The organism is Streptococcus sp. SGI.013 (assembly GCF_050315295.1).
In the GTDB taxonomy this organism is placed as follows: Bacteria; Bacillota; Bacilli; order Lactobacillales; family Streptococcaceae; genus Streptococcus; species Streptococcus porcorum.
The window spans coordinates 1-57,671 of record NZ_JBNPOS010000003.1; the positions used below are offsets into that span (position 1 = coordinate 1).

The 57,671-nt window shown below is 38.9% G+C and carries 53 protein-coding genes and 1 pseudogene (1 of these 54 running past the window's edge); 47 read left to right on the plus strand and 7 right to left on the minus strand.

Going from position 1 to position 57,671, the window contains the following annotated elements; genetic code table 11:
• The 7 genes from comGE to ACQRDX_RS01110 form a co-directional block, all read left to right on the plus strand.
• Positions 1-270: competence type IV pilus minor pilin ComGE (comGE, locus tag ACQRDX_RS01080; RefSeq protein ID WP_427894979.1), on the plus strand; the 270-nt coding region annotated here is incomplete at its 5' end.
• Complete coding sequence (gene comGF / locus ACQRDX_RS01085) at positions 236-691, plus strand: competence type IV pilus minor pilin ComGF (RefSeq protein WP_427897457.1); 456 nt, start codon at positions 236-238, stop codon at positions 689-691. The genes comGE and comGF, both read left to right, overlap by 35 nt.
• A complete protein-coding gene (comGG, locus tag ACQRDX_RS01090) occupies positions 669-992 on the plus strand; it encodes a competence type IV pilus minor pilin ComGG (protein WP_427894983.1) in 324 nt (107 codons plus the stop codon). The genes comGF and comGG overlap by 23 nt, the downstream gene beginning before the upstream one ends.
• A 22-nt stretch (positions 993-1,014) precedes the next feature.
• Positions 1,015-1,968 carry a class I SAM-dependent methyltransferase gene (locus tag ACQRDX_RS01095; protein WP_427894985.1) on the plus strand — a complete coding sequence of 318 codons (954 nt, stop codon included), beginning with the start codon at positions 1,015-1,017 and terminating at the stop codon, positions 1,966-1,968.
• Between the two features lie 52 nt (positions 1,969-2,020).
• Entirely contained in the window at positions 2,021-3,214 is a 1,194-nt protein-coding gene (locus tag ACQRDX_RS01100; RefSeq protein ID WP_427894987.1) for an acetate kinase, read from the plus strand.
• 155 nt (positions 3,215-3,369) lie between these two features.
• Positions 3,370-4,203 carry a Cof-type HAD-IIB family hydrolase gene (locus tag ACQRDX_RS01105; RefSeq protein ID WP_427894989.1) on the plus strand — a complete coding sequence of 278 codons (834 nt, stop codon included), beginning with the start codon at positions 3,370-3,372 and terminating at the stop codon, positions 4,201-4,203.
• A 70-nt stretch (positions 4,204-4,273) separates the two neighbouring features.
• The gene (locus ACQRDX_RS01110; RefSeq protein WP_427894991.1) at positions 4,274-4,936 is read left to right on the plus strand and encodes a CPBP family intramembrane glutamic endopeptidase; all 663 of its coding nucleotides are present in this window, start codon (positions 4,274-4,276) and stop codon (positions 4,934-4,936) included.
• Between the two features lie 39 nt (positions 4,937-4,975).
• Here ACQRDX_RS01110 and proC read toward each other — a convergent pair whose 3' ends face one another.
• A complete protein-coding gene (gene proC / locus ACQRDX_RS01115; protein WP_427894993.1) occupies positions 4,976-5,752 on the minus strand; it encodes a pyrroline-5-carboxylate reductase in 777 nt (258 codons plus the stop codon).
• A 9-nt stretch (positions 5,753-5,761) separates the two neighbouring features.
• A complete protein-coding gene (gene pepA / locus ACQRDX_RS01120) occupies positions 5,762-6,820 on the minus strand; it encodes a glutamyl aminopeptidase (RefSeq protein WP_427894995.1) in 1,059 nt (352 codons plus the stop codon).
• Between the two features lie 156 nt (positions 6,821-6,976).
• On the opposite strand from pepA, the gene ACQRDX_RS01125 reads away from it, so the two are divergent.
• From ACQRDX_RS01125 to groL, 18 genes are all read left to right on the plus strand, one after another.
• Positions 6,977-7,273 carry a DUF4651 domain-containing protein gene (locus tag ACQRDX_RS01125; protein ID WP_427894997.1) on the plus strand — a complete coding sequence of 99 codons (297 nt, stop codon included), beginning with the start codon at positions 6,977-6,979 and terminating at the stop codon, positions 7,271-7,273.
• The gene (locus ACQRDX_RS01130) at positions 7,257-7,574 is read left to right on the plus strand and encodes a thioredoxin family protein (protein ID WP_427894999.1); all 318 of its coding nucleotides are present in this window, start codon (positions 7,257-7,259) and stop codon (positions 7,572-7,574) included. Before ACQRDX_RS01125 ends, ACQRDX_RS01130 begins: the two co-directional genes overlap by 17 nt.
• Before the next feature lie 10 nt (positions 7,575-7,584).
• Positions 7,585-8,211, plus strand: a complete 627-nt coding sequence (gene ytpR / locus ACQRDX_RS01135; RefSeq protein ID WP_427895001.1) for a YtpR family tRNA-binding protein — start codon at positions 7,585-7,587, stop codon at positions 8,209-8,211.
• 95 nt (positions 8,212-8,306) lie between these two features.
• Positions 8,307-8,702 (plus strand): single-stranded DNA-binding protein, encoded by a 396-nt coding sequence (locus ACQRDX_RS01140; RefSeq protein ID WP_427895003.1) that lies wholly within the window; start codon positions 8,307-8,309, stop codon positions 8,700-8,702.
• 209 nt (positions 8,703-8,911) lie between these two features.
• Positions 8,912-9,862 (plus strand): substrate-binding domain-containing protein, encoded by a 951-nt coding sequence (locus ACQRDX_RS01145; protein ID WP_427895005.1) that lies wholly within the window; start codon positions 8,912-8,914, stop codon positions 9,860-9,862.
• A complete protein-coding gene (locus ACQRDX_RS01150) occupies positions 9,859-11,178 on the plus strand; it encodes a sensor histidine kinase (protein WP_427895007.1) in 1,320 nt (439 codons plus the stop codon). Before ACQRDX_RS01145 ends, ACQRDX_RS01150 begins: the two co-directional genes overlap by 4 nt.
• A complete protein-coding gene (locus ACQRDX_RS01155; protein WP_427895009.1) occupies positions 11,171-11,851 on the plus strand; it encodes a response regulator transcription factor in 681 nt (226 codons plus the stop codon). The genes ACQRDX_RS01150 and ACQRDX_RS01155 overlap by 8 nt, the downstream gene beginning before the upstream one ends.
• Complete coding sequence (locus ACQRDX_RS01160) at positions 11,844-13,133, plus strand: ABC transporter substrate-binding protein (protein ID WP_427895011.1); 1,290 nt, start codon at positions 11,844-11,846, stop codon at positions 13,131-13,133. Before ACQRDX_RS01155 ends, ACQRDX_RS01160 begins: the two co-directional genes overlap by 8 nt.
• A gap of 46 nt (positions 13,134-13,179) precedes the next feature.
• Positions 13,180-14,043, plus strand: coding sequence for an Rgg/GadR/MutR family transcriptional regulator (locus tag ACQRDX_RS01165; protein WP_427895013.1), 864 nt, complete (start codon positions 13,180-13,182; stop codon positions 14,041-14,043).
• Between the two features lie 264 nt (positions 14,044-14,307).
• Positions 14,308-15,021 (plus strand): hypothetical protein, encoded by a 714-nt coding sequence (locus ACQRDX_RS01170; protein WP_427895015.1) that lies wholly within the window; start codon positions 14,308-14,310, stop codon positions 15,019-15,021.
• Entirely contained in the window at positions 15,005-16,231 is a 1,227-nt protein-coding gene (locus ACQRDX_RS01175) for a transporter (protein ID WP_427895017.1), read from the plus strand. Before ACQRDX_RS01170 ends, ACQRDX_RS01175 begins: the two co-directional genes overlap by 17 nt.
• A 204-nt stretch (positions 16,232-16,435) precedes the next feature.
• On the plus strand, positions 16,436-16,870 hold the full coding sequence (locus ACQRDX_RS01180) for a PTS sugar transporter subunit IIA (protein ID WP_427895019.1): 435 nt from the start codon (positions 16,436-16,438) through the stop codon (positions 16,868-16,870).
• Positions 16,871-16,885: 15 nt separating this feature from the next.
• Positions 16,886-17,380, plus strand: coding sequence for a PTS system mannose/fructose/N-acetylgalactosamine-transporter subunit IIB (locus ACQRDX_RS01185; protein ID WP_427895021.1), 495 nt, complete (start codon positions 16,886-16,888; stop codon positions 17,378-17,380).
• A 486-nt stretch (positions 17,381-17,866) separates the two neighbouring features.
• The gene (locus ACQRDX_RS01190; protein ID WP_427895023.1) at positions 17,867-18,715 is read left to right on the plus strand and encodes a PTS mannose/fructose/sorbose/N-acetylgalactosamine transporter subunit IIC; all 849 of its coding nucleotides are present in this window, start codon (positions 17,867-17,869) and stop codon (positions 18,713-18,715) included.
• A gap of 1 nt (position 18,716) precedes the next feature.
• A complete protein-coding gene (locus ACQRDX_RS01195) occupies positions 18,717-19,553 on the plus strand; it encodes a PTS system mannose/fructose/sorbose family transporter subunit IID (RefSeq protein WP_354369860.1) in 837 nt (278 codons plus the stop codon).
• 14 nt (positions 19,554-19,567) lie between these two features.
• The gene (locus ACQRDX_RS01200; protein WP_354369859.1) at positions 19,568-19,858 is read left to right on the plus strand and encodes a DUF202 domain-containing protein; all 291 of its coding nucleotides are present in this window, start codon (positions 19,568-19,570) and stop codon (positions 19,856-19,858) included.
• Between the two features lie 151 nt (positions 19,859-20,009).
• A complete protein-coding gene (gene groES / locus ACQRDX_RS01205) occupies positions 20,010-20,294 on the plus strand; it encodes a co-chaperone GroES (protein WP_354369858.1) in 285 nt (94 codons plus the stop codon).
• Positions 20,295-20,309: 15 nt separating this feature from the next.
• Entirely contained in the window at positions 20,310-21,932 is a 1,623-nt protein-coding gene (groL, locus tag ACQRDX_RS01210; protein WP_427895026.1) for a chaperonin GroEL, read from the plus strand.
• Positions 21,933-22,594: 662 nt separating this feature from the next.
• Here the strand turns inward: groL and ACQRDX_RS01215 are convergent.
• The gene (locus ACQRDX_RS01215) at positions 22,595-23,464 is read right to left on the minus strand and encodes an RluA family pseudouridine synthase (protein ID WP_427895028.1); all 870 of its coding nucleotides are present in this window, start codon (positions 23,462-23,464) and stop codon (positions 22,595-22,597) included.
• Between the two features lie 43 nt (positions 23,465-23,507).
• On the opposite strand from ACQRDX_RS01215, the gene pbp2a reads away from it, so the two are divergent.
• The 4 genes from pbp2a to nusG all read left to right on the plus strand — a co-directional run bounded on the left by pbp2a (position 23,508) and on the right by nusG (position 26,826).
• Complete coding sequence (gene pbp2a, locus ACQRDX_RS01220) at positions 23,508-25,805, plus strand: penicillin-binding protein PBP2A (RefSeq protein ID WP_427895030.1); 2,298 nt, start codon at positions 23,508-23,510, stop codon at positions 25,803-25,805.
• A 48-nt stretch (positions 25,806-25,853) separates the two neighbouring features.
• Entirely contained in the window at positions 25,854-26,006 is a 153-nt protein-coding gene (gene rpmG / locus ACQRDX_RS01225; RefSeq protein ID WP_354367488.1) for a 50S ribosomal protein L33, read from the plus strand.
• 10 nt (positions 26,007-26,016) lie between these two features.
• Positions 26,017-26,193: a preprotein translocase subunit SecE gene (secE, locus tag ACQRDX_RS01230; RefSeq protein WP_354367490.1), complete on the plus strand. Its 177-nt coding sequence runs from the start codon at positions 26,017-26,019 to the stop codon at positions 26,191-26,193.
• 93 nt (positions 26,194-26,286) lie between these two features.
• Positions 26,287-26,826, plus strand: a complete 540-nt coding sequence (gene nusG, locus ACQRDX_RS01235; RefSeq protein ID WP_427895033.1) for a transcription termination/antitermination protein NusG — start codon at positions 26,287-26,289, stop codon at positions 26,824-26,826.
• 2,290 nt (positions 26,827-29,116) lie between these two features.
• On the opposite strand, the gene ACQRDX_RS01240 is transcribed toward nusG, so the two are convergent.
• Positions 29,117-33,247: a hypothetical protein gene (locus tag ACQRDX_RS01240; protein ID WP_427895035.1), complete on the minus strand. Its 4,131-nt coding sequence runs from the start codon at positions 33,245-33,247 to the stop codon at positions 29,117-29,119.
• Between the two features lie 7 nt (positions 33,248-33,254).
• On the opposite strand from ACQRDX_RS01240, the pseudogene ACQRDX_RS01245 reads away from it, so the two are divergent.
• Positions 33,255-33,326: pseudogene (locus ACQRDX_RS01245) on the plus strand (hypothetical protein); the annotation flags it as partial.
• 305 nt (positions 33,327-33,631) lie between these two features.
• Positions 33,632-36,133, plus strand: a complete 2,502-nt coding sequence (gene leuS, locus ACQRDX_RS01250; RefSeq protein WP_427895037.1) for a leucine--tRNA ligase — start codon at positions 33,632-33,634, stop codon at positions 36,131-36,133.
• A 234-nt stretch (positions 36,134-36,367) separates the two neighbouring features.
• Here leuS and ACQRDX_RS01255 read toward each other — a convergent pair whose 3' ends face one another.
• On the minus strand, positions 36,368-37,177 hold the full coding sequence (locus ACQRDX_RS01255) for an AraC family transcriptional regulator (RefSeq protein WP_354367500.1): 810 nt from the start codon (positions 37,175-37,177) through the stop codon (positions 36,368-36,370).
• A gap of 111 nt (positions 37,178-37,288) precedes the next feature.
• Here ACQRDX_RS01255 and ACQRDX_RS01260 point away from each other — a divergent pair, with 111 nt between their 5' ends.
• From ACQRDX_RS01260 to ACQRDX_RS01285, 6 genes are read left to right on the plus strand one after another with little or no spacing between them, the layout of a single operon-like run.
• Positions 37,289-39,451 (plus strand): alpha-galactosidase, encoded by a 2,163-nt coding sequence (locus tag ACQRDX_RS01260; protein WP_427895039.1) that lies wholly within the window; start codon positions 37,289-37,291, stop codon positions 39,449-39,451.
• A gap of 15 nt (positions 39,452-39,466) precedes the next feature.
• The gene (locus tag ACQRDX_RS01265; protein ID WP_427895041.1) at positions 39,467-40,729 is read left to right on the plus strand and encodes an extracellular solute-binding protein; all 1,263 of its coding nucleotides are present in this window, start codon (positions 39,467-39,469) and stop codon (positions 40,727-40,729) included.
• A 9-nt stretch (positions 40,730-40,738) separates the two neighbouring features.
• Positions 40,739-41,605 carry a carbohydrate ABC transporter permease gene (locus tag ACQRDX_RS01270; protein ID WP_427895043.1) on the plus strand — a complete coding sequence of 289 codons (867 nt, stop codon included), beginning with the start codon at positions 40,739-40,741 and terminating at the stop codon, positions 41,603-41,605.
• A 15-nt stretch (positions 41,606-41,620) separates the two neighbouring features.
• Positions 41,621-42,454 carry a carbohydrate ABC transporter permease gene (locus tag ACQRDX_RS01275; RefSeq protein ID WP_427895045.1) on the plus strand — a complete coding sequence of 278 codons (834 nt, stop codon included), beginning with the start codon at positions 41,621-41,623 and terminating at the stop codon, positions 42,452-42,454.
• Between the two features lie 40 nt (positions 42,455-42,494).
• Entirely contained in the window at positions 42,495-43,943 is a 1,449-nt protein-coding gene (gene gtfA / locus ACQRDX_RS01280; RefSeq protein ID WP_427895047.1) for a sucrose phosphorylase, read from the plus strand.
• A 12-nt stretch (positions 43,944-43,955) separates the two neighbouring features.
• Entirely contained in the window at positions 43,956-45,095 is a 1,140-nt protein-coding gene (locus ACQRDX_RS01285) for an ABC transporter ATP-binding protein (RefSeq protein ID WP_427897458.1), read from the plus strand.
• Between the two features lie 146 nt (positions 45,096-45,241).
• Here ACQRDX_RS01285 and ACQRDX_RS01290 read toward each other — a convergent pair whose 3' ends face one another.
• Positions 45,242-46,237, minus strand: coding sequence for a LacI family DNA-binding transcriptional regulator (locus tag ACQRDX_RS01290; protein WP_427894834.1), 996 nt, complete (start codon positions 46,235-46,237; stop codon positions 45,242-45,244).
• 168 nt (positions 46,238-46,405) lie between these two features.
• On the opposite strand from ACQRDX_RS01290, the gene ACQRDX_RS01295 reads away from it, so the two are divergent.
• The 5 genes from ACQRDX_RS01295 to yajC all read left to right on the plus strand — a co-directional run bounded on the left by ACQRDX_RS01295 (position 46,406) and on the right by yajC (position 50,959).
• A complete protein-coding gene (locus tag ACQRDX_RS01295) occupies positions 46,406-47,572 on the plus strand; it encodes a galactokinase (protein ID WP_427894836.1) in 1,167 nt (388 codons plus the stop codon).
• Between the two features lie 12 nt (positions 47,573-47,584).
• Complete coding sequence (gene galT / locus ACQRDX_RS01300) at positions 47,585-49,063, plus strand: UDP-glucose--hexose-1-phosphate uridylyltransferase (RefSeq protein ID WP_427894838.1); 1,479 nt, start codon at positions 47,585-47,587, stop codon at positions 49,061-49,063.
• 14 nt (positions 49,064-49,077) lie between these two features.
• On the plus strand, positions 49,078-50,079 hold the full coding sequence (gene galE / locus ACQRDX_RS01305; protein ID WP_354367520.1) for a UDP-glucose 4-epimerase GalE: 1,002 nt from the start codon (positions 49,078-49,080) through the stop codon (positions 50,077-50,079).
• Between the two features lie 132 nt (positions 50,080-50,211).
• The gene (locus tag ACQRDX_RS01310) at positions 50,212-50,556 is read left to right on the plus strand and encodes a thioredoxin domain-containing protein (protein ID WP_427894840.1); all 345 of its coding nucleotides are present in this window, start codon (positions 50,212-50,214) and stop codon (positions 50,554-50,556) included.
• Positions 50,557-50,635: 79 nt separating this feature from the next.
• On the plus strand, positions 50,636-50,959 hold the full coding sequence (gene yajC / locus ACQRDX_RS01315; protein WP_354367524.1) for a preprotein translocase subunit YajC: 324 nt from the start codon (positions 50,636-50,638) through the stop codon (positions 50,957-50,959).
• Positions 50,960-50,973: 14 nt separating this feature from the next.
• Here the strand turns inward: yajC and ACQRDX_RS01320 are convergent, their stop codons facing one another.
• Positions 50,974-51,861 carry a hypothetical protein gene (locus tag ACQRDX_RS01320; RefSeq protein ID WP_427894842.1) on the minus strand — a complete coding sequence of 296 codons (888 nt, stop codon included), beginning with the start codon at positions 51,859-51,861 and terminating at the stop codon, positions 50,974-50,976.
• A 131-nt stretch (positions 51,862-51,992) separates the two neighbouring features.
• Between ACQRDX_RS01320 and ACQRDX_RS01325 the strand changes: the two genes are divergently transcribed.
• The 5 genes from ACQRDX_RS01325 to ACQRDX_RS01345 all read left to right on the plus strand — a co-directional run.
• Positions 51,993-52,742, plus strand: coding sequence for an isoprenyl transferase (locus tag ACQRDX_RS01325; protein WP_427894844.1), 750 nt, complete (start codon positions 51,993-51,995; stop codon positions 52,740-52,742).
• 13 nt (positions 52,743-52,755) lie between these two features.
• Entirely contained in the window at positions 52,756-53,550 is a 795-nt protein-coding gene (locus ACQRDX_RS01330) for a phosphatidate cytidylyltransferase (RefSeq protein ID WP_354367527.1), read from the plus strand.
• Positions 53,551-53,561: 11 nt separating this feature from the next.
• Positions 53,562-54,821 (plus strand): RIP metalloprotease RseP, encoded by a 1,260-nt coding sequence (gene rseP, locus ACQRDX_RS01335; RefSeq protein ID WP_427894846.1) that lies wholly within the window; start codon positions 53,562-53,564, stop codon positions 54,819-54,821.
• 28 nt (positions 54,822-54,849) lie between these two features.
• Entirely contained in the window at positions 54,850-56,706 is a 1,857-nt protein-coding gene (locus ACQRDX_RS01340; protein WP_427894848.1) for a proline--tRNA ligase, read from the plus strand.
• A gap of 133 nt (positions 56,707-56,839) precedes the next feature.
• Positions 56,840-57,671, plus strand: the 5' portion of a protein-coding gene (locus ACQRDX_RS01345) for a DUF6287 domain-containing protein (RefSeq protein WP_427894850.1). 32 nt of this gene lie beyond the right edge of the window; 832 of the gene's 864 nt are visible here — the first part of the coding sequence; its start codon is at positions 56,840-56,842; the stop codon falls past the right edge of the window.

The window sequence follows — 57,671 nt, forward strand, 5'->3', positions numbered from 1 at the left end:
AATATAAAAAAACAGAGAATTAAGGCTTACATTCTTCTTGAGAGTATGGTGGCGATGAGTATTTTTGTGGCTATTGCTAGTTTAACTTTAACTCAAATTCGTAATAGTCGAAGCCATTATCAAGAGCAGTTACAAGAGGCAGAGATGCTCAACCAAGCTAAGATGGCTATCCAGACGGGAGAAAAAGGAGAAGTGGAGGTACGTTTGAGTACAACTCAGATTATGGTATATGAAAATGGTAAAGAAATGTGGCACGTGGTCAAATATTAGACTAAGAGGGTTTACTTTAATAGAGTGTTTACTGGCTTTACTCGTTATTTCAGGTAGTGTCTTACTTTTTCAAAGTATGAGCCAAGTTTTAAGTCACGAAGTAGCTGTCTTATCACAAAGTCCGAGAGAAGAGTGGCTCTTGTTTTCTGAACAGTTGCGATATGAGCTGGAGGGTGCTCAGCTTATCAAAGTGGAAGGAAATAAACTCTATGTTAGAAAAGCTGGAAAGGATATTGCTTTTGGTCAATCACGGTCAGATGATTTTAGAAAGACAGCTTCAGATGGAAGAGGCTATCAACCTATGTTATACGGTCTAAGTTCAAGCCATATCCAACAGTCTGGTCAGCTTGTCACGATTTCTGTGGTCTTTCATCATCAAATGGAGAGGACTTTTACTTATGTTTTTGAAAAAACGTCTTAAAGCAGGTGTCTTATTATACGCTCTTATAATGGTGAGTTTGTTTGCTCTTTTCTTGCAGTTCTATAGTAGTCGTCTAGAGGCTAATCAAAAAAAATTAACAGAGATGCGACAGTCACAGACTGCATATTTTATTGCTTATTTAGCGAGAGAAAATGTGACCAAGCAGATCCCATCTGGTCAACTGCAGTGTGATAAGGGAAGCTGTGCTTATCAAGTTAAGGACAAGAAAATCCATGTGCGTGTTATTTTAAAAACAGGTCAGACTTATAGTTATGTTCTTCCTATGAATAGCGAAAAATAGGGATTTTTGATATGATAGAGGTATGAATTTTGAAAAGATTGAACAGGCTTATAGCCTTATTTTAGAAAATATCCAGTTGATTGAAAACCAGATTAAAACCAATCTTTATGATGCTTTGATTGAACAAAATAGTTTTTATCTTGGTAGTGAGTGTTCGGATGAGAAGGTAAAAGAAAATAATGCCATTTTGCATCAATTGGCCTTAGATAAAGAGGAGTGGCGTCGAACGTTTCAGTTTATTTTTATCAAGGCTGCTCAGACAGAAAAATTACAAGCTAATCATCAGTTTACCCCAGATGCGATTGGGTTTATTCTCCTCTTTTTACTAGAAGAACTGACCACAAAAGATAGTCTAGATATTCTTGAAATTGGAAGTGGGACGGGTAATCTTGGACAAACTCTTCTCAACAATAGCCAAAAAGATTTGGATTATTTAGGGATTGAGGTCGATGATCTTTTGATTGATTTATCTGCTAGTATTGCTGAAGTTATGGGCTCTTCTGCTCAATTTTTGCAAGAAGATGCCGTTCGTCCTCAGATTTTGAAAGAAAGTGATGTAATTATTGGAGATCTTCCTGTCGGATATTATCCAAATGATGACGTTGCGAAACGCTATCAAGTTGCTAGTGCTGATGAGCATACTTATGCTCATCACCTTTTGATGGAGCAATCATTGAAGTATCTCAAAAAAGGAGGTTATGCTCTCTTATTGGCACCGGTTGATTTGTTGACTAGTCCACAAAGTGATTATCTAAAATTCTGGCTGAAAGATTATGCAAGTGTTGTAGCGGTTATTACACTGCCAGAAAATACTTTTGGGCATGTCAAAAATATGAAATCAATTTTCATTCTTCAGAAAAAAGCAGAGCATGTCCCAGAAACCTTTGTTTATCCCTTGAGTGATTTACAAGATCGTGATGTTCTGTTAGCCTTTACGGAAAATTTCAAAAAATGGAGAGCAGATAATAAGATTTAAGAGGAAAATTCTGATATAATATATAAGAAAACGATTTCAAAAGAGGTATATTATGTCAAAAACAATTGCAATTAACGCAGGAAGCTCTAGTTTAAAGTGGCAACTTTACCAAATGCCAGAAGAACGCGTGTTAGCAAAGGGGTTAATTGAGCGTATTGGGCTTAAAGATTCAGTGTCAACAGTCAAGTTTGATGATAGATCTGAGTCGCAAACATTAGATATTGAAGATCATACGCAAGCTGTAAAGATTTTACTTGAAGATTTAAGCCGTTTTGGTATCATAGCTGATTTTTCAGAGATCACAGGTGTTGGGCACCGTGTTGTTGCTGGTGGAGAGTATTTTAAAGAGTCAGCCCTTGTAACAGATGAAGTTTTAGCACAAGTTGAAGAACTGGCTTTATTAGCTCCTCTTCATAATCCAGCAAATGCTGCTGGGATTCGTGCTTTTAGAGAAATCTTGCCAGATATTACTAGCGTCGTTGTTTTTGACACTGCTTTTCATACTAGTATGCCAGAGGTTGCTTATCGTTATCCTCTTCCTAAAAAATATTATGAAGACTTTAAAATCCGTAAATATGGGGCGCATGGGACAAGCCATCAGTATGTTGCAGGTGAAGCGGCTAAGGTTTTAGGAAAACCGCTTGAAGAGTTAAAGCTCATTACAGCACATATTGGAAATGGTGTTTCAATTACAGCTGTTGACGGTGGTCGGTCTGTGGATACCTCAATGGGCTTTACTCCCCTTGCAGGTCCTATGATGGGGACACGCACAGGTGATATTGATCCTGCTATCATCCCTTATCTCATGGATCGTGATGAGACTTTTAAAGATGCAACAGCTATTAGTAATCTCCTTAATCGCCAATCTGGTTTACTGGGTATATCTGGTCAATCTAGTGATATGCGTGATATTTTGGCTGGAGTAGAGTCAGGTGATCATGATTCAACATTAGCTTACGAGATGTTTATTGACCGTTTACGGAAGTATATTGGACAATATATCGCCGTTATGAATGGTGTTGATGCGCTTATCTTTACAGCAGGGATTGGAGAGAATGCGAGCGATGTTCGTGCCAGTGTGGTTGAAGGATTGACTTGGCTAGGTTTTGATATTGACCCAGACAAAAATGTTTTTGGGGCTGAGGGCATCATCTCTCCAGAAGATTCGCGTGTGAAAGTCCTTGTGATTCCAACAGATGAAGAATTGGTTATTGCGCGTGATGTTGAAAAGTTGAAAAAGGTATAAAATAAAAAAAGATGGGTTTCTCTCAATGGTTAGATTTTAGATCTACTGTTGAGATAGGCTCATCTTTTATTTTTTACTTATTTTGTTGAATCCGCTTTCTAAAAGAGATATACTTTAAAGAGAAGAAAGGATGGCAAGGGAGATAGGAGGATAGGATGAAGAATGAAATCAAATTGATTGTTAGTGACATCGACGGGACGATTTTAGATAGTCACCATCGGTTAGATCCTAAATTGCAAAAAGTCGTTAAGCTTTTAAAAGAACAGAATATTCCTTTAGTTTTAGCCTCAGCGCGTTCCCCTAAAGGCATTGTTCCTCTCGTCAAAGACTTAGATATGCTAGAATTTCCTTTGGTGGCTTATAATGGTGCCCTAATTGGCTATCTAGAAGATGAGGTATTTCAGGTATTAAGTGAGCAGACGATTAGTGGATATGAGTTACGCCGTATTTTAGACTTATTAAAGAAATATTTTCCGACTATTTCGGTCAATTTGTATTCAGGAATGGATTGGTTGGTTGCTACTGCGGATCAGTGGGTAAAAAGTGAGGCTGCTATTACAGGGGAGACTCCTTATGTCTGTCAGTTAGAAGAATTTGTCAAAAAATCCTCTTCTGTTCATAAGTTATTATTGATAGGTGATGAAGCAGAGATTGTGTCTTGTTTTGCGTTTTTACAAGAGCAGTCGTTTTTAGAAACTAGTTTTTATTTATCTAAGAGTAATTATCTAGAAGTGACGCATAAAGAGGTGTCTAAAGAGCAAGCTTTGCATTTTTTGACAGATTATTATGGACTTTTTTTGGAGCAAGTTATGGCGGTTGGGGATAACTTTAATGATCTTCCTATGCTAAAGGCAGCTGGGCTTGGCATTGCTATGGGAAATGCTCCTGAAGAAGTAATCAGTCAAGTCGATACCAAAACCTTATCTAATGATTATCATGGTGTCTCAACAGCGATAGAAAAGTATGTTTTATTAAAAATAGAGAATTGACTTGGACCAGCTTGAATAATCCTTAATCTTCTGATAGACTGGTAATATTAAAATGGATTAAGGAGAAAGTATGAATAAGGTATTGTCATGGCTTCTGCGTTTTTTTGCAGTGATTGGATTATGGATTGTACTGACCCTTCCTCAAGTTCCTCTAACTGCTATCATCTATGGTAAAAAAGGATTTACTGAAGGACAGAGTTTTATCGTGATAGGTGCATTTTTGTTGGCTATTTTATTTTATATCTGGTTGGCTAGAAAACAAAAGGTGCTAGATACTGATAAAAAACTTGATCTTAGAACCTTAGTGTTATCAGTTGGGGTAGGTTATGGTAGCATTATTCTGACTAATATTATTGGAACGCTGATTATGACTGTTGAAGGGGCTAATAATACAGCGAATCAATCAGCGATCGAAGAGATGGCTAAGTCTGTTCCTCTTGGGGTCTTGTTTGTGATGATTGTCCTTGGGGCGCCTATTATGGAAGAGCTTTTGTTTAGAGGGTTTGTTCCTAAATTTTTATTTAAAAATAAAGTTTTAGGTTTAGCTATAGGGAGTCTTCTTTTTGCTCTTAGTCATGGTCCGACTAATATTGGAAGTTTTGTACTATACGCTGGGATGTCTGCGGTTCTGGCTGTAGTCGTTTATAAGACTGATAATATTCTTTACAGTATTTCATTACATGCTTTTAATAATTTTATTGGTTTTTTAGCCATAGCTTTCCTACAAAAATAATAAAAAGTTCTTGGAGTAAATTCCAAGAACTTTTTTGTTTTACATATTTTTTGATTTTTCGATAGTGGCATCAATGGCAGATACAACACTAGCTGTGAAGCCTGTTTTTTCAAGATCTAAGATACCTGCAACTGTTGTGCCCCCAGGGCTTGAAACCTTATCAATAAAGGTATGAGGGCTATCATCATGAGTCAATAAATTTTGGCTGGTAGCAAGAGTAGTTTGAGTGACAATAGCAAGGGCTAGATCTTTGCTAAATCCGTATTTGACACCTGCTTTTGCCAAGGCTTCGATAAAAAGAGCGATATAAGCTGGGCTGGATCCAGCTAAAGCAGTGAAGGTGTCAAAATCTTTTTCAGGAATATCAAAGGTCTCTCCAAATGAGTCGGTAATGGTTTTTGCAATCTCAAATAGCTCGTCAGAAACGTAGGCATTGCGACAAATGGCTGTGGTACTTTTAAGAATTTGAGCATTGAGGTTTGGCATGATGCGGATAATTGGGAGATCTTGTTGCGTGAGATGAGCTAAGGTTTCTAGAGAGGTTCCAGCTGCCATAGACAAGATAGGTTTCGTAATTTGGACTTGCCCTAATGCTGTCACTAGGACTTGGGGCTTGATGCCTAACACTATTAGGTCAGCCTCAGCAATCAACTCAGCATGGCTCTTAGCATAACCTACTCCAAGTGCTTGTGCACGTTCTTTACTAAAATCTAAGTTGACCTCAGACAAGATAATTTCAAATCCTTTGTCTGCAGCCTTAAGTCCCGTAATAATGGCAGAAGCCATTTTTCCAGCTCCGATAAATCCGATTTTCATAAGGTCTCCTTAATAATGTTTTAATAAATCCACAGTGGAACGATCTAATTTTTTGACAATAGCTTGTAAGAAAGCTTGGGCTTCTAAGAAATCATCCATGGCATAGAGGGTTTGGTGTGAGTGAATGTAGCGAGCGCAAACACCAATAGTTGTTGATGGAACACCGCTATTCTTAAGATGGGCAGCCCCTGCATCTGTGCCTCCTTTTCCACAATAAAATTGATATTTAATCCCAGCTTCTTCAGCAGTATCTAATAGGAAGTCCCGCATCTCTTTTAGCATCACATGACCTGGATCGTAAAAACGAATCAAGGTACCCTCCCCAATTTTTCCTTGATCACCATAGACATCTCCAGCGGGTGAACAATCTACGGCAAAGAATAATTCGGGATCGAATTTTGTCGTTGACACATGTGCACCACGTAACCCCACTTCTTCTTGGACATTAGCTCCTGCAATCAGGGTATTTGGAAGGCTTTGTCCTTTTAGGTGCTCTAATAATTCAGTTACCATTAAGACACCATAGCGGTTGTCCCAAGCTTTAGAAATGATATTTTTTTGATTGGCAGTTAGGATAGCTTGACTGTCTGGAATAATAATATCTCCTGGAAGGACACCAAAGCTTTCAGCCTCTGCCTTGTCTGTAAAACCAGCATCAAAGATAATATCAGAAATTTTTGGAAGACTGTTCCCTGTTCCCCTTAGAAGATGAGGAGGGACTGATCCAGAAATCACTGGAATTTTTGCTCCTGATCGTGTGTGGAGAGTGAAGCGTTGAGAACTGACCACAAGAGGATTCCACCCTCCGATTTCTACAACACGAAAGGTTCCATCTGGTTTAATGTCACTAATCATGAAGCCAACTTCATCCATGTGAGCAGCGACCATGATGCGAGGGGCATCTTTATCTTGGCTTTTTCTAATCCCAAAAATACCTCCTAGCCCATCAGTTTCAACATCATCTACCAAAGGGGTAATCTTTTGACGTAAAAATTGACGAACAGGAGCTTCATAACCAGCTATAGCCGAAAGTTCGGTGACTTCTTTGATTTTATCGAATAATACCATAATTTACCTCGATTCTATGCTATCATTATATCATATTTTAAAGGTGGTATTTGTAGCGAGATTTTTAAAACGTTCCTTGTTCAGCAATCCGAGACCTTTGTGGTTAGAAGGATTTTTCCGTTCTTGGTAGCTTGTTCTTATGGTATAATGGTTATTATGAGATATAAAAAGGTAGCGATTTTTTCGAGTTTATTAGGCTTTGTTGGACTAGCTGTGGCAGGTTATTCGACTTATCACAAGCAACAGGATAGGAAAAAAGAGCAAATCATTAAAGAGATTCGTACTTTTTTTGATAGTTTTGGTCCGATTCAGGTGGTTTATTTGAATGATTATGAAGACAATGATAAAGAGGTGACAGGCGGTGTCATTTTTGAGGATGATTCGCGTTTTGTTTTTGTTTATCGTCAAGGGAACATTGATTACAAGGAGGATGGAGATGGAAAAACCAACTAATATGGAGGAGTTGGCCTCTTATGTGAGTCAAGTTGGGAAGACAGTGCTCTTGTTTACGGCAGATTGGTGTGGTGATTGTCGCTTCATTTATCCTGTTTTACCAGAAATTGAAGCTGAAAATCCAGAGTTTACATTTGTACAGGTGGATCGTGATGCCTTTATGCCTGTAGCACAAAAATGGGATATTTTTGGTATCCCTAGTCTCCTAATTTTAGAAAATGGTGTCGAAATAGCTCGTCTAGTTAATAAAAAACGTAAAACTAAAGATGAAATCAATAACTTTTTAGCTGAATGGAAATAGTGGAGGAAATATGATTTTTACATACAATAAAGCTCATGTCGGTGATGTTTTGATGGTAATTGTGGCAGATAGCAAAAACCAAGAAGTAGCGGTTGAGAAAAAAGGTCAGGTTGCGCGTGTTTATCTTGAGGCATCAGGAAAAACAGTGGCTTGGAATATCTTTGAAGCTTCAGAGATTGCTGAGATTAAAGGAAATGGTCAAGTCTTTCTAAGTGATGAAGCTGTGGCTGCTTTTAATAAGGTTTTAGAGGCAGAGGGCTTCACAGAGAAACTTGAGAATGATAAGGATCCTAAATTTGTGGTTGGACAAATTGTTTCAATGCAAGCACATGCAGACAGTGATCATTTAAATATCTGTCAGGTGCAAGTTGGTTCTGATAAAACTGTGCAAATTGTAGCTGGAGCTCCTAATGCTGCTGTTGGTTTAAAAACTATTGTAGCTCTTCCAGGTGCTATGATGCCAAGTGGTAGCTTGATTTTTCCAGGACAATTGCGAGGCATTGAGAGTTTTGGTATGATGTGTGCGCCACGTGAGTTAGCCTTGCCAAATGCTCCACAAAAACGAGGTATTATTGAGCTAGATGACCAGGCAGTCGTGGGTGAGGCTTTTGATCCTCAAAAGCATTGGAAGGCATAACCTAGCAGGGATAAAGTGTTCAAATGATAAGGAAAAGAGTGAGATCTTTTCCTTTTTCTTTTTCATTTTCGAATAAATCAGTAGGAGGATGAAAAATGTATAATAAAGTGATTCTGATTGGTCGTTTGACAGCGACACCAGAGATGGTAAAAACGAGTACAAATAAAAGTGTAACACGCTTGACACTAGCAGTTAACCGCCGTTATAAAGGAGCAAATGGTGAGCGAGAGGCGGACTTTGTGAATGCCGTCTTCTGGGGGAAAACCGCAGAAAGCCTAGCTAGTTATGCGAGTAAAGGAAGCTTAATTTCTCTTGATGGTGAGATTAGGACAAGAAAGTATGACAAAAATGGTACAACACACTATGTCACGGAGGTCTTAGGTCAAAGTTATCAACTTCTGGAAAGTCGAGCACAGCGTGCGATGCGAGAAAATAAAGGACAAGATGATTTAGCAGATCTTGTTTTGGAAGGAGAAGACCTCCCCTTTTAATCATAAGGGAGGGATCTAGGTAAAGAGTTTTACTATCCATCATCTCAATGAAGGTAAATTCCGACTATTTTAAAAATATCATCAGATTTTTAGGACAATGAAAACTAACGATAAGACAAAAAGAGGTGTTAAACCTCTTTTTTGTCTTTGCTTTTTCCTCTTAAAAACGTGTTATAATAAAATGAGTAAATCAAAAGAAAGGGGATCTTGTGAAAAAAGTTTTGATAGGGTTTAGCTTGTTATTGTCTATAGTAGTGGTTGGCTGGATTTATCTGACCTATCGTTTTCAAGAGGTTTATTCTACTCAAGAAAAAATAGGGGTTTCCTATATGACCTTAAATAATGAGTTTTATCAGATGGTGAACTCTGAAATTGAAAAGGCAGTGGCTCTTTCAGGAGATAAATTATATTTAAGAGATCCTGCTTTGAATATTGATAAGCAAGTTCAGCAAATCGAGTATTTTATGGACGAAAAGGTGGATGCTATTATTTTAAATCCTGTTCAGAGTGACCATGCCTTGCTACTCAAAACATTGAAACGTGCTAAAAAACAAGGAATTAAACTGATTGTTGTGGATAATCAACTGTCGGATTCTTCTGTGGCAGATAGTACGATTCAGTCTGATAATTACCAAGCAGGGCTTCTTTTATCTCAGGAGTTGAAGCGTCAAAAATCATCAGCTAACATTTTGGTTTTAGAGCATCCCAATGTTTTATCAACCAAAGAGCGCCTTCGAGGCTTTAAGGATGGCTTAGGAGATGATAAGGGCTATCATATCATTTCAGAGCAAAATGGTCTAGGACAAACGGAGGTGAGTATGCCATTGGTTTCAAAAGTTATGAAAGAAGGAGTAACATTTGATACGATTATGGCTATTAACGATAGAAGTGCTATCGGTGCCCTAGCTGCTGTTAAAAAATCAGGGAAATCAGATGTTGGCATCTATAGTGTGGATGGCTCGCCAGACATCAAGGAACTTTTAGCAACAGAACACTTAGTGAAGGCAAGTGTTTATCAATCACCGATGACGATGGGAGAAAAGGCTATTGCAACAACTTATGATCTCTTAAATGGAAAATCAGTTGATAAGGACATCAAAGTCGGAGTAGGCTTGGTGACACGGACTAATCTTGATCAATATCCAGTGGGGTGGCAATGATGTCCATAAAAAGTATAGGTTATGCCCAGTACGGTTTAATTGTAATCAATTTCCTAGCGGTTTTATTTAATGCTTCGATCTACTTATTTGTTCCATCTTATGTTGTGAATAAGGGACTAAGTTATGCTCTTTTAACTCAGTTAGAGAGTTTACCCGACGCTCCAGAGTTTATTTTTTTTGGATCTTTCTTACTTTACGGTTTATTGTTATTGTTCATGTGGATGCGCAAACAATATGGTCAACGTTTTGAAGAGTTTGAGTTAGTCTTTATCATGGTGCAACTCTTGTTAACGGTCTTTTTATTTCTTGTCTTACAACGCTCTTATAATGGTATCTTTTTATTGGTTTTTGCAGATATTTTTTATCATAAAAAAGAATGGCATCAGACCGTGCGTAATCGCTATTGGTTAGCTTTGCTAATGATTAGCTTTTTGATCCTACTTTTAACGGATACAGCTATTTTATCTCTGGTGATTTCCTCACCTTCTATCGATACTTATATTTCTTTTGCGCCATCAAGTTGGCAACTCCCTTTATTTTTTATAAAAAATGGGCTTGTGTCTTTAAATATGATTGTCTTTCTTTTATGTCTTGTTTTTTATATTGCGCAAGCTTTTGCGGAGCGTCAAAAAGTTCAAGAAGAACTGGAGAAGGTATCGAGTGTGAATGATGAGTTGAATCATTATGTCGCCTTATCTGAAAAAATTGTAGAGGATAGAGAAAGAAAACGCATTGCTCGTGAAATTCATGATACGCTTGGTCATGCTTTAACAGGTATTTCTGCCGGGGTTGATGCGGTACGGGTCTTGGTAGATAGGGATACAGATCTGGCTAAAGCTCAGCTGGATACCGTTTCAAAAGTTGTTAGAGAAGGGATTACGGATGTCAGACGTTCGATCAATAAGTTGCGTCCAGGTGCACTGGAAAATCAAACCTTGCAGGAAGCCTTGAAGAAGATGATTTCTGAGTATGAAGAGGTGTCGCATTTAAAGATTAAGCTCGATTATCATTGGGGTAATGTCGATCTGGACAGCATGAAAGAGGATGTTATTTTTAGGGTGATTCAGGAATCTATCACCAATTCACTCAGACATGGTCATGCTAAAACGATTACGATTGAGATGACTTATGATACTTATTATCAAATTCGGATTAAAGATGACGGGCAAGGAAGCCCAGAAATTGTATATGGTTATGGTCTGAAACAAATAACAGAACGCTTAGCTATTATTGGAGGTTATGCCCGTTTTGATGGACGTAGCGGCTTTGAAACGAAAATTATTATTCCTAAGTTAGAAGGAGAGCAGTATGATTAAAGTACTACTGGCAGATGATCAAGAACTCATTCGTGAGTCTTTGCGGATTGTTCTAGCGAGCTATGAGGATATCGATGTTGTCGCAGCTGTTAGTGATGGCGATCAAGTTTTGGAGGCTATTAAAGACAGTAAGCCTGATGTGATCTTGATGGATATCAGGATGCCTCATATGGATGGTGTGTTATGCACTAAGGCAGTGAAGTCCTTGTATCCGAATATCAAAATTATTATTTTAACCACTTTTGATGACGATGATTTTATTTTTAGTGCTTTAAAATATGGTGCATCAGGCTACTTGTTAAAAGGAGTTTCGATGGATGATTTGCATCACGCTATTGTGACCGTTCATCAAGGACAAGCCATGATTAACCCTGATATTGCGACAAAAGTGTTTAAAATTTTTTCTCAGATGGCACAATCGAACTACACTATTGCGATTAAAGAGGAAAACTTAGGAGAAGTATCACAAACGGAGTGGAAAATTATTCAGCAGATTGGCTTTGGGCTCTCTAATAAGGAAATCGCGGCAAAATTATTTTTATCAGAAGGAACTGTTAGGAATTACTTATCCATTATTTTAGCAAAACTACACTTGCGTGATCGGACACAACTAGCTATTTGGGCTGTTCAATCAGGTGTGACCTTAAGAGATTTTGGGGTGTCTGATGACTAAGTTAAAGCAACTTTTTCCTATTCTTTTCACCATTTCCTTACTCCTTAGTTTAACTTGGCTACAAATGCGTCCTAAAAAGCAGGTCCTTTATCTAGGGACTTATGCAGGAAGTAGTTGGGATGTGCCAAACGGTCAGGATAATGACTACCTTGATGATGTGATTAAGCGTTTTGAAGAAAAATACCCTCTTATTGATGTGGTCTATGAATCAGGTATTCCAAAAGAGGATTATTCAGATTGGTTGGCAGAAAAACTGATTACAGGGCAAGACTTAGATGTGTTCATGGTCACTCAAGAAGACTTTAATTTGTTGGTGTCCTCAGATAGTTTGATGGATTTAACGGCTATGGTTAAAGAGGGAAAAATTAGCACAGATTATTATCCTTCAGCCTTACTAGCAGGTCAATATCATACCAGACAGTATGCCCTTCCTCTTGAAGCCAATCCTACCTTGCTTTGTGTCAATCAAGAGTTACTACAAAAAGAGGGAATTTCTCTTTCCAAAGAACCAATGACCTTATCTGAGTTTTATCAATTGTGCCATCGTCTGACAAAAGATACTGATGGAGACGGTAGTTTGGATCAGTTTGGGTTAGTTGGCTACACTTGGCAAGATGCCCTCTTGGCTTATGGCAGTGATAGTTTTTCTTCAGATGGTGAAGAAGTTTTCCTCAACAGCCAGTCTAATCGTGAAGCGCTTGCTTTTTATACAAAGCTTTCAGCCTTGACCAAACAGGTGAAAGTGACATCTGATGATTTTGATCAAGGAAAGGTGGCTTTTATGCCCATGACCTTGGCTCAGTACCGTACCTATAAGCCCTATCCATACCATATTGCCAAGTACTCTAATTTTTCTTGGACTTGTGTCCAAATGCCTAAAAATGGAGACCTTTTAAACACCAGTAAGGTGGCACATACCTTGGTGGGGATATCAGCGAAAACAAAGAAATCAGCCTTGGCTTGGCAATTTCTAAACTTCCTTTCACGAGATCCATCGGCTCAAGAATGGCTAATGAAAAAATCACAAGGCATGTCAGTTTTACCTAAAGTGGTTGAAAGTGATGCTATTGTGTCTCTGCTGAAAGCTGATAAGTTTGGTTCAGATGCCTTGAGTGTGACAACCTTATCTCAGCTAGAGATGAGCGCTTATAGCTTACCTAAGTTTAAGAACTATCAGCGTCAACTGGAAAAAGCAGATTATCTGGTGACACAAGCTTTAGAAAATGACACCATAGACACAGAGCTTGCCAATATCCAAAAAGAACTAGAAAGAAGCCAATAAAAAGTTAAGAGGAATGTGTTTTTATATCAGATCTGAGGTAGTATCAATGGAAAAATTAGGACAGGTTTTTAAACGTTTAAGAGAGGCACGTCATCTCTCCCTTTTAGAAGCAAGTGGAGGGGATTTTTCCCCTTCAATGCTTTCTAAATTTGAAAGTGGTAAAAATGACTTATCGGCACAAAAGTTATTTATGGCATTGGAGAATAGCCATATTGAAGTAGATGAATACTTCTATTTGGTTAGAGGGTTTTCTGAAAGTCAATTAACAAAGTTACAAAGAAATATTCAAGATTTAGAATTAAATCATGATTACGATGGTTTACAAGCACTTTATACATCAGAGTTGAAAAAGTGGGAGACACATTCAAGCCATAAAATTAATGCTCTTATTATCAAAGCACATATGAAGGTTTTAGATGATACTACCCAACTTTCTAAAATAGAAGAAGATTTTCTATATGATTATCTCTTTAATACAGATATTTGGGGAAACTATGAATTGACTCTTTTTTCAATTAGTTCTACCCTAATTTCGTCAGAATTGTTTGTCCGATATACTAGAGAAATGTTACACAAAACAGATTTTTTAGGATTGTTAAATAAAAATAGGCATATGGTACAAACTCTTTTGATGAATGGCTTCTTGTTGTGTGTTGAGGTGGAAGATTTTGTGAATGCTACTTACTTTGATAAGTATATTCAAGAGCATTTTTTTAAAGAAAATGAAACTTATTATCGTATTATTTATCTTTGGGCAAAAGGTCTCTTAAAATATAAATTAGGTAGACAATCCGAAGGAATAGAGCAGATGAAGCAGGCGATATCTATTCTTGAGATACTTAATTGCCATCATGCTGTCCAATACTATCAAGCAGCAATGGAAAAAGAAATATTAAAAAACGGGGATTGAATATATTCAATCCTTTGATTTTTGAAAAGCTAAAGGAAAAGATGGGCAGATGGATAAAGAAACTATTTTAAAAAAAATAATAAGGAATATATTCAAGTTTTTTTTAGTTTTTAAAAAAGAATAATATAATATATCCATAAGTTTGAGATAAGGAAGTGGTTATTATGACTTGACGTAATATGTATAATTAATCAGTTTACAATAGACAAATTAATTCAATATCTCTTTAGTCCTTCTGCAACTGTTAAGGGAGCCAAAGAAATATTGGAGAAAATATATGTTAAAACAAATTATAGTGATAATCAATTTTTTAATAGACGTCTGTATAATTTGAGAAAACAAGAAGATTCTACTATTTTCTCGACACTTTGTATTTCCGTTAGCGAGTATATGTATAAAAATAATAAAGATTTTCAAAAATATTTAAACTATTCTGATAACTCTTATTGTTTAAGATACTTTATTGACTTAGAAAAAAATTTTGGATTATCTGGTTTAGCAGGTACATTGATTATTTTAAATGAATTATCATGTGATAGAGAGATTATCTCATACGGTATTGAAAAATTGCTAGATAATGTTATTGATACTCCAAATGGTAAAATGATTAAAATAAACAAGGATACTGCTTCACCATATTTAAGTACAGGCTCTGCAGGAATGATAAAAGCTCTTTTAAATATTGATGCTCAGAAATATAAAAAAATTATTTGTGAGCTATCTAGAGGGATAATGACATATTTTTCCCAATATCCAGATTATTGGAATGGTATGTTAGGAATTTCCGATACATTACTTGATGTCTATTTATTGACGAATGATAGAACATATATTGAATTTGCAACTAGCTTATTAATCACTTCAAGTTATTATTTAGAATTTGATAGACTTCCTAGAGAAGAATTTATGTATGTTTTTAATCGTTTTGATAATTTGTTATTTAAAAAAGGAGCTGGTCAGTATGAATTTGATGTTTAAAAATAGAATATACCGATTTTTAACATTATCACGTTTATTAAATTCTATGGGGTCATCATTATATAATATTGTTTTTGTGATCTATGCTGCCCATATGTTTCATTCTAAAATTATGATAAGTTTAGCTAATATCACAATGGTTGTACCAATAATTTTTACAGTTTTTGTTGGTATCAAAGCTGATAATACTCAAAATAAAAATAGGTACATAGTGACAACAGGTATGATACAGGCTTTATTATTCACCCTTATTTCAGTAGTTATCAATAAAGGAACACTATTTGTTTTTTCAATTGTTAGTCTATTTAATATTATCAGTGACGTTCTTAGTGATTATGCAAATGGTTTACGAATGCCTATTCTTCAAAAACATGTTGAACAAAAAGATTTAATTGAAGCCTATTCTTTTAATCAGTTTATCTCTTATTTTTGTCAGCTTTTTGGACAAGTTTTAGGAATTTGGCTTCTAACGGTATCACAAAATAATTTTGCTTATCTTGCTTTTATCAATGCGATATCATTTTTTTTATCGGCCTGTATGCTGATTCCTGTAAAGCAGGAATTGACCTATACAAAGGTGGTACAAGCTCAACAGTCAAAATCTTTTTTACAAGAATTATCTGATATATTTACGAATATTAAAATGATATTTAATCAATCAAATCAATCGAGCTTCATTCACTTGTTGATAGCTATTTTTCTATTGAATAGCATCGGAGGGGCAATTACAGCTATTTATAATATTTTTCTTTTGAATCAAAAGCTATTAAATTTATCTTACGGTCAGGCTTTGTTAGTAGTAGAGGGAGTTTTAGTCTTTGGTATCTTAGTAGGGAGTTTAACTCCCCATGATTATTTTTCCAAATTATCAATTGATTACTTGTTAAAAATAGCAGCAGCTATCTTTGTCTTGGTTGGAGTATCAAATTTAGTACATTTTCCTCTTATTGTAGGTGTCAGTTTACTATCAGTTGCAACCTACCTTTCTGGAAAAATTAACCCCAAGATAAATGCGCTTTTACTAACTCATCTTCCTTCAAATGTTTTAGCACGTACAAGTAGTTTTCTATCACTGCTATTCACCTTATCTGTTCCAATTGGGACAGTGTTATTTAGTATGGTAGCATCTTGGAATATACAGTTGACATGGCTAATTTTTATGGTCATGGGGCTAGCAATATTATTGCTTTCTACAAAACAGAATAGTTAGGAGTAGCTATAAAAATGACAAATTCTATTCATGAGTAAACACTCAGTATGAATTGATATTAAAGTCCGACTTTGTCGGATTTTTTTGATGATGTGACATTTGTCAATTTCTTTATGATAAATGTTAGGGGATAGAAGTGACAAACAACAATTTGAAATCGGTTACAATTGTATTACAATGAAGACAAATAAAGGAGAAATGCTTATGAAGTATCTATTATTGATTAGTCATGGCGGGCTAGCTGAAGGCCTACGGACCTCTCTTGCCATGTTTGCAGGAGATCAGATGGATCAGGTGTTGGCGATTGGTCTAAAGGAGGGCGAGGGAGTTGATGCTTTTGGTGAGCGTGTTCAATCGCTTTTAGCAGAACTGCCTGATGAGGCAGAGTTCGTGGTACTTGCGGACATTGTTGGTGGAAGCCCGTTGACAACCGCTCTAGAGGTTCTGGCTGAAAGAGGGAAACTTGAGACGGCAACGGTCCTAGGTGGGATGAATCTAACCATGGCCCTAACCACAGTGGTCATGAAAGATCTGCTAGAGGGCTCAGCTTTAGTCCAAGCTGTACTAGCTGAGAGCGCCACAGCCTTACAAGAGTTTAGTTTAGCTAGCGATGTAGATGCAGACGATGATGATATTTAAGTAGGAGGAAGACACATGACAGTATCATTTGTACGTATTGATGACCGTATGATTCATGGACAAACCGTAACACGTTGGGCAAAAGAGTATCCTTGTGATGGTTTGATTGCCGTGAATGATGCCGCGGCAGGTAATAAGGTTTTGACCCAAGCTTATAAGGGAGCTTCAGATAAAAAGACATTTGTTTGGACCAAGGAAGCTTTTGGACAAAAATCACAGAAAGTTTTAGATTCAGATACACGTTATTTTGTGATTACAAAAAATCCTATTGATATGAAAGAGCTTTTGGTGGATCAAGGATTTGTACCAGGTGATGTTAAAGAAATCATTGTAGGACCAGCTAATGATCGCCCAGGTGCCGTAAAATTAGGAAATAACCAGTCTATCACTCAAGAGGAAGCAGAAGCTATTGAGGCTATTGAAAAAGCAGGTTATCGTGTGAAATTCCAGCTCCTTCCAGATGTTTCTATTGGTTATTGGTCTGATTTCAAAGCAAAATTTGGTTTCTAAGATGTTTAGAATCATAGAGATACCTGTAAAAAAATTCCATTGAAAATATTACTCTTTCCTTGTGTCTGCTGACACTGCGTCAGATTCCTATTTTCTTACGGATTTTAAAACGGGCTTAGTATCTTGTAATTGAACTTTTACTACGAAGCTTGACAAAAATGCTAACTTTCCTTGAGTGCTGGGCACTCGGTGTCAAGTTCCTATTTTTGTTTAGCTTCGTTTAATGCAAAAGTATCTTGGTATAGTCGAACTCGCCCTAAAATCCTTGTGAAAATGATGCTCTTTCCTTGTGTCTGCTGACACTGCGTCAGATCCCTATTTTCTTACGGATTTTAAAAGGGGCTTAGTATCTTGTAATTGAACTTTTACTACGAAGCTTGACAAAAATGCTAACTTTCCTTGAGTGCTGGGCACTCGGTGTCAAGTTCCTATTTTTGTTTAGCTTCGTTTAACGCAAAAGTATCTTGGTATAAAGGGAGGTTTGTTATGACTATTTCTTGGTTACAGGCGGCAATTTTAGGGTTGTTTGCGAGTTTGTCTTCTATGCCTGGTATGGGAGGCTCAAGTATTGGGAACTATACCTTGGGTCGTCCTTTGGTAGGTGGTTTAATTTGTGGTTTGGTCTTAGGAGATCTTAAGACAGGGATCATTTGTGGGGTTGCCATGCAGTTGGTTTACATCGCCTTGGTAACACCAGGGGGGACTGTTTCAGCTGATGTCCGTGCGGTATCTTATATCGGTATTCCTCTAGCCATGGTGGCTATTCATTCACAAGGGCTTTCAGCAGACTCTGCTGATGCTGCTAACTTGGCTAAATCTATGGGAACCTTGGTTGGTACAGTGGGGACTGTTCTCTTTTATGGGACAGCTACAATGAACCTTTTGTGGCAACATATTGGTTGGAAGGCTGTTGAAGAGGGTAACTTTAAGAAACTCTATAAAGTTGACTGGGTTTATCCTTGGATTTCTCATGTGTTGTTCTCATTTATTCCAACCTTAATCATGTGTAAATTGGGGGCAGATGCGGTAACAGCTCTTAAAGAAGCTCTTCCGATGGATGGTATCCCAATGAAAACACTCTTTACTGTTGGTTCACTACTACCATGTGTAGGGATTGCCATTTTGCTAAAACAAATTGTTGAAAAAGCAGTTGACTTTATCCCATTCTTTGTAGGTTTTACCCTTGCAGCATCCCTTGGACTCAACTTGGTGTCAAGTGCGGTCATTTCACTTATTTTTGCAGTGATTTTCTATGAAATTGCAAGTGTGCGTAATATGAAAGCAGCTGCGCCAGCAGGTGTTGATTTTGAAGATGATGACGAGGAGGATATCTAAGATGGCTCAAAAGAAAATTTCTCAAAAAACTTTAACAAAATCATTCCACCACTGGTATTATGGACATCTGACTTGTTTTTCACAAGAGCATATGCAAACCTTTGGTTACTTGACTTCTATGCTTCCAATTGTGGAAGAGCTTTATGATAAAAAAGAAGATCAAGCAGAAGCCATTAAAACCTATACTGCCTTCTTTAATACTGAGCCACAACTAGGTTCACTGGTCGTGGGGATTACTGCAGGTCTTGAAGAAGCGCGTGCCAATGGAGCAGATGGTGTCAATGATGAAACCATTAACGGTCTTCGTGCTGGCTTGATGGGGCCTGTTGCAGGTATCGGTGACTCTCTTATCGTTGGGACCTTGATTCCTATTATCTTAGGAATTGCACTAGGTTTATCTAATGGTGGTTCTCCAGTAGGTGCGATTTTCTATATTATTGTTTGGAACCTTTTAGCTTACTTTGGGATGAAGTTTGCTTACTTTAAAGGTTACGAATTAGGAGATAAAGCAGTTGAGTTTCTTGTTGGTGCTCAAGGGCAAGCTATCCGCAAATCTGTTTCTATCGTTGGAGGTATGGTTATTGGTGCCGTTGCTGCAACATGGGTACCTGTAAAAACAGCTTTCCAATTGAAAAATGCTAAAGGAGAAGCCTTCCTTGTTCTTCAAGATCAACTTGATGGGGTTTACCCAGGTCTCTTAACAGCTCTCTTTATCTTCCTTTGCTGGTGGTTAATGGCTAAGAAAAATCTATCACCAATTAAAGTGATGTTGCTTCTAGTTCTCATTGCTTTTGTTGGGGTTATTACAGGCTTCTTTAACCCAGGTTTGTCTTACTAAGAAAAGGTGAAATGATGCGTCAACAAGAATTAATCCAAGGTTATGAACAAGAAATCAAATACCAACAACATATGTTAGATAATCTAGGGAGATGGTTAACCCTTCTCTTTAGTCTAACCAGTTTAGGTATTGTCCTTGCATACTCCTTTCATTCTAACTATATTATCTTGTCAATCTTTGGATGGATTTTGGCAATCCTGTCAGGGCTAGCTATGCTAGTCTTTGGATACGGCATCTATAAGGGAAGATTAAACCTTCAAAAATTGGTAGCAGATTTTGAGCAACAGCGACAACAGCTACACTAAAGATAGGGTAGGAAAGGCTAAAGATTTAGCTAATTTCCTATCCTATTTTTGTAATGTTTTTTTCTTGACTATTTTTGACCAAGTGATACAATAAGAAAGGTAAAGGTTAGCACTCTTTAACAATGAGTGCTAAAACGAATGGAGGATACAGATGTTAAAACCTTTAGGAGACCGTTTAGTGGTCAAATTTGTAGAAGAAAAAGAAGAAACTGTCGGTGGCTTTGTCCTTGCGGGTGCTAGTCAAGAAAAGACTAAAAAAGCTCAAGTACTAGCCGTAGGTGAAGGGATTCGTACTTTGACAGGGGAGTTGATTGCCCCCAGTGTTGCTGTCGGTCAAACTGTTTTAGTGGATAGCCTAGCTGGTATTGAAGTCAAAGAAGACGGTGAAAAACTAAGCATTATCCGAGAAGCAGATGTATTAGCAATTGTAGAGTAAGAGGAGAGAAATATAATGGCAAAAGAGATTAAATTTTCAGCAGATGCCCGCGAAAGTATGGTACGTGGAGTTGATATTTTAGCAGATACGGTCAAAGTAACCTTAGGTCCTAAGGGACGTAATGTCGTTCTTGAAAAAGCTTTTGGTTCACCTCTTATCACAAATGATGGTGTGACTATCGCTAAAGAAATCGAACTGGAAGATCATTTTGAAAATATGGGAGCTAAATTAGTTTCTGAAGTAGCTTCAAAAACCAATGATATCGCAGGAGATGGGACGACAACAGCAACGATTTTGACACAAGCTATTGTGCGTGAAGGTTTGAAAAACGTCACAGCTGGTGCTAATCCAATTGGTATCCGCCGTGGGATCGAAGCAGCCGTTGCCGTTGCCGTTGATGAGCTAAAAGCGCAAGCACAACAGGTTGAAACTAAGGAAGCCATTGCTCAAGTTGGAGCAGTTTCTTCTCGTAGTCAAAAGGTTGGAGATTACATATCAGAAGCGATGGACCGTGTTGGTAAAGAGGGTGTGATCACTATCGAAGAGTCTCGTGGTATGGAGACAGAGCTTGAAGTGGTAGAGGGGATGCAGTTTGATCGAGGTTATCTATCACAATATATGGTGACAGACAACGAAAAAATGGTAGCTGACCTTGAAAATCCATTTATTTTAATTACAGATAAGAAAATCTCTAATATTCAAGACATTCTTCCTCTTTTAGAAGAAATTCTAAAAACAAACCGTCCGCTTTTGATTATTGCAGATGATGTAGATGGAGAAGCTCTTCCAACTCTTGTTTTAAACAAAATTCGTGGTACGTTTAACGTTGTGGCAGTGAAAGCTCCTGGTTTTGGTGATCGTCGAAAAGCTATGCTTGAGGATATTGCCATCCTAACAGGCGGGACAGTGATTACAGAAGATTTGGGTCTGGATCTTAAAGATGCGACCATGCAGGTTCTTGGACAAGCTGCGCGTGTAACGGTTGATAAGGACTCGACAGTCATTGTTGAAGGAGCAGGTGAAGCAACAGCGATTGCTAACCGTGTTGGTATCATCAAATCACAAATTGAGACAACAACATCAGAATTTGACCGCGAAAAATTGCAAGAACGTTTAGCTAAGTTAGCAGGAGGCGTAGCGGTTATCAAAGTTGGTGCTGCCACAGAGACAGAGTTGAAAGAAATGAAACTCCGTATTGAAGATGCTTTAAACGCTACTCGTGCTGCTGTTGAAGAGGGAATTGTCGCTGGTGGAGGAACTGCCCTTGTCAATGTCATTGATAAAGTGGCAAGCCTTGAGTTAGACGGAGATGAAGCGACAGGTCGTAACATTGTTAAACGTGCTCTTGAGGAGCCTGTTCGTCAAATTGCTTACAATGCAGGATATGAAGGTTCCGTTGTTATTGATAAGTTGAAAAACAGCCCAGCTGGCACAGGCTTTAACGCTGCAGACGGTGAGTGGGTGAATATGATTGAAGCAGGTATTATCGATCCTGTCAAAGTGACACGCTCCGCTCTTCAAAATGCAGCCTCTGTTGCTAGCCTTATCTTAACAACCGAAGCCGTAGTTGCTAACAAACCAGAACCAGCCGCACCAGCCCCAGCTATGGATCCAAACATGATGGGTGGCATGATGTAACCAAGATACTTTTGCGTTAAACAAAGCCCAACAAAATAGGGACTTGATACCGAGTGCTTAGCACTCAAGGAAAGTTATCATTTTTGTCAATCTTTGTCGCAAAAGTTCAATTACACCAAGATACTAATCCCGTAAAAATCCGTATGAAAATAGGGCTCAACCGCCGTGTCACATGACACAAGAGTGAGCATCATTTTCACAAGGATTTTAGGGCGAGTTCAATTAAAGCTACTAAATCTTTTTTAGATTCTTTAAGCTTATTTTAAGTTCTTATGGCTATACTATAGTCATCCTAAAACTTTTCTTTTTCATAAATCTCCTAACTTCCCTTACATTTGTGAGGGAAGTTTTTTTGTCATTTAGCGGTAAGTAAAAAAAGATCAGGCAGGAGCTGAAAGCCCTACCTGATCAGGAGATTTATGAAAAAGAAAAGTTTATTAGGATGTTTATAGTATAGGTTGCCGAGCTTAAAGGACACTTAACATAACCTTTCACAAAACTTAAAGCTCATCTTGTCACAAAAACAGCCCCTCGGAATGAGGAGCTGTAGGAGATTTATGAAAAAGAAAAGTTTTAGGATGTTTATAGTATAAGTTGCTTAGCTTAAGCTAGGCTTAACGTAACCTTTCATAAAACTTAAATGAAAAATAAGCTGTTAGGCTCTATTTAAGGTTGTTGAGGTGGCTTTCAAAACTTTCTGATGAGGCATTAACGGTGATGTCTTTTAAGGTTAAGGGGTGAGTGAAACTAAGCCTGTGAGCGTGTAGGAGGAGTCGAGGAGCTTTTTCATTGCTGTAAAGAGGGTCTCCTAAAATTGCATGACCATGATGAGAAAGGTGGACACGAATTTGATGTGTGCGCCCTGTTTTAAGGCGACAATTAACGAGGCTATGGCGAGGAAGTACTTTTTTAACAGTAACCAAAGTGGTGGCTTTCTGTCCATGATGAGCGTCCACACGTCGTTTGCGACGATCATGTCGGTCTCTTCCAATCATGTCAGTGTAAGTTAACTCCTTTTTTGGGAAATGGCCTTTTGCAATAGCCCAATATTGACGTGATATTTTTCGATCTTCAAGAAGACGATTTAGAATAGGAAGAATAAAAGGATTTTTAGCAAATAAAATTGCACCGCTAGTCTCCATATCTAGTCTGTGGACGACATAGCAGGTCTGCCCAACATAGGCAGAGACATGATTTAAGAGGGCAATTTCTGTGGGGTCATTACCATGGGTCTTCATCCCTTCAGCCTTGTTGACGATGATAAGGTGTTCGTCCTCATAAAGACAGTCCACTAAGGAAGGATTGCCCAAAGGAATCGTCTTTAGAGGATAATCGTCTTGATCAAAGGTAAGCTGTAAGAGGTCACCAGCTTTGATAGGGCTCTGCCAGTTAATAGTCTGCCCGTTGACAAGGACATGCTTTTTAGTTCTTAAAAAATGACGAATCTTACGAGGAATTAGAAAATACTCTTCTAAGAGGGTTTTAACAGTGGTTTCAGGCATTTTTTTAGGAATTTCAATCTCGATTAACATGCTAATATTATAGCATTTTTGACAAAATTGGTATAATGAGGATATGAGTATGAAAGATAAATGGAAAAAATGGCCTTTTGGCCGAAAGAAAACAATTGAAGATAAACAAGATTTAGAAGATACTATTTCGTTTCAATTTGACGATGATGACGTTAAAGAAGAGTTAGATCAGGAGGCGGCTCACTATCATCGTAGTCGTCAAAAGGAAGAAAAAGTACCTGACAAGAAACGTCATCCTATCTTGGTCTTTTTATCCAAGTTGCGTCTTCCTAAGAATCATTGGTTTCGTCGTTTTTGGCGTCGCTTTCACCTAACAAAGATCTTATTGATTATGATTGGGGTCTTTGTTTTGTTAACAGGAACCTACCTCTTTTATCTGGCTAAAACAGCTAATGTCTCTGACTTGCAAGCTGCATTAAAGGCAACGACCGTTATTTATGACAAAAATGAAGCTGAGGCTGGTAGTCTGAGTGGGCAAAAAGGGACCTATGTTGAGCTAGATGCTATTTCTGATGATTTGGAAAAAGCAGTGATTGATACAGAAGACCGCACGTTTTACGAAAATAATGGAATCAATATCAAACGTTATTTGTTGGCGATTTTAACGCTGGGGCGTTCAGGTGGTGGCTCAACCATTACGCAGCAGTTAGCTAAAAATGCTTACTTGAGTCAAGATCAGACGATTAAGCGTAAGGCGCGTGAGTTTTTCTTGGCGCTGGAGTTGACCAAAAAGTATAGTAAGGATGAGATTTTGACCATGTATCTCAATAATGCTTACTTTGGAAATGGTGTCTGGGGTGTTGAGGATGCGAGTCAAAAATACTTTGGCGTCTCCGCTAGTCAATTAACCGTTGATGAAGCGGCTACTTTGGCTGGAATGTTGAAAGGTCCTGAGATTTATAATCCGCTTTATTCGATAGAAAATGCGACTAATCGTCGTGATACGATTTTGCAAGTTATGGTAGATGCAGGAACATTGACTCAAGAACAAGCTGATCAGTATAAGGCTGTAGATATGGCAAGCGTTCTGAATGACACCTATGCAGGTAAGGTTGATGATTACAAGTACCCGTCTTATTTTGATGCAGTAATTAATGAAGCGATTTCAAAATATGGTCTGACGGAAAAAGATATTGTCAATAATGGGTATAAAATTTATACTGAACTGGATCAAAATTATCAGGCTGGTATGCAGTTGACGTTTGATAACGATGATTTATTTCCTGTATCAGAGTATGATGGCACAACAGCTCAAGCTGCCAGTGTTGCCTTAGATCCTAAAACAGGGGCAGTTCGTGGTTTAGTGGGTCGGGTTAATAGCACAGAGGATCCTACCTTTAGAAGTTTTAACTATGCTACGCAATCCAAACGTAGCCCAGCCTCGACCATTAAACCTCTGGTGGTTTACACACCTGCTATTGCATCTGGTTGGTCCATGAATAAAGAGCTACCTAATATGCTGACCAACTTTAATGGTTATCAGCCACATAACTATGGTGGTTTTGAGTCTGAGAGCGTTCCGATGTATCAAGCTTTAGCGAATTCCTATAATATTCCTGCTGTTTATACGATTGATAAGCTTGGAATTGATAAGGCGTTTAGTTATGGCAAACGTTTTGGCTTGAATATGGATTCTGCTAATCAAGAGCTGGGAGTTGCTCTGGGTGGTAGCGTGACGACTAACCCACTTGAGATGGCACAAGCCTATGCCACTTTTGCTAATGGCGGGGTGATGAACACAGCTCACCTCATTACTCGTATCGAAACAGCTAATGGTAAGGTTTTAAAAACCTTTGAAAACAAGGCTAAAAGGGTTATCAGTCAATCAGTAGCAGATAAAATGACCAGCATGATGTTAGGAACATTTTCAAATGGAACGGGAGTGAACGCTAATGTCTATGGTTATACGCTAGCTGGAAAGACAGGAACGGCTGAAGCAGAGTTTAATGCAGATGTTTCAAGTGATCAGTGGGTGATCGGTTATACGCCTGATGTTGTCATCAGTCAGTGGGTTGGTTTTGATAAGACCGATGAGAATCACTATTTATCAGACTCAAGTGCTGGAACAGCTTCTTACATCTTTAGTACCCAAGCAAGCTATATCCTTCCTTATACTGACGGCAACACTTTCTCAGTTGAAAATGCTTATACAGCTAATGGTATCGCCCTTGATTACGGTGGTAGCGAGGAAGTTACCAACACGGAGTCTAAGTCTATCTTAGATAGCTTACGAGAATCTGCCCAGTCGGCCTCACAACAAGTGACCGATGCTGTCGAAAATGCTAATATCGGTCAAAAAGCCCAAGAGTTATGGGATAATGTTGTTAACTATTTCAGATAGCTTGTCAGTCTTATAAAAAAATGATAAAATAAAGGTTACGGAGGCGTTATGGCACAGAAAAAAGCAAGTTTAGCGTGTACGGATTGTGGGTCTCGTAACTATTCTATTTCAGTAAGTAGCAACCCTAAACCAACACGTCTAGAAGTTAAGAAGTTTTGTAAATATTGCAAACAGTACACCCTACATAAAGAAACAAGATAGGAGAGAGAAAGTGAAGTTTATCGCTGGGATCTTCAAAGTATTGAAGGACACAACTTGGCCAACGCGTAAGCAAGTTTGGCGCGACTATATCGCAATTCTTGAATACACTGCCTTTTTTACAGTGATTATCTTTATCTTCGATAAATTGTTGACATTAGGTCTGATCGAATTGATAAATATTTTCTAAAATAGCACACTTTCAAGGCTTTTGTGGTATAATACAGGTAAGAAATCAAGAAAGTCGTTTTAACGGCTTTTTTATAATGAAAGGAAACAGTAGATGTTAGATAGTTTTGATAAAGGTTGGTTTGTTTTACAAACTTATTCAGGTTATGAAAACAAGGTTAAGGAAAATCTTTTACAGCGTGCGCAAACTTATAATATGTTAGATAATATTTTGCGCGTGGAGATTCCAACCCAGACTGTGAATATTGAAAAAAATGGGAAAACAAAAGAAGTAGAAGAAAATCGTTTCCCAGGTTATGTTTTGGTTGAGATGGTGATGACAGATGAAGCTTGGTTTGTGGTTCGTAATACTCCAAACGTTACAGGATTTGTCGGCTCACACGGTAACCGTTCTAAACCAACTCCACTTCTTGAAGAAGAGATCCGTGCGATCTTATTGTCAATGGGACAAACTGTAGATGTCTTTGATACCAACATCAAAGAGGGGGATGTAGTTCAAATCATTGATGGTGCCTTTATGGGACAAGAAGGGCGTGTTGTTGAAATTGAAAACAATAAAGTTAAGATTATGATCAATATGTTTGGTTCAGAGACGGCTGCAGAAGTTGAACTTTACCAAATTGCAGAGCTATAAAAATAAAAAATCTTGAAATCCCGCTTGAGTGGAGTTCAAGATTTTTTTATTACTAGGTAAAAAGAGGTCCTATCTTGGTGTAAAAAGTGAATCAAAAACGTTTTGAAAACTGGAGAATTGGGTTCTAATATGAACTGATACACTGTTATAAAATTTATGCTTGATAAAGAAGTGAGTAGATGACAAAATGGATGGTAATCAACCGTTTTGACATTTGCTTAGTATAAAGAGTTTAAGGGAATAGTCGGAGAATTTGTTGATAACAAATATTTTTGGATGCTCAAAAGACAAACGCTAGCCTCCTATCTTAATTTTAGCTAGTTCAATATGAAGCTATCTTGAGATGCAGTGGTGATTTAGCAGATAATCTTTAGGGGTGGGACACTCTGTAAAGTATAATAAGGATATGATCAGACTAAAGGGGCTCGATCATTATTTTGTCAGTATTACATATTATAATATATAATAATATGTAATAGTTTTTAGTAGAGATTTTTTAATTAGAGTATTAAGAAAAAATAAATCAAAAATAATGATCAAAATGGAAAATAACAATTTTTTTGATTTTATCAAGATAAGATAACCTTTTACTGGGTGTCTTTTATGTTATGCTAAAAAGTAAATGTTAAGGAGATTGACCGCACAATATGAAAAAATTTTTTTCAAGATGTGATTACGCCGAATCGTCACGTAAAAACCGCGTTAAGATGCACAAATCTGGTAAGCACTGGGTTCGTACGGTAATATCACAGATTGATCTTGTTCGTCTGATTAAATGTAGCTCATCTTTGCATGAAGTTAAGGTTGGGCGTTTAGAAAAAGACTTAAGGGATTACTCTATTCCGGCTACTCTACTACGTGGTCTTACTTCGGTAGGTGCTCTAGCTGGTGGTATTATGGTAACTGAGGATACTTTTGCAGAAGAAACTGCTATTGCGTCAGAAACTAGTGCCAATACTTTAGCGACAACTGATACGGTAGATTTGTCCGATACAACAGTATCCTCAATGGGGACAGTCTCAATGGCAATAGATACAACGACAACAGAAGTAGCTATCACGACAAGAGATTCTGCATCAGATTCGATAAGTCTGGCTGTTTTTACCCCAGAGTCAACCAATCATTCATCATCTGATCTATTTTTGCACTCTTTAACTGATTCAACCTCAATGTCGTTTTCAAAAAGTCAGACAGAATCTGGATCTTTAGTTAATAGGGAATCAAATTCGGAGTCAGATAGTGTAGTGCATTCTCAGTCTATGTCAGATTCCATTTTAATGTTATCTCACTCAGAGCTTGTAGCTGATCAGCCGTATTCTTCTGCTAGTGAGTCTACATCAGAATCCACAGTAGTAAATATTCAACCAGATGCTGCATTAAAGATTAAATCTGAAATGGATTATACTAAATTTAATTTGGCTTATTCAGCTCTGCAAGTGGCGCTTCACCAAAGTAGCCCAGAAAATATTGATACTTCATCAACCAGTTTTCAACGTTATCTAGATGCAAAGCAAGCGGCAGAAAAAGCAATGTTACTGGCTAATCAAATATTAGTTGGAGAAGTAGAGAGTCAAAATCAACTGGATTTGTTAGGGTTACAGATTGCGCAGTCTGCAAATAACCTAACTGGCCGTTTGACTCAGCTTAATCGTCGTTCAGCTTCGATAGGAACAAATTTGAGATCAACTGCATCAACGATTCTTGTTTTCTCAGAATCTGACTCTGCATCAAAATATAGAGATAAACAAATTTCACTAGTAGAAGGTCGGTTAGACACTAGCACAAATCTTATTGAATGGAAAGTTGTTTATCAACCTATTCAGAAACTTTCAGAAGCTTACGCGGGTTTATATATTGCGGCTGTTACTGAGATGGGACCGCCACTAAATCTTCAAGTAAATGGTATCCCATTACGAATAGATAATAGTTTTAATAATAGTGAGACACTTGGTACGAACTTGAGTACGACGGATTATACTGGTAGATTTTATGGACATAATTATAGTTTAGGTGAAGAGAAAGTATCTCTTTTAGAACCAATTACTTATACATTTTCAACTAAGGTAGGATCTAGTTTGGCTAATATAGCATTATATGTCCAAGCTGCCTTACATCCTACTAATCCTATTGTTCATGCTACTTATAATGAAGCTCAAGGTAGAACAAATTTAAGTGGAATGTTAATTGGCTATAAAGCTTCATTTGTGGCAGATAGCATGAATAGTTTTTTACAATCAACCTCCGAGTCCATTCAAAATTCACTTAGTGTAAGACAGTCAGCGAGCCAAAGTCAATCTTTGTCTATTTCTGCATCAGGGTCAACTTCCCAGGCATACTCACAATCTGTTAGAAACTCAATTTCGGAATCTGTGTCAGGTTCATTATCGACGTCTGAGTTTGTTTCCAGCTCGTTGTCTATTAGTGATTCCGTTTTGAGGTCCGAATCGTTATCTATCTCTGAGTCTACGTCTGCTTCAGAGTTAACATCCGTCTCAGAATCCCTTTCAGAGTCTATATCTGATTTAGTCTCAGACTCCGTGTCAGAGTCCCTTTCAGAATCAGTTAGCGCCTCCGTCTCCAAGTCAGTATCTGTATCAGAATCAATTTCTGATTCAGTCTCCGAATCAACTTCAAACTCCGTCTCAGTTTCTGAGTCAGTATCTGAATCTGTCTTCGAGTCAGTCTCAGAATCAATTTCAGAGTCAATCTCAGCCTCCGTCTCAGAGTCCGTTTCCGAGTCCGTTTCAGGATCAGTAAGCGCCTCCGTCTCAGAATCAATCTCCGAGTCCATTTCTGAATCAACTTCTGAATCCATCTCAGAATCCGTCAGCGAATCAGTTTCTGAGTCCGTCAGTGAGTCCGTCTCAGAATCCATTTCCGTGTCCGTCAGCGAATCCATCTCTGAGTCCATCTCTGAGTCCATCTCAGAATCAGTTAGCGAATCACTTTCTGAATCAGTAAGCGCCTCCGTCTCAGAGTCCGTCTCAGAGTCCATCTCTGAGTCAGTAAGCGAGTCAGTATCAGAATCCGTCTCCGAGTCAATTTCAGAATCAATCTCAGAATCCGTCTCTGAGTCAATCTCTGAGTCAGTCTCAGAATCAGTTTCAGAGTCAATCTCTGAGTCAGTATCAGAGTCAATTTCAGAATCTGTCTCCGAGTCCGTCTCAGAATCCGTCTCAGAATCAGTTTCCGAATCCGTCTCAGAGTCAATTTCCGAATCCGTCTCAGAATCAGTAAGCGCCTCCGTTTCAGATTCAGTATCAGAATCGGTTTCCGAGTCAGTTTCCGAGTCAATCTCAGAATCCGTCAGCGAATCCGTTTCTGAATCAGTTTCCGAATCAGTTAGCGCCTCCGTCTCAGAATCCGTATCAGAGTCAGTAAGTGAGTCAGTCTCAGAATCTGTATCCGAGTCAGCCTCAGAATCCATTTCAGAATCAGTATCCGAGTCAGTAAGTGAGTCAGTCTCAGAATCCGTGTCTGAGTCAATTTCCGAATCCGTTTCCGAGTCAGATTCTGAGTCCATCTCCGAGTCCCTTTCAGACTCCGTTTCAGAGTCAGTCTCTGAGTCCCTTTCAGACTCCGTTTCCGAGTCAGTCTCTGAATCAATTTCAAAATCAATCTCAGAGTCAGTCAGTGAGTCAGTATCTGAATCAATCTCAGAATCAGTCTCCGAGTCGCTCTCTGAGTCAGTCAGCGCCTCAGTATCAGAATCCCTTTCAGGATCAATATCCGAATTGATTTCCGAGTCAGTCTCAGAATCAGTTAGCGCCTCCGTCTCCGAGTCAGTCAGCGTTTCCGAGTCAGTCTCAGAATCTGTATCTGATTCCCTTTCCGAATCCGTCAGCGAGTCAGTCTCAGAATCAATCTCAGAGTCCGTTAGCGAATCAGTCTCTGAGTCTATTTCAGAATCAGTATCTGAGTCAGTCTCAGAATCCGTTTCTGAATCACTCTCAGAATCCGTTTCAGAATCAGTATCAGTCTCTGAGTCAGTCAGCGAATCTGTTTCAGAGTCTATCTCCGAGTCCGTCTCCGAGTCAGTTTCTGAGTCCATCTCAGAATCCGTCAGTGAATCAGTTTCCGAATCAGTTAGCGCCTCCGTCTCAGAATCCCTTTCAGAATTCGTGTCTGAGTCAGTATCAGACTCCGTCTCAGAATCCCTTTCAGAATCTGTGTCAGAGTCTATTTCAGACTCAATTTCAGAATCAGTCAGCGAATCTGTTTCAGAGTCAATCAGTGAGTCGGTCTCAGAATCAGTTAGCGCCTCCGTCTCTGAGTCCATTTCCGAATCCGTCAGCGAGTCCGTCTCAGAATCAATTTCAGCTTCCGTTTCCGATTCTATCTCCGATTCAGTTTCAGAATCTGTGTCTGAATCCATTTCCGAATCCGTCTCAGAGTCAGTATCAGAATCGGTTTCCGAGTCCCTTTCAGAGTCAGTCATCGCCTCCGTCTCCGAGTCTCTTTCCGAATCAGTTAGCGCCTCTGTCTCCGAATCCATCTCCGCCTCCGTTTCAGAGTCAGATTCTGAATCCATCTCCGATTCCCTTTCCGCCTCCGTCTCAGAATCCCTTTCAGAATCTGTGTCAGAGTCCGTCAGTGATTCTCTTTCTGATTCAGTCTCCGATTCAGTTTCAGAATCCGTCTCAGAATCTGTATCTGATTCCCTTTCCGAATCCGTCAGCGCCTCCGTTTCCGATTCTATCTCCGATTCAGTTTCAGGATCAATATCCGAGTCAGTCTCTGAGTCAGTAAGTGAGTCCGTCTCAGAATCAGTATCAGAGTCAATTTCAGACTCCGTCTCCGAGTCCGTTTCTGAGTTAGTATCTGAATCCGTCTCCGATTCAGTCTCAGAATCAATCTCAGCCTCCGTCTCAGATTCAGTCAGCGAATCTGTTTCAGAGTCCGTCAGTGATTCCCTTTCTGATTCAGTTTCAGAATCCGTCTCTGAATCAGTAAGTGAGTCCGTCTCAGAATCCGTCTCAGAGTCAATTTCAGACTCCGTGTCTGAGTCAATTTCCGAATCAGTGAGCGAGTCAGTTTCTGAATCACTCTCAGAATCAATTTCAGCCTCCGTCTCCGAGTCCGTCAGCGCCTCAGTCTCAGAATCCGTATCTGAATCCATCTCCGATTCCGTTTCCGCCTCCGTTTCAGAGTCAGATTCTGAATCCATCTCCGATTCCCTTTCCGCCTCCGTCTCCGAGTCCGTCTCAGAATCAATCTCAGAATCTGTTTCCGAGTCAATTTCAGAATCCGTCTCAGAATCAATCAGCGAATCCTTGTCCGAGTCAGTCTCAGAATCCGTTTCAGAATCCCTTTCCGAGTCAGTGAGCGAGTCAGTTTCTGAATCACTCTCAGAATCAATTTCAGCCTCCGTTTCTGAATCAGTCTCCGAGTCAATTTCAGAATCCATCTCTGAGTCAGTATCAGAATCCATATTAGAATCGGTTTCCGAGTCGATATCAGAATCAGTTAGCGCCTCCGTTTCCGATTCTATCTCTGATTCAATTTCAGGATCAATATCCGAGTCAGTGTCAGAATCTATTTCCGAATCAGTTAGCGCCTCAGTCTCTGAGTCCATCTCAGAATCAATTTCAGCCTCCGTCTCCGAGTCGATCTCTGATTCAGTCAGCGCCTCAGTCTCAGAATCCCTTTCAGGATCAATATCCGAATTGATTTCAGAGTCCGTATCAGACTCAGTTAGCGAATCAGTATCTGAGTCTATCTCAGAATCCGTCTCAGAATCAATTTCCGCCTCCGTCTCCGATTCAGTCAGCGCTTCAGTCTCAGAATCCCTTTCAGGATCTGTGTCAGAGTCCGTCAGTGATTCCCTTTCTGATTCAGTTTCAGAATCCATCTCAGAATCTGTTTCAGAGTCAATTTCAGAATCCGTCTCAGAATCAATCAGCGAATCCTTGTCAGAGTCAGTCTTAGAATCCGTTTCTGAATCAGTCAGTGAGTCCGTTTCAGAATCAGTTTCAGGATCAATATCCGAGTCCGTCAGCGCTTCCGTTTCAGAATCCATTTCTGAATCAGTCTCCGAGTCCGTCAGCGCCTCCGTTTCCGAGTTAATCTCAGAATCAGTATTTGAGTCAGTCTCAGAATCCATCTCTGAATCAGTTAGCGCCTCCGTCTCTGAGTTAGTCTCAGAATCCCTTTCAGAATCAGTATCTGACTCCGTCTCAGTTTCAGTCTCCGATTCAGTCTCTGATTCCCTTTCAGAATCTGTTTCAGAGTCCGTATTAGAATCAGTATCAGCCTCCGTCTCAGAGTCAATCTCTGAGTCCACATCAGAGTTAATTTCAGCCTCAGTCTCAAAATCCGTATCTGAGTCAGTCTCCGAGTCCGTTTCAGAGTCAGTCTCCGAGTCAGTATCAGAAAAAGCTAAACGTCGTCTGCCAAATACTGGTACAGAAGAAAATAACACAGGTCTTTTGTCAGGACTAGGCTTGCTCTTTGGTGCAGGATTACTTGCGAAGAGACGTCGCAGACGTGATGAAAAATGATGTGATCCCCTCTTGTGAGAGGAGTTAGGTTACTAAATCTTTAGAGCTAGTATCATTAAATCTCTAAGCTTTCGACATCGTTTGATACCCCAATTGTTAGGTTTACCGCCTAATGATTGGGGTCTTTTTTAAGGAGTAAAAACTACCCATCTTGCTTGTGAGTGAGGAAGAAGCGATTGATTGGTAACGTCATGTTGTTCAGAGTGTTTTCGAGTTTTAAGTCTGTCAGCCTAGTTTTCTATCTTTTTTCTTTCCCTATTTCGTGATATAATAGTGAGGATAATTTATTGACATGGAGAAAACACATGAGCTTCTACAATCACAAGGAAATTGAGCCCAAATGGCAGGAATTTTGGGCAAAAAATCATACTTTTAAGACGGGAACAGATGCGGACAAGCCAAACTTTTATGCCCTAGATATGTTCCCTTATCCGTCTGGTGCAGGCTTGCACGTTGGTCACCCTGAGGGCTATACTGCGACAGACATTCTCAGCCGTTACAAGCGTGCCCAAGGCTACAATGTCCTTCATCCGATGGGTTGGGATGCCTTTGGTTTGCCAGCAGAGCAATACGCAATGGACACGGGAAATGACCCAGCTGACTTTACAGCAGAAAATATTGCCAACTTCAAGCGTCAGATTAACGCCCTTGGCTTTTCTTACGACTGGGACCGCGAGGTCAATACGACTGACCCTAACTACTACAAGTGGACCCAGTGGATTTTCACCAAGTTGTATGAAAAAGGCCTAGCCTACGAGGCAGAAGTGCCTGTAAACTGGGTGGAGGAATTGGGAACAGCTATCGCCAATGAAGAGGTCCTTCCTGACGGAACGTCTGAACGTGGTGGCTACCCTGTTGTTCGCAAACCAATGCGTCAATGGATGTTGAAAATCACTGCCTATGCAGAGCGGTTGCTCAATGATTTGGAAGAAGTTGATTGGCCAGAGTCAATCAAGGACATGCAGCGCAACTGGATTGGCAAGTCAATTGGTGCCAATGTGACCTTCAAGATTAAGGACACAGACAAGGACTTCACTGTCTTTACCACTCGTCCTGACACCCTTTTCGGTGCGACTTACGCTGTTCTTGCTCCTGAGCACGACTTGGTTGATAGCATTACATCGCCTGAGCAGGCAGAAGCTGTGGCAGAATACAAACGCCAAGCCTCTCTCAAATCAGACCTAGCCCGTACAGACCTAGCCAAAGACAAGACAGGTGTTTGGACTGGTGCCTATGCCATTAACCCTGTCAACGGCAAAGAGATTCCAATCTGGATTGCGGATTATGTGTTGGCAAGTTACGGAACAGGTGCTATCATGGCGGTTCCTGCCCATGACGAGCGTGACTGGGAATTTGCCAAGCAGTTTGGTTTGGACATCATTCCAGTTCTGGAAGGTGGCAATGTAGAAGAAGCTCCTTACACAGAAGATGGTGCCCATATCAATTCTGACTTCCTAGATGGTCTTAACAAGGAAGAAGCTATTGCCAAAATGGTGGCTTGGTTGGAAGAAAATGGTGTCGGTCAGGAGAAAATTTCTTACCGCCTCCGTGACTGGCTCTTCAGCCGTCAGCGTTATTGGGGTGAACCAATTCCAATCATTCACTGGGAAGACGGTACTTCCACAGCAGTCCCAGAAAATGAGTTACCTCTGGTATTGCCAAAAACCTCAGACATCAAGCCGTCAGGTACAGGTGAGTCACCACTTGCTAACTTGACAGACTGGTTAGAAGTGACACGTGAAGATGGCGTCAAAGGTCGCCGTGAGACCAACACCATGCCGCAATGGGCAGGTTCTAGCTGGTACTACCTCCGCTATATCGACCCACACAACGATGAGAAATTGGCAGACGAGGAGCTTCTCAAAGCATGGTTGCCAGTGGATATCTACATCGGTGGTGCCGAACATGCGGTCCTTCACTTACTTTATGCTCGTTTCTGGCATAAGTTCCTTTACGACCTTGGCGTTGTGCCAACCAAAGAGCCTTTCCAAAAACTCTTTAACCAAGGGATGATTTTGGGAACTAGCTATCGCGACAGCCGTGGGGCGCTTGTAGCGACAGATAAGGTTGAAAAACGTGATGGTTCCTTCTTCCACATCGAAACTGGTGAGGAGTTGGAGCAGGCACCTGCTAAGATGTCTAAGTCCCTTAAAAACGTGGTTAACCCAGACGATGTAGTCGAGCAGTTTGGTGCGGATACCCTCCGTGTTTACGAGATGTTCATGGGCCCACTTGATGCATCAATCGCTTGGTCAGAAGAAGGCCTCGAGGGCAGCCGTAAGTTCCTTGACCGTGTTTACCGTCTCTTGACGACTAAAGAGATTGTGGCGGAAAATAGCGGAGCTTTGGACAAGGTTTACAATGAAACAGTTAAAGCTGTCACTGAGCAGATTGAGAGCTTGAAATTCAACACGGCTATCGCTCAGCTCATGGTCTTTGTCAATGCCGCCAACAAAGAAGACAAGCTCTATGTTGACTATGCCAAAGGCTTTGTCCAATTGATTGCCCCATTTGCGCCACACTTGGCAGAAGAGTTATGGCAAGGTTTGACTCAGTCAGCTGAGTCAATCTCATATGTCGCATGGCCAACATGGGATGAGGCTAAGTTAGTTGAAAACGAGATTGAAATCGTTGCTCAAATCAACGGTAAAGTCCGTGCTAAGCTAGTCGTGGCAAAAGACACGCTACGTGAAGATTTGGAGAAAGTAGCCCTTTCTGATGCGAAAATTCAAGAAGAAATAGCAGGCAAGACCATTGTCAAAGTCATTGCAGTACCAAATAAACTGGTTAATATTGTAGTGAAATAAAGAAAAGACTGGACAAAAATTTTGTCCAGTCTTCAGATTGAAGAAAAAGTCCATTTTGGACAATTTTCTTCAATCTTTTTTTCTTTATGTTGAAAATAAAAAGCTCTCAGAAACATTGGAATATCAAGAATTCTGAGAGTTTGATAACTTGTCATCTTTCGCAAACATCTCCAATTTTTATATTTTCAAGAAAAAATTAGTATATCTGCTCTCTCAAAATTTACTCTTAGAATATTAAGCTCTATCTCGTACTTGAGTAGGCGTTAACTGAAAAAATTGTTTGAAGGCTTTGGAAAAATACAAAGGGTCGGAAAAGCCAACGGATAAAGCTACAGTTTTTACAGGGACAGATGTGGTTTCTAATAATTGTTTAGCTCTTTCCATGCGAACATGATGGAGAAATTCTTTTGGAGATGAGGAGTTGAAATGTTTAAAAACAGTTGTGAGGTAGGAGCGATTAACGTTTAGTTCATCAGCAATCCCTTGAATGCTGAGGTCAGCTATAGTATAGTGAGTTTCGATGATACGTTTAGAGCGATGATAGAGTTCTTGAGTAGGACTCTCTTGCTTAAGTTTTGTTGTAGGATTCAACAAGGCCAGAAGATGTAGGAGTTCGTAAAGTTGTCCTAAGAGATGCAAGTGATTGTCAGACTTTAATCCATGGGTCTGAGAAATACTTTGGATAATTAATTTTCCGATAGTTCTAGTATCTAAATTTTGGATAATACCAGTCTCATATAATTGAGAAAGTCGGAAGTAGTCTTCTGCTTTGGTGCCACTAATCCCAATCCAATAATAAGACCAGGGTTGTTTTGCATCTGCTTGATAAAAAGTGGATTCGTTGGGTTTTAATAAAAAGAGATCTCCCTTTTTAAGGTGATAAATCTGATTATCATAGTGAAAACTTCCTTTTCCTTTACTGATATAGTGTAAAACAAACTGCTCCCTAACAGCTGGTCCAAAACTATAGTTTTTTGGACAGTCCTCATAGCCATAAAAGTCAACAGCTAGATCAATTGTTCCGGTTTGGTATTCTGAAAACATAAGTGCAAAGAACCTCCTTACCTAACATTTTACCATATATAGTTAACAATATTCTATTTTTGTTATCGCTTTCATGTTGTAAAATGAGAGAAGAAATAAAGGAGAAGAAATATGGGAATTCGTAAAGAAGAGAATTTATACTATATTGAAGCTAAACAATTCAGTATGATTTTAGAAAATCGAGAAGGTTACCTATTGTTAAAGCATATTGGGAAAAAAATTGGAAGTTATCATTTTTCCAATAGTATTTATGAACGCGATCATGCTTTTTCAGGAAATCCAGATCCCAATATCCGTACTTTTAGTTTAGATACACAACGTCAGGTGATTGGCTTACATGGGCTAGGAGATTTTAGAAAGCCCTCACTGGTTGTCGAGTGTGGCAATCATTCGGTAACAGAGTTTAAGTTAGTGGCTGATCGGATTATTTCAGGTAGTTTAGAGGTTGAGGGACTTCCTAGTCCTTATGTCACAGATAAGGCAGAAACGTTAGAGTTAGTATTGGAAGATGTAGTGACCAAGCTTCGTCTTTACCTTTATTATACAGCTTATGAAGACTATGATACGATCACTAGCTTTAATCGTTTAGAAAATGTAGGGTCAGATCAGGTAGTCATTCATCGTCAACTTAGCACTATGCTAGACTTACCTAAATCAAACTATGAGTTGCTAACGTTTCAAGGCGCTTATGCACGGGAAAAAACAGTCCGTCGTCAAAAAGTTAGTCAAGGGATTTTTTCGATTGCATCTAATCGTGGTGCCTCAGGTCACGCTCAAACTCCTGCATTAATTTTGTGTCAAGAGGGGAGCCAAGAAGATAGTGGAGAGGCTCTAGCTTTACAATTGATGTATAGTGGAAATTTTCAAGCTTTTATTCAGGAGAATCAGCTTGGAGAAGTCCGTTTAGGTATTGGTATTAATGATGATAATTTTTCTTGGGAACTTCAGCCACAGTCTAGTTTTTCAAGTCCGCTTGCTCTAATCACTTATTCTAATCAGGGGTTAACACAGCTAAGTCAGGAGAGTCAGGTCTTTGTTAGAGACGAAATCATGTCTCCGGTCTATGCACATCAGGAACGACCTGTTTTAATTAATAACTGGGAAGCTACGTATTTTGATTTTACAAAAGACAAGCTTCTCGAGTTAGCTGATGATGCAGCACAATTAGGAATAGAGTTATTCGTTTTAGATGATGGCTGGTTTGGGAATCGTTTTGATGATAATCGCTCACTTGGAGATTGGGTTGTTAATGAAGAAAAATTAGGCGGAACTTTGGCTAATCTCATTGATGAGGTGCATGCGAAAGGGTTAAAATTTGGTCTGTGGGTAGAACCAGAAATGATATCTGAAAATAGTGATCTTTACCGCCAGCATCCTGACTGGTGTATACAAGTACCTAATCGTTCTCATACCTATTCTCGAAATCAACTTGTACTTAATTTAGCTAATAAAGAGGTTGTAGCCTATTTAAAGACAACATTTGATACACTTTTAGCAAACCATGATATTGATTACATCAAGTGGGATATGAACCGAAATATTACTAATATTGGGAATGGTTCCTATTATTTAGAAACTCAGATGCAATCTCATCGTTATATGTTAGGGCTATATGAGTTGGTGAGTTATTTGACTGAAAGTTATCCTCATGTTTTATTTGAGAGTTGCGCTGGCGGAGGTGGACGAAATGACTTAGGAATGATGCGCTACTTCCCTCAGGTTTGGGCGAGTGATAATACTGATGCGATTGCTCGACTTCCTATCCAATATGGCTCTAGCTATCTTTATCCGACAATCTCTATGGGAGCCCATGTGTCAGCCAGTCCAAATCACCAAATGGGAAGAACTACACCTCTAGATACAAGAGGACATGTTGCTATGATGGGAAATCTTGGGTATGAGTTGGATTTGACGAGCCTATCTCAATCAGAAAAAGAATTAATCAAAGCGCAGGTGAGTCATTATAAACAACTTCGTCCGATTGTTCAATTTGGACAACACTATCGTCTTATCAATCCAGACGAAGTAAGTAATGAGGTAGCTGTACAATTTAATTATCAAGATAACGTTCTTGTGACTTATGTGCGCATTCAATCCCAGATTGAGACAATGGAAACAACTCTAAAATTAAAAGATTTAGAGGAAGGTAGACTTTATCAATTGGTTGGAAGTGGACAAGTTTACTCAGGAGCAGAGTTGATGTATGCAGGACTGACAATGTCTCTTGTGCAAGGGGATTATATCAGTCAACAATTACATTTTCAAGCGCTATAAAGAAAGGATTCCAGTATGAAATGGTCTCATAAGCTAGTAGGATTGGGTCTCTTAGCATTTTCTGTAATTAGTCTAGGTGCTTGTAGTCAAGAAAAGACGAAATCAGATAATGGGCGAGTGACTATAGAGTATTTTAACCAGAAAAAAGAAATGTCGGCTACGATAAAAGAAATCATTAAAGATTTTGAAAAGGAAAATCCTAAAATTCATGTCAAAGTAGTTGATGTTCCTGCGCCTGGTGAGGTTCTAAAAACTAGAATGTTAGCAGGAGATATTCCAGATGTTGTTGGTCTTTACCCTCAAAATATTGATTTTCAAGAATGGGCTAAGGCAGGTTACTTTGAAGATTTAACCAATAAAGATTATCTTGATCATATTGCTAATAATTACGCCTCTAAATATGCTGTAGAAGGTAAAATATACAATGTCCCTTTGACAGCTAATGCTTATGGTTTTTATTACAATAAGACAGCTTTCAAAGAGTTAGGATACCATGTGCCAGAAACATGGGCAGACTTCCAAGCTTTAGTAGCTAAAATGATTAAGGATGGGCAAACACCGTTTGCGATAGCGGGATCTGAGAGTTGGACTTTAAATGGGTACCATCAGCTATCGCTAGCAACCATTACTGGTGGAGATGATGAAGCTAACCAATATTTGCGTTTTTCAAAACCAAATAGTATCTCTGCTAAAGACGATGTCTTAAAAGAAGATATGGAACGTATTGATCTTCTTCGAAAAAAAGGAGCAATGCAGAAAAACTGGCAAGGTGCAGGGTATGTGGACGCCTTAGCGACTTTTGCTAAAGGAGAAGCCCTAATAACACCTAATGGTTCATGGGCCTTGCCAAGTATCAAGGAACAGAAACCTGATTTTGAGATTGGAACTTTTGCTTTTCCAGGTGAGAAAAAAGGAGAAAGTTTTACAATTGGAGCAGGAGATCTGGCGCTATCTATTTCTTCTAAAACCCCTTATAAGGAAGAAGCTAATAAGTTTGTAGCTTATATGACTACAGCAAAAGCCATGCAAAAATATTATGATGTAGATGGGGGGCCTGTTGCCGTTAAAGGTGTTGTTACTAGAGGAGCAGACTCTGAGCTAGGTGGTTTAACAAGTCTTGCTTTCACAGATCGCCATTTGGTTTGGTTGGGTCAACATTGGAATAGTGAAAATGACTTTTTTACTCTGACTACAAACTATTTATCAACAGGTGATGGTAAAGCTCTAGCAAATGATTTAAATGCTTTCTTTAATCCTATGAAATCAGATGTCAACTAGGAGGTTGGAATGAGAACGTTTTTAAATAAATATTGGGGTTGGACTTTTTTAGCAGTTCCTCTAATTTTACAGGTAATATTCTTTTATTTTCCTATGGTTCAGGGGGCTTTTTATAGCTTGACCAATTGGACAGGTTTAACCTATAATTTTGACTTTGTTGGTCTCAATAACTATGCCATTTTATTAACCGATACTAAATTCATGCAAGCTATTAGCTTTACACTCGTTTTGACAGTTAGTTTAATTGTTGGAGAAATTGGCTTAGGAATTTTAATTGCAAAAGCATTGAATACAAAGTTAAAAGGTCAAACTTTCTTTAGGGCGTGGTTCTTCTTTCCAGCAGTGTTGTCAGGCTTGACAGTGTCCTTGATTTTTAAACAAGTATTTAACTATGGTTTGCCAGCTTTAGGGAAAACTTTAGGAATCAGCTTTTTAGAAACAAGTCTTTTGGGAACTAACGTTGGGGCAACGATAGCAGTAATCTTCGTTCTTCTTTGGCAAGGTGTTGCAATGCCTATTATTATCTTTTTATCAGGTTTGCAAAGTATTCCTTCTGAAATTGTAGAAGCAGCAGAGATTGATGGTGCAAATAGTAGGCAAAGATTTTGGAGCATTGAGTTACCTTATCTTTTACCAAGTGTTTCTATGGTATTTATCATGGCTTTAAAAGCAGGGTTGACAGCTTTTGACCAAATTTTTGCTCTTACTGGAGGAGGTCCAAATAATGCAACGACTTCTTTAGGATTATTAGTCTATAATTATGCCTTTAAAAGTAATCAATATGGTTATGCCAATGCTATTGCCCTTGTCTTATTTGTGATTATTGGTTTAATTTCAATTTTACAAATTAGACTCTCAAAGCGTTTTGAAATTTGATGGAGGTCACTATTTATGAAAAAAGAAGAACAGCTTAGTCGCTTTTGGAAGTATGCTCTTTTAGGAGTTGGTGCTATCTTAATTTTTATCCCTCTTTTAGTGACAGTTTCTAGTTCTTTTAAAACAACAAAAGATATTGTAGAGAACTTCTTTTCTTTACCGAATCCAGTCACTTTTGAAAACTATAATCGACTATTAGCGGATGGTATAGGGGATTATTTTTTAAACTCAACCCTAATTACAGTCATCTCAATTATAGCGGTCATGGCCTTTATCCCTGCTGCAGCGTATTCAATTGCACGAAATATGTCTAAAAATAAAGCTTATGCTATCATGTATAGTTTATTAATATTGGGGATTTTTGTTCCTTTCCAAGTTATTATGATTCCGATTACCGTGATGATGAATAAACTTGGGATTGCCAATATCTGGGGATTGATTTTACTTTATTTAACCTACGCTGTACCTCAGACCTTGTTTTTATATGTCGGCTATATCAAGATGAGTGTTCCAGATAGTTTGGATGAAGCAGCGGAAATTGATGGGGCAGATAAGTTCACAACCTATAGTAAAATTGTTTATCCTATGTTAAAACCGATGCATGCAACAACATTGATTATCAATGCATTGTGGTTTTGGAATGACTTTATGTTGCCACTTTTGATTTTAAATAAAGATTCAAACATGTGGTCACTGCCACTTTTCCAATACAACTATACAGGTCAATATTTTAATGATTATGGCCCAAGTTTTGCTTCTTATATTGTTGGAATCATTACGATTACGATTGTTTACTTGATTTTCCAAAAAAATATTATTGCTGGGATGAGTAATGGTGCAGTGAAATAAGATGAATATTTGTTTATAAGGATAAGATAGAGGAGTTATTATGGCAATTGAAAATAAAACAATGCTAATTACTTATTCAGATAGTCTGGGAAAAAATTTGAGAGAATTAGAAGCTAATCTGGTTAATTATTTTGGTGAAGCAGTTGGAGGTGTCCATCTTTTACCATTCTTTCCCTCAACAGGTGACAGAGGTTTTGCACCAGTAGATTATGAAGAGGTTGATGAGGCTTTTGGAGATTGGGAAGATGTGAAACGATTAGGTGAAAAATATTATCTAATGTTTGATTTTATGATTAATCATATTTCACGCCAATCGAAGTATTATAAAGATTTCCAAGAGAAGAAAGATGAGAGTCCATATGCAGATCTTTTCCTGCGCTGGGATAAGTTTTGGCCTGAAAATCGTCCAACAGCAGCTGATGTTGATTTAATATATAAACGTAAGGATCGCGCTCCTAAACAAGAAATTATTTTTGCAGACGGTAGTAAGGAATACTTGTGGAATACATTTGGTGAGGAACAGATTGATTTAGATGTGACTAAAGCAGTGACGATGGATTTCATAACGAAAACAATTGAGCACCTTGCTGCTAATGGTTGTGATTTAATTCGCTTGGATGCTTTTGCTTATGCAATCAAAAAATTAGATACAAATGATTTCTTTGTTGAACCAGATATTTGGGATTTACTCGCTAAAGTTAGGGATATAGCAGCAGCATCAGGTGTGGAGTTATTACCAGAGATTCATGAACATTACAGCATTCAATTTAAGATTGCTGATCATGATTATTATGTTTATGATTTTGCTCTCCCAATGGTAACGCTTTACTCTCTCTATAGTGGAAAGGTTAACCGTCTGGCTAAGTGGCTGAAGATGAGCCCAATGAAACAGTTTACAACCTTAGATACTCACGATGGCATAGGTGTAGTAGATGTTAAAGATATTCTGACAGATGATGAAATTGATTTTGCTTCAAATGAGCTTTATAAGGTTGGAGCTAATGTGAAGAGAAAGTATTCTTCAGCAGAATATAATAATTTGGATATTTATCAAATTAACTCAACCTACTATTCTGCTCTAGGAGACAATGATAAAAAATACTTTTTGGCACGTCTAATTCAAGCTTTTGCTCCTGGGATTCCACAAGTTTACTATGTTGGATTTTTAGCAGGAAAAAATGATCTGGATTTACTAGAATCAACTAAAGAAGGACGTAATATCAATCGTCATTACTACACTAGTGAGGAAATTGCAAGTGAAGTTCAACGTCCTATTGTCAAGGCTTTATTAAACCTATTTACTTATCGTAATCAGTCAGAGGCTTTTGATTTAGACGGACATATTGAGATTGAAGAAATAGACGATAACACTATTATGATTAAACGAAGTAATCAGGCGAAAACTTGTCAAGCACAGGCAGAGATTAACTTGAAACAGTTAACTTATCGTGTGGTTGAAAATGGACAAGACATATACTTTGAAGAATAGAAAGAGCATTTTATGGTTGAATTAAATTTAAAACATATCAATAAAAAGTATCCAAATGCAACGTATTACTCTGTTGAAGATTTCAATCTTGATATTAAAGACAAAGAGTTTATTGTTTTTGTTGGCCCATCTGGTTGTGGTAAATCAACGACTCTTCGTATGATTGCAGGACTTGAGGACATTACCGAAGGTGAGTTTTATATTGATGGTAAACTCATGAATGACCAAGCGCCGAAAGATCGTGATATCGCTATGGTCTTCCAAAACTATGCCCTCTATCCACACATGAGTGTTTATGAAAATATGGCATTTGGCCTAAAACTACGTAAGTACTCCAAAGATGAAATTGATAAGCGTGTCAAAGAGGCAGCTGAAATTCTTGGTTTGACAGAATTTTTACAACGTAAGCCAGCAGATCTATCTGGTGGACAACGCCAACGTGTTGCCATGGGGCGTGCCATTGTTCGTGATGCGAAAGTTTTCTTGATGGATGAGCCATTGTCTAACTTGGATGCCAAATTGCGTGTCTCTATGCGTGCAGAGATCGCCAAGATTCACCGTCGTATTGGAGCGACAACCATCTACGTGACACATGACCAAACAGAAGCAATGACTTTGGCAGACCGTATTGTCATCATGAGTGCCACTAAAAACCCAGATAAATCAGGCTCTATCGGTCGTATTGAGCAAATTGGAACACCGCAAGAACTCTATAATAAACCTGTTAGTAAATTTGTTGCAGGCTTTATTGGAAGCCCAGCTATGAATTTCTTTGAGGTAACTTTAAAAGGTGAAAAGGTTATAGGTAAAGGTAATGACTTTGAACTAGAGGTTCCAGAAGGTTGTCTTAAAGTCTTGAAAGAAAAAGGTTATGATGGTAAGAAGATAACTTTGGGGATTAGAGCGGAGGATTTACATTTGGAACCTGCTTTTTTAGAAGCCTTTCCAAAAGCAGTTGTATCGGCAACAGTTGGTTTGTCAGAGCTACTGGGAGCTGAATCGCACCTTTATTGTACGGTTGGACAAACTGAATTTGTCGCTAAAGTTAATGCGCGTGATTATATTGCTCCTAATCAAGAGTTGGTCTTTGGTTTTGATTTAAACAAGGCTCACTTTTTTGACAGGGAAACAGATAGAAATATTCTTTACTAATGATCAGAGAAGGGATGACATTAATCTCCTATTCATCCTAAAGAGATTGAGAAGATATAAATCTTCCTACTAAAAAACGCATGGAATCATTCTTAATAAATGATTCCATGCGTTTTTTACGTAGAGGCTTTGAATGGCTATTTTGTTTATTTACTACTATCACGTAATGTCAGTTTAGTTCCTAATCTAATTAGTTGTGGGACTAAAGGAGAAGATTTTAGCTCGTCATAGAGCAGTTCAACTGCTTTTTTCCCCATTTCTTCTGTGAAGACAGTGACACTAGATAAGCTGGGGAAGACTTGACGTGTAATCGTAGTGTCGTTAAAAGAAATTAAACTAACACGTTCAGGGACAGGTATCTTAGCTTCTTGTAAAGCTTTTAAGGCACCTAAAGCAAGGCTGTCGTTAGCGATGAAAAAAGCACCAGGGAGATTATCTTTCAAGTCATTAATTGCTTTTTTCATTAAATCATAGCCTGCTTGACTAGAAAAATCCCCAATAAAGATATACTGTGGCTGATAAGATTGCTTTTTATTAAGATAGTTTTGAAAAGCTTGGAAGCGAGGGTCTAGTAGGGGTGTTCTATGATCGCTAGATTTTTCCTCTCCGGCAATCATACCGATTTTTGTCAAATTTTTGCTAAAGAAGTGATCGATGACTCCCTCTACAGAATGAATAAAGTCAGTTGTGACACAAGAGTGCCCAAGAGCAAGGGTGTCACTATCGATAAAAACGATGTGGGAAGACCAAGTCTCTAGGAGGTTGATGTGTTCTAAACTGAATTTTCCAATGGCAATAATACCATCTACTTTCAACTCTAAGTCCCATTTTTGATCTTGGAAAAATCGATAAATCTCGAAATTAAGTTCTTGGGCACGTCTTTCTAAACCGATACGGATCGAGTAGTAGTAGAGGTCATCAAGTTCCTCATCTTGAGTGTACCACTGAACGATAGCTAGTGAACGTTTTTTCTGTCTTGATGTTGTTTTCCTTTGTTTGCTATATCCTAAGTCTCTAGCAATGCTGAGGATCTTTTCTTTGGTTTCAGGACTAACCGAGAGAGTTTGGTCTTGATTGAGGACCCGTGACACTGTCGCACTAGAGACCTGAGCTAACTGAGCAATATCTTTTAGAGTTGCCATCATAACCTCGTTTCTACTATTTTTTCTTTATTATATCATATTTGAACAATATCTTCTAAAATGAGTAAAATTTTTTAGTAAAATTTTACTAAAAACGATTGACGCGTTTACGTATTTGTAATATAATGAAGGTAAATAAGAAAGGGTTTTCAAAAAAGGAGGTCGCTTATGAAAACAGAAGAATTAAAGACTAAATTTGAGGAAGTTTTTGGCTATCAGCCCGATGCTTGCTTCTTTTCACCCGGTCGAATTAATCTTATTGGTGAGCATACAGACTATAATGGTGGACATGTTTTTCCAGCAGCTATTAGTTTAGGGACTTATGGGGCTGCCAAAAAACGTCTAGATCAAAAATTACGCTTTTATTCTGGTAATTTTGAAAAAGAAGGCATCATTGAGGTGGATCTTAACCACTTGGTCTTTGATAAAAAAGACTCCTGGACCAATTATCCCAAAGGGGTTATCAAGTTCTTGCAAGAAGCAGGGCATCAGATTTCGTCTGGGATGGATGTTTATGTTTATGGTAATATTCCAAATGGCTCAGGCTTATCCTCTTCAGCTTCTTTGGAGCTGTTAATAGGGATTATGCTAGAGCATTTATTTGCACTCAAGTTAGAGCGCCTTGATTTAGTTAAAATTGGGAAAAAGACAGAGAACGATTTTATTGGCGTAAATTCAGGAATCATGGACCAGTTTGCCATTGGGATGGGAGCAGACCAGCGTGCTATCTATCTAGATACCAATACGCTAGATTATGATTTGGTTCCACTTGATTTAGGATCTTATGTGATTGTTATTATGAATACCAATAAACGTCGTGAATTGGCAGATTCAAAATATAATGAGCGTCGTTTGGAATGTGAAAAAGCTGTAGAGGAGCTTAATCGTAAGCTAGCCATTAAAAGTTTGGGAGAATTGGACGAAGCAAGCTTTGATCAATATGCTTATTTAATTAAAGACAGCAATCGTCTGAAAAGGGCTCGCCATGCCGTCTTAGAAAATCAACGAACCTTAAAAGCTAGAGCAGCGCTAGAAAAAGGGGATTTAGAACAGTTTGGTCGCTTGATGAATGCCTCACACGTTTCTTTAGAGCATGACTATGAAGTGACAGGACTTGAGCTTGACACCCTTGTTCATACTGCTTGGGAACAAAAAGGGGTCTTAGGGGCTCGGATGACTGGTGCTGGTTTTGGTGGTTGTGCCATTGCTATTGTAGCTAAGGAAGCAGTTGAAGATTTTAAAGAGCAACTAGGAAAAACTTATACTGAGGTCGTGGGTTATGCGCCAAGTTTTTATCTGGCAGAAATTGCTTCAGGTGCTAAGCGTTTAGAATAAGGAGAAGAGAAGATGACGGTAGTGCAAGACTTTGTCACAGAAATTATCAAAAGAAGCCAGTATCAAGAGATGGATCGGGTGTATCTTGTCAATCGTCTCTTTCATCTAGTAGGAGAAACTAGCTTGGAATCAACCTCAGAAAAGAGCTTATTGGAGTTAAAAGAGGCACTGGTTGATCAGGCTATTCAAAATGGTAAGATTGAAGATAGTGGAGCAGAAAAAGAGATGTTGGGGGCGGAGTTGATGAACTTCATTACCCCAATTCCTAGCCAAGTTAACCAGAACTTCTGGTCTACCTATCAAAGTTCACCAGAACAAGCCATACTAGATTTTTATCAATTGAGTCAAGACAATGATGTCATTAAGCAAGAAGCTATTGCTAAAAATATTGCCTATAAAGTTCCAACAGATTTTGGGGATCTAGAAATCACTATCAATCTTTCTAAACCCGAAAAAGATCCCAAAGATATCGCAAAAGCAAAAACCATGACCAGCTCTAGCTACCCAACTTGTCTCTTATGCGTAGAAAATGAAGGTTATCAAGGTCGGATAGATCATCCTGCAAGAGCTAACCATCGCTTGATTCGTCTCGACTTGAATGGCGAAGAATGGGGCTTTCAATACTCTCCCTATGCCTACTTTACAGAGCATAGTATTGTATTAGATACCAGACATAGACCAATGGTGATTACTCCAGAGACTTTTTCTCAGTTGTTGGACTTGGTAGATATTTTCCCAGGCTATTTTGTTGGTAGCAATGCGGATTTACCGATTGTTGGAGGGTCTATCCTAAGCCACAACCACTATCAAGCAGGTCGTCATATTTTTCCGATGGAAAAAGCAGAGCTACTACAAGAGTTTACTTTTGAAGGTTATAGTGAGGTTAGGGCAGGTATTCTCAACTGGCCTATGTCTGTGATCCGTTTACAAGCTTCTGATAAGACGACTCTTTGTACTTTAGCTGAAAAGGTCATGGCAGTTTGGAAAGATTATTCTGATTTGTCTTTAGATATTTTAGCTTATACAGGAGATCAGCCGCATCACACCATCACCCCGATTGCACGAAAAAAAGGAAACCTTTATGAGCTTGATCTGGTTTTAAGGGACAATCACACCAGTGAATCTTATCCAGATGGTGTGTTTCATCCTCATCAGGATGTTCAGCACATTAAAAAAGAAAATATCGGCTTGATTGAAGTGATGGGCTTGGCTATTTTGCCACCACGACTAAAAGATGAGATGCTTGAGGTTGAAAAATATCTCTTAGATGAGTATAATGCTATTAAAGATTATCATAAGGATTGGGCAGATAGCTTAAAAGCGAAGTACCCAACTTGTGATGTAGCTACGGTGTCTGCTATTGTCAAACAAGAAATCGGTTATCGTTTCTTGCGTGTCTTAGAGGATGCAGGTGTTTACAAGATGGATGCTGAGGGACAGGCAGGTTTTGTCCGTTTGCTCAAACAGATGGGTGCAATATTCCGTAGATAGAAAAAGGAGAAGATATGGCAGTTTTGATTTTAGGTGGGGCAGGTTATATTGGCTCTCACATGGTTGACCGCTTGATTGAACAAGGTCAAGAAGACGTGGTGGTAGTGGATAATTTGGTCACAGGCCACCGTGCAGCCCTTCACCCTGATGTGACATTTTATCAAGGCGACCTGGCTGACCAAGATTTTATGCGTAAAGTCTTTACAGAAAATCCAGATATTGACGCAGTCATTCACTTTGCGGCTTATTTATTGGTTGCTGAATCAATGGAAAAACCCCTAAAATATTTTGATAACAATACAGTGGGCATGGTCAAATTGCTTGAAGTGATGAATGAATTTGGTGTGAAGCACATTGTCTTTTCATCAACAGCAGCAACTTACGGCATTCCAGAAGAAATTCCTATCTTGGAGACAACACCACAACGTCCCATCAATCCTTATGGGGAAAGTAAGCTCATGATGGAAACCATCATGAAGTGGTCAGATGAAGCTTACGGTATCAGTTTTGTTGCTTTGCGTTACTTTAATGTGGCAGGTGCAAAACCAGATGGCTCTATCGGAGAAGATCACGGTCCTGAAACTCACTTATTGCCTATTATTTTACAGGTGGCGCAAGGCAAACGTGATAAGATCATGATTTTTGGTGATGATTATCAGACGCCAGATGGTACTAATGTGCGTGATTATGTGCATCCTTTTGACTTGGCAGATGCTCATCTATTGGCAGTGGATTATCTCCGTAAAGGAAATCCATCGTCAGCCTTTAACCTAGGATCATCGACTGGTTTTTCAAACCTTGAAATCCTAGAGGCTGCACGTCGAGTAACTGGAAAAGAAATCCCAGCAGAACTGGCTGATCGTCGTCCAGGAGACCCAGATACCTTGATTGCAAGCTCAGCTAAGGCACGTGAGGTTTTGGGCTGGAAGCCACAATTTGATGATATTGAGAAAATCATTGAGACAGCTTGGGCATGGCATTCAAGTCATCCAAATGGCTATGATGACCGAGACTAAGAATAATCATATGACAATTGTGATAAGGACAGCTAATGCCTTGTCACAATTTTTTTGATTTTCGTTAAAAATTTTTGTGCTTTAATAGAATTTTCTATATGATAGACTTATCATAAAAAAAGGAGAAAGCAGATGTTTACATTTCAAGAAGCGATTCAAGATTTTACCCCGATTTTAGCCAAGGATCTCAAAGACCTGTTGGCGACTCAGCAAGATGTGGTGGTCTTTATTGGACGTGAAACCTGTCCTTATTGTCAACGTTTTGCGCCTAAGTTATCTCGTGTGGCCAAAGAAAAGGGTGTCAAGGTTTATTTTTTACATAGTCAAAATCCAGCTGATTTAGTGGAAACACAGGCCTTGCGTGATGCCTATGGTGTGAAAACTGTTCCAGGGCTTTTAGTTGCAAAAGCTGGTCAGGTTAAAGTTGTTTGCGATTCCTCACTATCTGAGGAAGCTATTACAGCCTTCATCAATTAATCAGAAACCGAGCTTCTTCTTGCTCAAAGCCTGTAATTTTGCTATAGTAGTTTATGACTTTAGTATTTTGGAGGATAAGATGAACTTTAGCTTAATTATTATTTTAGTCATGATGGTAGGGATGATGTATTTCACCTCACGCCAACAAAAAAAACAGGCAACAGAGCGTCAAAATCAACTTAATGCCCTCGTTAAAGGGGATGAGGTAGTGACGATTGGTGGTATGTATGCCTTGATTGATGAGATTGATCAAGAAGCGCAGAAGGTTGTCTTGGATGTTGAAGGTGTTTATTTGACCTTTGAATTGTCAGCTATTAAACGCGTTGTCAAAAAAACGAGTGACACTGCAGAAAGTGCTGTCACTAGCGAAGTTGAAGCAGATGATGCTGCCATTCAAGAATAAGTAAAAACTCATGGCTAGTCCATGAGTTTTTTGAGTTTTTGTAGTTTATCACTAAGATAAGGCTCGCTTAAAACGAGGTAGCCTGATGTTGCTCGGTAGGGAGCATACAGTTGAAATTCAGGGAAATAGGGAATTTGTTTTTTGAGCTTGCTTAATTCAGTGTGATCCAGCCAAGTCGCATAGTAATTTTTTTCTTTTTTAAGATGGAGATCCATAGGATAATCGAGTGCCTGCTTGATCATGAGATGATAAATGTTAGTTTGCCAAGCAAGGTAACTTGGTTCAAAGCTTTGGTGGACACCTTGTGTTATCTGTTGGAAGATAACCTCCTCGCCTTCAAAAATAAGCGCTCGAATACTGATCACTTCATGCAGGTTGAGTAGGTTGCTTAGGTGAGCTAATTTTGTCTCCAACTTTTGATAAAGGGTATGGCTGATTGGAGGGGACACCAAACTTTCTTTGAGTTCTTGGTGCTGGTAGCTATTTTGACTAATGGCTAAAATTTGACTCTTAATATCTGCTAAAAATAAGATATGTAAGTCTTTTTGGATTTTATTTCCTTTGGTGATAATATCTGAGATACTATTGAGTTTGAGGTTAATCGTATCGGTTTGAGATAGGTAATGGTAGAGGTCTAAATTTTGAACAAACTGAGTAAGGTTTTCCAACTCTTTTAATATACCCACTTGTAACTCCCTATCCACAATAAAAACCTTATCACTATCCATAGCAAAGTTAATAATAGATTGAATATCACGTGCCTGATAACGACTATCGGCTACCTGATAAATCCTAGAATTTTGGTGCCGTGTTAAACAATTAACCCAAATCCCCATTTTTTGCATTTCAAGGCAAAGTAGTAAGGCGGTTTGACTTGATCCGATAATTCCAAAGGTTGTCATGACATCTCCTTTTTGTTTTATTTTATCAAAAGAAAGAGAGAAAGTCTTCTCAGGGATCACATTAGAAAAATTATCAAAACCGCCTAAATTATGGTAAAATACCAATAGCACAATTTTAGGATATCACGATTATGTTTAATTTTAAAAGAAAAAAGAAAATACTCAATTTAGAACACATTCCACATCATATTGGGATTATTATGGATGGCAATGGTCGGTGGGCTAAAAAGCGGATGCAGCCTCGTGTGTTTGGGCATAAGGCAGGTATGGATGCTCTTCAAAATGTGACCATTAAAGCTTCAGAGTTAGGTGTTAAAGTTCTAACGGTTTATGCCTTTTCGACAGAAAACTGGTCTCGCCCAGAAGATGAGGTCAAGTTTATTATGAATCTTCCTGTGGAATTTTTTGATAAATATGTCCCAGAACTCCATCGCAATAATGTTCGTGTCCAAATGATTGGTGAGCTTAATCGCTTACCCAAAGAAACTCTATCGGCTTTAGAGCGTGCCATTGAGAAAACCAAACATAACTCAGGTTTAGTGTTAAACTTTGCTTTGAATTATGGTGGTCGATCTGAGATCACCAGTGCGATTAAGTTGATTGCACAAGATGTTTTAGAGGCGCGTTTTAATCCTGGAGATATTGATGAGGACTTGGTGGCTAATTATTTGATGACCAATCATTTGCCTTATCTTTATCGTGATCCAGACTTGGTGATTCGTACTAGCGGTGAGCTTCGCCTTAGTAATTTTTTACCTTGGCAAACTGCTTATAGTGAGTTTTACTTTACAGATGTTTTGTGGCCAGATTTTAACGCAGAGGAGTTAGAAAAAGCTATTTCAGATTTCAATCAACGCCATCGTCGCTTTGGTGGGGTTTAATTAAGGAGATATCATGCAACAAAGAGTGATTTATGGAGGAATAGCTTTGGCTATTTTCCTGCCATTTGTTTTTATTGGTGGACTGTCTTTCCAATTACTATTAGGAGCTTTAGCTGCTATTGGTGTATTTGAAATGTTAAGGATGAAGCAGTTAGAGCCCTTTTCATTTGAAGGAATTTTAGCCATGTTGGCAGCGATTGTGATGACTATTCCGATGGATCAATACCTGACCTTCCTTCCTACAGACAGTAGTTTTATCAGTTATGCCCTGGTTGTTTTTCTGATTTTGGCAGGAACGGTTTTAAATAGCAGAGAGTATTCTTTTGATGATGCTACTTTTGCGATTGCATCGAGCTTTTATGTTGGTATCGGATTTCATAATCTCGCCCTAGCTCGCATCTCAGGACTAGATAAGGTACTGTTGGCTCTATTCATCGTCTGGGCGACAGATACAGGAGCTTATATGATTGGGCGACAAATTGGCCGTCGAAAATTATTGCCAAGGGTATCTCCTAACAAGACAGTTGAAGGTAGTCTTGGTGGGATCGTCAGTGCTGTTTTGGTCTCTTTTGTGTTTATGTTGGTTGATAAGAGTGTTTACGCCCCTCATAACTTTTTTGTGATGTTAATTTTAGTAGCCTTATTTTCAGTATTTGCCCAATTTGGTGATTTAGTTGAAAGTGCGATTAAACGTCACTATGGTGTGAAGGATTCTGGAAATCTTATCCCAGGTCATGGTGGAATTTTAGATCGTTTTGATAGTATGATTTTTGTCTTTCCGATTATGCACTTCTTTGGTTTATTTTAAGGAGGCAGTTGATGTTAGGGATTTTAACTTTCATATTAGTTTTTGGTATTATTGTAGTCGTCCATGAGTTTGGTCACTTCTATTTTGCCAAAAAATCAGGGATTCTAGTACGTGAATTTGCCGTCGGTATGGGACCAAAAATCTTTGCCCATATTGGAAAAGACGGCACAGCTTATACTGTTCGTATCTTGCCTTTAGGTGGTTATGTCCGTATGGCTGGATGGGGTGAGGACAAAACGGAGATTAAGACAGGAACACCCGCAAGCTTGACGGTTAATCCAGATGGCTTAGTCACGCGGATTAACCTATCAGGAAAGCAAATTGATCCAACTGCTCTTCCGATGAATGTCATCTCTTATGATTTAGAGGATAAACTGACTATCACAGGGTTGGTCTTAGAAGAAACAAAGACCTATCAGGTTGATCATGATGCCACTATTATTGAAGAGGATGGGACAGAGGTCCGTATCGCTCCTTTAGATGTTCAATATCAAAATGCTAGTGTTTTTGGACGGATGATCACTAACTTTGCAGGTCCTTTAAATAATTTCATTTTAGGGGTTTTGGTTTATATCCTTTTGATGTTTGCTCAAGGTGGGGTTCAAGATGTGACCACAAACCATGTCCAAGTGGTTGAAAATGGTGCTCTTGCTCAAGCAGGTCTTAAAAATAATGACCAGATATTAGCCATCGAGGGGATTAAAATTAGTAACTGGGAAGATCTCGTGTCAGCTGTAGATGAGACGACAAAAAATATGAAGTCTGATCAGGTGCTTCATTTAACGGTGAAGTCTGACAATACGGAGAAGGAAATAGAAGTTACTCCTAAAAAATCAGGCGATCGCTATCTCTTAGGTGTCTCACCAGGTCTGAAAACAGGATTTTTTGAGAAAATTGTTGGTGGGATAACGCTAGCTTGGGATCGTGCTTTCCTCATTCTTGATGCTTTTAAAAATTTAATTTTACAACCAGATCTTAACAAATTAGGTGGGCCAGTTGCCATGTATCAGATGACAAGCAGTGCAGCCCAGTCAGGATTGATAGCTGTTTTGAATTTGATGGGGCTTTTGTCTATTAACTTGGGAATTTTTAACCTCTTTCCTATTCCAGCCCTTGATGGTGGAAAGCTAGTGATGAATATCTTAGAAGCCATTCGTAAAAAACCTCTTAAACAAGAAACCGAAACCTATATTACCTTGGCAGGAGTTGTTTTTATGGTCTTGTTGATGGTTGCAGTAACATGGAACGATATTGTGCGTGCCTTTTTCTAAAAAAGTGAAATGGAGATTTAATAAAACAATGAAACAAAGTCAAATGCTTATTCCAACACTTCGCGAAATGCCAAGTGATGCTCAAGTTATCAGCCATGCCTTGATGGTGCGTGCAGGCTATGTTCGCCAGATTTCAGCAGGTATTTATGCTTATCTTCCACTTGCTAATCGAGTGATTGAAAAAGCAAAAAATATCATGCGAGAAGAGTTTGAAAAAATTGGAGCTATCGAGATGTTAGCACCAGCTCTTTTAACCGCTGACCTTTGGCGCGAATCAGGGCGCTATGAAACTTATGGTGAAGACCTTTACAAACTAAAAAACCGAGACAAGTCTGACTTTATCTTGGGTCCAACCCACGAAGAGACTTTTACCGCTCTTGTGCGTGATGCGGTGAAATCTTATAAGCAATTACCCCTTAGCCTTTATCAAATTCAGCCAAAATACCGCGATGAAAAACGTCCACGTTATGGTCTGCTCCGTACACGTGAGTTCATCATGAAAGATGCCTATAGTTTCCACCCTAACTATGACAGTTTGGATGTGACCTATGAGGACTATAGAAAGGCTTATGAAGCTATCTTTACACGCACAGGCTTAGAGTTTAAAGGAATCATCGGTGATGGTGGTGCTATGGGCGGAAAAGATAGCCAAGAGTTTATGGCGATTACAGCTGATCGTACAGACCTTGATCACTGGTTGGTACTTGATAAAGCGATTAGCTCTATTGATGAGATCCCGACAGATGTTTTAGAAGAGATTAAAGCAGAGCTAACATCATGGTTAGTTGCTGGTGAGGATACCATTGCTTACTCTAGCGAATCTAACTATGCTGCCAATCTTGAGATGGCGACAGATCTCTATAAGCCAAGTACAGTGGTTGTGGCAGAAGAAGAAGTTGTCAAAGTTGCCACACCAGATTGTAAGTCTATTGATGATGTTGCAGCTTTCTTGGAAGTTGAGGAAACACAAACCATCAAAACTCTTCTCTTTATGGCAGATGGTCAACCAGTTGTTGCACTTTTAGTGGGCAATGACCAAGTCAATGATGTGAAGTTGAAAAACTACCTTGGAGCAGATTTCTTAGAGCCAGCAACAGAAGCAGAAGCACAAACTATCTTTGGGGCAAGCTTTGGCTCACTTGGTCCTGTTAACTTACCAGATACAGTTAAAATTATCGCTGACCGTAAGGTACAGGATAGTCGCAATGCTGTAACAGGAGCTAACGAAGATGGCTTCCATTTGACAGGAGTTAACCCAGGACGTGACTTTACAGCAGAATATGTCGATATTCGTGAAGTTCGTGAAGGAGAACTTTCACCAGATGGTCAAGGTGTCTTGAAGTTTGCGCGTGGTATCGAAGTTGGTCATATCTTCAAACTAGGGACACGTTACTCAGATAGTATGGGGGCTACGATCCTTGATGAAAATGGCAAGGCAACTCCTATGGTTATGGGATGTTATGGTATCGGTGTTAGCCGTATCTTGTCAGCGGTCTTAGAGCAACACGCTCGTATCTTTGTTAATAAAACACCAAAAGGTGATTTCCGTTATGCTTGGGGAATTAATTTCCCTGAAGAATTGGCACCGTTTGATGTTCACTTGATTACTGTTAATGTCAAAGATGAGGCTGCTCAAGAATTGACCGCTCGTATTGAAAAAGACCTGATGGCTGCTAAATATGAGGTGTTGACAGATGACCGCAACGAACGTGTTGGCTCTAAATTCTCAGATAGTGATTTGATTGGTCTTCCAATTCGTGTTACTATCGGGAAAAAAGCATCCGAAGGTATTGTTGAAGTCAAGATTAAAGCGACTGGTGATACCATTGAGGTTAATGCTGAAAACTTAATTGAAACATTAGAAATTTTGACGGCTAAAGCCTAGTCGCTAATGGATTTTAAAAAGTGAGAACAAATCGTATGTTAACGGTTGTTCTCACTTTTTTTATTAAAAAACTTTTGGAAACTCATTTGAAATAAGGTATAATGGTAAAAATCCATTGAACTTGGGAGAGGGTATGTTTACGGGAGTGTCTTGGGATAACAGGGAGAGTCTAAAAGCTTGTTTGATGGCTCGATTAAAGGTCATATTACTTTTAGTGGTTATTATGCTTTTCTCTTTAGTTCTTTTTCCTTTTCTAAAAAAGTATTATGCCAGCGCGGTAGATTATAAATCACTCTATCAAGTGGTGTTGAACAATTATCAATCTGCTATTGAGGAATACGCCACAGGTCTGCCTTTAAAAGCCACAACAGGTGATGTGAATCTGAAAGTGCTACAATCTCCTAGTCGAAATCCTTCTTATCAATATATGGATTTAGAAGGGGATGGTATTGATGAGTTGATTATTGCCTTTCATGATGGTTCAGATGAGATCGAAGTATTAGCTGCTTATACCGTTGCCTTTTACGGTTTGAAAAAATTACCTGCTGATCTGATTCACTTATCTAATGATGACACAAGACAAGGGCATTGGACAGCTTTTGATGTTTCTGATTTGGTGAGCATGTCAGTAGATGATTTGGTAAAAGGCGATTTTTCATCTATCAAAGGACAGTGGGAGTCTAAAGATGGGCATCAGTTAGAATTTAGTGCAGCTGGTCTTCTTACAATTGATCATCAATCGGCTACAGATCATCTTTCAGACCTAATAGGAAACCAGATCTTCCTTGGGGACCATGTCCTTATTCCAGAGTCTTTTGCGGTTAACGATGCTGTCAAAGGAAGAGCGACAGGTTTTGTGATAGCTGAAAATGGATTGAATATAGAAGCCCTCTATTTTATCCCAAGAGGAATAGCTTACTCCTCTTCAGATGCTAGTCGTGATAGGATTGTCACGGTTGCCAACC

Bases quoted from the DNA above. Each gene is read 5' to 3' on its own strand.
- comGF (WP_427897457.1), top strand. From the start codon at position 236: ATGGTAAAGAAATGTGGCACGTGGTCAAATATTAGACTAAGAGGGTTT.
- comGG (WP_427894983.1), top strand. From the start codon at position 669: ATGTTTTTGAAAAAACGTCTTAAAGCAGGTGTCTTATTATACGCTCTT.
- ACQRDX_RS01095 (WP_427894985.1), top strand. From the start codon at position 1,015: ATGAATTTTGAAAAGATTGAACAGGCTTATAGCCTTATTTTAGAAAAT.
- ACQRDX_RS01100 (WP_427894987.1), top strand. From the start codon at position 2,021: ATGTCAAAAACAATTGCAATTAACGCAGGAAGCTCTAGTTTAAAGTGG.
- ACQRDX_RS01105 (WP_427894989.1), top strand. From the start codon at position 3,370: ATGAAGAATGAAATCAAATTGATTGTTAGTGACATCGACGGGACGATT.
- ACQRDX_RS01110 (WP_427894991.1), top strand. From the start codon at position 4,274: ATGAATAAGGTATTGTCATGGCTTCTGCGTTTTTTTGCAGTGATTGGA.
- proC (WP_427894993.1), bottom strand. From the start codon at position 5,752: ATGAAAATCGGATTTATCGGAGCTGGAAAAATGGCTTCTGCCATTATT.
- pepA (WP_427894995.1), bottom strand. From the start codon at position 6,820: ATGGTATTATTCGATAAAATCAAAGAAGTCACCGAACTTTCGGCTATA.
- ACQRDX_RS01125 (WP_427894997.1), top strand. From the start codon at position 6,977: ATGAGATATAAAAAGGTAGCGATTTTTTCGAGTTTATTAGGCTTTGTT.
- ACQRDX_RS01130 (WP_427894999.1), top strand. From the start codon at position 7,257: ATGGAAAAACCAACTAATATGGAGGAGTTGGCCTCTTATGTGAGTCAA.
- ytpR (WP_427895001.1), top strand. From the start codon at position 7,585: ATGATTTTTACATACAATAAAGCTCATGTCGGTGATGTTTTGATGGTA.
- ACQRDX_RS01140 (WP_427895003.1), top strand. From the start codon at position 8,307: ATGTATAATAAAGTGATTCTGATTGGTCGTTTGACAGCGACACCAGAG.
- ACQRDX_RS01150 (WP_427895007.1), top strand. From the start codon at position 9,859: ATGATGTCCATAAAAAGTATAGGTTATGCCCAGTACGGTTTAATTGTA.
- ACQRDX_RS01155 (WP_427895009.1), top strand. From the start codon at position 11,171: ATGATTAAAGTACTACTGGCAGATGATCAAGAACTCATTCGTGAGTCT.
- ACQRDX_RS01160 (WP_427895011.1), top strand. From the start codon at position 11,844: ATGACTAAGTTAAAGCAACTTTTTCCTATTCTTTTCACCATTTCCTTA.
- ACQRDX_RS01165 (WP_427895013.1), top strand. From the start codon at position 13,180: ATGGAAAAATTAGGACAGGTTTTTAAACGTTTAAGAGAGGCACGTCAT.
- ACQRDX_RS01175 (WP_427895017.1), top strand. From the start codon at position 15,005: ATGAATTTGATGTTTAAAAATAGAATATACCGATTTTTAACATTATCA.
- ACQRDX_RS01180 (WP_427895019.1), top strand. From the start codon at position 16,436: ATGAAGTATCTATTATTGATTAGTCATGGCGGGCTAGCTGAAGGCCTA.
- ACQRDX_RS01185 (WP_427895021.1), top strand. From the start codon at position 16,886: ATGACAGTATCATTTGTACGTATTGATGACCGTATGATTCATGGACAA.
- ACQRDX_RS01190 (WP_427895023.1), top strand. From the start codon at position 17,867: ATGACTATTTCTTGGTTACAGGCGGCAATTTTAGGGTTGTTTGCGAGT.
- ACQRDX_RS01195 (WP_354369860.1), top strand. From the start codon at position 18,717: ATGGCTCAAAAGAAAATTTCTCAAAAAACTTTAACAAAATCATTCCAC.
- ACQRDX_RS01200 (WP_354369859.1), top strand. From the start codon at position 19,568: ATGCGTCAACAAGAATTAATCCAAGGTTATGAACAAGAAATCAAATAC.
- groES (WP_354369858.1), top strand. From the start codon at position 20,010: ATGTTAAAACCTTTAGGAGACCGTTTAGTGGTCAAATTTGTAGAAGAA.
- groL (WP_427895026.1), top strand. From the start codon at position 20,310: ATGGCAAAAGAGATTAAATTTTCAGCAGATGCCCGCGAAAGTATGGTA.
- ACQRDX_RS01215 (WP_427895028.1), bottom strand. From the start codon at position 23,464: ATGTTAATCGAGATTGAAATTCCTAAAAAAATGCCTGAAACCACTGTT.
- pbp2a (WP_427895030.1), top strand. From the start codon at position 23,508: ATGAGTATGAAAGATAAATGGAAAAAATGGCCTTTTGGCCGAAAGAAA.
- rpmG (WP_354367488.1), top strand. From the start codon at position 25,854: ATGGCACAGAAAAAAGCAAGTTTAGCGTGTACGGATTGTGGGTCTCGT.
- nusG (WP_427895033.1), top strand. From the start codon at position 26,287: ATGTTAGATAGTTTTGATAAAGGTTGGTTTGTTTTACAAACTTATTCA.
- leuS (WP_427895037.1), top strand. From the start codon at position 33,632: ATGAGCTTCTACAATCACAAGGAAATTGAGCCCAAATGGCAGGAATTT.
- ACQRDX_RS01255 (WP_354367500.1), bottom strand. From the start codon at position 37,177: ATGTTTTCAGAATACCAAACCGGAACAATTGATCTAGCTGTTGACTTT.
- ACQRDX_RS01260 (WP_427895039.1), top strand. From the start codon at position 37,289: ATGGGAATTCGTAAAGAAGAGAATTTATACTATATTGAAGCTAAACAA.
- ACQRDX_RS01265 (WP_427895041.1), top strand. From the start codon at position 39,467: ATGAAATGGTCTCATAAGCTAGTAGGATTGGGTCTCTTAGCATTTTCT.
- ACQRDX_RS01270 (WP_427895043.1), top strand. From the start codon at position 40,739: ATGAGAACGTTTTTAAATAAATATTGGGGTTGGACTTTTTTAGCAGTT.
- ACQRDX_RS01275 (WP_427895045.1), top strand. From the start codon at position 41,621: ATGAAAAAAGAAGAACAGCTTAGTCGCTTTTGGAAGTATGCTCTTTTA.
- gtfA (WP_427895047.1), top strand. From the start codon at position 42,495: ATGGCAATTGAAAATAAAACAATGCTAATTACTTATTCAGATAGTCTG.
- ACQRDX_RS01285 (WP_427897458.1), top strand. From the start codon at position 43,956: ATGGTTGAATTAAATTTAAAACATATCAATAAAAAGTATCCAAATGCA.
- ACQRDX_RS01290 (WP_427894834.1), bottom strand. From the start codon at position 46,237: ATGGCAACTCTAAAAGATATTGCTCAGTTAGCTCAGGTCTCTAGTGCG.
- ACQRDX_RS01295 (WP_427894836.1), top strand. From the start codon at position 46,406: ATGAAAACAGAAGAATTAAAGACTAAATTTGAGGAAGTTTTTGGCTAT.
- galT (WP_427894838.1), top strand. From the start codon at position 47,585: ATGACGGTAGTGCAAGACTTTGTCACAGAAATTATCAAAAGAAGCCAG.
- galE (WP_354367520.1), top strand. From the start codon at position 49,078: ATGGCAGTTTTGATTTTAGGTGGGGCAGGTTATATTGGCTCTCACATG.
- ACQRDX_RS01310 (WP_427894840.1), top strand. From the start codon at position 50,212: ATGTTTACATTTCAAGAAGCGATTCAAGATTTTACCCCGATTTTAGCC.
- yajC (WP_354367524.1), top strand. From the start codon at position 50,636: ATGAACTTTAGCTTAATTATTATTTTAGTCATGATGGTAGGGATGATG.
- ACQRDX_RS01320 (WP_427894842.1), bottom strand. From the start codon at position 51,861: ATGACAACCTTTGGAATTATCGGATCAAGTCAAACCGCCTTACTACTT.
- ACQRDX_RS01325 (WP_427894844.1), top strand. From the start codon at position 51,993: ATGTTTAATTTTAAAAGAAAAAAGAAAATACTCAATTTAGAACACATT.
- ACQRDX_RS01330 (WP_354367527.1), top strand. From the start codon at position 52,756: ATGCAACAAAGAGTGATTTATGGAGGAATAGCTTTGGCTATTTTCCTG.
- rseP (WP_427894846.1), top strand. From the start codon at position 53,562: ATGTTAGGGATTTTAACTTTCATATTAGTTTTTGGTATTATTGTAGTC.
- ACQRDX_RS01340 (WP_427894848.1), top strand. From the start codon at position 54,850: ATGAAACAAAGTCAAATGCTTATTCCAACACTTCGCGAAATGCCAAGT.